Annotated in this window: 55 protein-coding genes (2 of these 55 cut by a window edge); 16 read left to right on the forward strand and 39 right to left on the reverse strand. The window is 62.8% G+C overall.

All coding sequences use genetic code 11. The features are described from left to right. Both tsf and rpsB read right to left on the reverse strand, forming a co-directional pair. Positions 1-265 carry the start of a translation elongation factor Ts gene (tsf, locus tag RQ865_RS03435; RefSeq protein WP_311477551.1) on the reverse strand. The gene continues 590 nt to the left of window position 1, outside the view, so only the first 265 of its 855 coding nucleotides appear in the window; its start codon is at positions 263-265; its stop codon lies off the left edge, out of view. 14 nt (positions 266-279) lie between these two features. Beyond that, complete coding sequence (gene rpsB, locus RQ865_RS03440; protein ID WP_311477553.1) at positions 280-1,122, reverse strand: 30S ribosomal protein S2; 843 nt, start codon at positions 1,120-1,122, stop codon at positions 280-282. A 280-nt stretch (positions 1,123-1,402) separates the two neighbouring features. Between rpsB and RQ865_RS03445 the strand changes: the two genes are divergently transcribed. Together RQ865_RS03445 and RQ865_RS03450 are read left to right on the forward strand one after the other, a co-directional pair. Continuing rightward, the gene (locus RQ865_RS03445; protein WP_311477555.1) at positions 1,403-1,957 is read left to right on the forward strand and encodes a M23 family metallopeptidase; all 555 of its coding nucleotides are present in this window, start codon (positions 1,403-1,405) and stop codon (positions 1,955-1,957) included. Positions 1,958-2,023: 66 nt separating this feature from the next. Beyond that, the gene (locus tag RQ865_RS03450; protein ID WP_311477557.1) at positions 2,024-3,436 is read left to right on the forward strand and encodes a hypothetical protein; all 1,413 of its coding nucleotides are present in this window, start codon (positions 2,024-2,026) and stop codon (positions 3,434-3,436) included. 75 nt (positions 3,437-3,511) lie between these two features. On the opposite strand, the gene RQ865_RS03455 is transcribed toward RQ865_RS03450, so the two are convergent. From RQ865_RS03455 to RQ865_RS03500, 10 genes are all read right to left on the reverse strand, one after another. Next, complete coding sequence (locus RQ865_RS03455; protein ID WP_311477559.1) at positions 3,512-4,417, reverse strand: tyrosine recombinase XerC; 906 nt, start codon at positions 4,415-4,417, stop codon at positions 3,512-3,514. Between the two features lie 66 nt (positions 4,418-4,483). After that, positions 4,484-5,794 (reverse strand): DNA-processing protein DprA, encoded by a 1,311-nt coding sequence (gene dprA, locus RQ865_RS03460; protein WP_311477561.1) that lies wholly within the window; start codon positions 5,792-5,794, stop codon positions 4,484-4,486. 35 nt (positions 5,795-5,829) lie between these two features. Further along, positions 5,830-7,386 carry a YifB family Mg chelatase-like AAA ATPase gene (locus tag RQ865_RS03465; RefSeq protein WP_311477563.1) on the reverse strand — a complete coding sequence of 519 codons (1,557 nt, stop codon included), beginning with the start codon at positions 7,384-7,386 and terminating at the stop codon, positions 5,830-5,832. Further along, positions 7,386-7,751 (reverse strand): YraN family protein, encoded by a 366-nt coding sequence (locus tag RQ865_RS03470; protein ID WP_311477565.1) that lies wholly within the window; start codon positions 7,749-7,751, stop codon positions 7,386-7,388. Before RQ865_RS03470 ends, RQ865_RS03465 begins: the two co-directional genes overlap by 1 nt. A 205-nt stretch (positions 7,752-7,956) precedes the next feature. After that, positions 7,957-8,280, reverse strand: coding sequence for a DUF2469 family protein (locus RQ865_RS03475; RefSeq protein WP_311477566.1), 324 nt, complete (start codon positions 8,278-8,280; stop codon positions 7,957-7,959). A gap of 44 nt (positions 8,281-8,324) precedes the next feature. Further along, complete coding sequence (locus RQ865_RS03480) at positions 8,325-8,975, reverse strand: ribonuclease HII (RefSeq protein WP_311477568.1); 651 nt, start codon at positions 8,973-8,975, stop codon at positions 8,325-8,327. Then, positions 8,972-9,805, reverse strand: coding sequence for a signal peptidase I (lepB, locus tag RQ865_RS03485; protein WP_311477570.1), 834 nt, complete (start codon positions 9,803-9,805; stop codon positions 8,972-8,974). The genes RQ865_RS03480 and lepB overlap by 4 nt, the downstream gene beginning before the upstream one ends. A 121-nt stretch (positions 9,806-9,926) precedes the next feature. Next, on the reverse strand, positions 9,927-10,274 hold the full coding sequence (rplS, locus tag RQ865_RS03490; RefSeq protein ID WP_311477571.1) for a 50S ribosomal protein L19: 348 nt from the start codon (positions 10,272-10,274) through the stop codon (positions 9,927-9,929). A 189-nt stretch (positions 10,275-10,463) separates the two neighbouring features. After that, on the reverse strand, positions 10,464-11,099 hold the full coding sequence (locus RQ865_RS03495; protein ID WP_311477572.1) for a hypothetical protein: 636 nt from the start codon (positions 11,097-11,099) through the stop codon (positions 10,464-10,466). Positions 11,100-11,181: 82 nt separating this feature from the next. Next, positions 11,182-12,273, reverse strand: coding sequence for a YbdK family carboxylate-amine ligase (locus RQ865_RS03500; protein ID WP_311477574.1), 1,092 nt, complete (start codon positions 12,271-12,273; stop codon positions 11,182-11,184). Between the two features lie 198 nt (positions 12,274-12,471). On the opposite strand from RQ865_RS03500, the gene rpsP reads away from it, so the two are divergent. The 5 genes from rpsP to trmD are packed head-to-tail and all read left to right on the forward strand — an operon-like array spanning position 12,472 to position 15,880. Beyond that, complete coding sequence (rpsP, locus tag RQ865_RS03505) at positions 12,472-12,912, forward strand: 30S ribosomal protein S16 (RefSeq protein ID WP_311477575.1); 441 nt, start codon at positions 12,472-12,474, stop codon at positions 12,910-12,912. A 2-nt stretch (positions 12,913-12,914) separates the two neighbouring features. Next, positions 12,915-13,145 carry an RNA-binding protein gene (locus tag RQ865_RS03510; RefSeq protein ID WP_311477577.1) on the forward strand — a complete coding sequence of 77 codons (231 nt, stop codon included), beginning with the start codon at positions 12,915-12,917 and terminating at the stop codon, positions 13,143-13,145. Positions 13,146-13,147: 2 nt separating this feature from the next. Further along, positions 13,148-13,696, forward strand: a complete 549-nt coding sequence (gene rimM / locus RQ865_RS03515) for a ribosome maturation factor RimM (protein ID WP_311477579.1) — start codon at positions 13,148-13,150, stop codon at positions 13,694-13,696. Between the two features lie 58 nt (positions 13,697-13,754). Continuing rightward, entirely contained in the window at positions 13,755-15,167 is a 1,413-nt protein-coding gene (locus RQ865_RS03520) for a hypothetical protein (protein WP_311477580.1), read from the forward strand. After that, complete coding sequence (trmD, locus tag RQ865_RS03525) at positions 15,167-15,880, forward strand: tRNA (guanosine(37)-N1)-methyltransferase TrmD (protein WP_311477582.1); 714 nt, start codon at positions 15,167-15,169, stop codon at positions 15,878-15,880. Before RQ865_RS03520 ends, trmD begins: the two co-directional genes overlap by 1 nt. A gap of 38 nt (positions 15,881-15,918) precedes the next feature. Here trmD and ffh read toward each other — a convergent pair whose 3' ends face one another. Continuing rightward, entirely contained in the window at positions 15,919-17,499 is a 1,581-nt protein-coding gene (ffh, locus tag RQ865_RS03530; protein ID WP_311477584.1) for a signal recognition particle protein, read from the reverse strand. Between the two features lie 81 nt (positions 17,500-17,580). On the opposite strand from ffh, the gene RQ865_RS03535 reads away from it, so the two are divergent. After that, the gene (locus RQ865_RS03535; RefSeq protein WP_311477586.1) at positions 17,581-18,153 is read left to right on the forward strand and encodes a gamma carbonic anhydrase family protein; all 573 of its coding nucleotides are present in this window, start codon (positions 17,581-17,583) and stop codon (positions 18,151-18,153) included. A gap of 258 nt (positions 18,154-18,411) precedes the next feature. Next, complete coding sequence (locus RQ865_RS03540) at positions 18,412-20,001, forward strand: amino acid permease (RefSeq protein ID WP_311477587.1); 1,590 nt, start codon at positions 18,412-18,414, stop codon at positions 19,999-20,001. Between the two features lie 98 nt (positions 20,002-20,099). On the opposite strand, the gene ftsY is transcribed toward RQ865_RS03540, so the two are convergent. After that, positions 20,100-20,981 (reverse strand): signal recognition particle-docking protein FtsY, encoded by an 882-nt coding sequence (ftsY, locus tag RQ865_RS03545; RefSeq protein ID WP_311477589.1) that lies wholly within the window; start codon positions 20,979-20,981, stop codon positions 20,100-20,102. Positions 20,982-21,067: 86 nt separating this feature from the next. Here ftsY and RQ865_RS03550 point away from each other — a divergent pair, with 86 nt between their 5' ends. Both RQ865_RS03550 and RQ865_RS03555 read left to right on the forward strand, forming a co-directional pair. Further along, entirely contained in the window at positions 21,068-21,688 is a 621-nt protein-coding gene (locus RQ865_RS03550) for a histidine phosphatase family protein (RefSeq protein WP_311477591.1), read from the forward strand. Between the two features lie 137 nt (positions 21,689-21,825). Further along, complete coding sequence (locus tag RQ865_RS03555) at positions 21,826-22,827, forward strand: TerC/Alx family metal homeostasis membrane protein (RefSeq protein ID WP_311477593.1); 1,002 nt, start codon at positions 21,826-21,828, stop codon at positions 22,825-22,827. A 42-nt stretch (positions 22,828-22,869) separates the two neighbouring features. On the opposite strand, the gene RQ865_RS03560 is transcribed toward RQ865_RS03555, so the two are convergent. The 8 genes from RQ865_RS03560 to RQ865_RS03595 all read right to left on the reverse strand — a co-directional run bounded on the left by RQ865_RS03560 (position 22,870) and on the right by RQ865_RS03595 (position 34,916). Then, on the reverse strand, positions 22,870-23,796 hold the full coding sequence (locus tag RQ865_RS03560) for a lytic murein transglycosylase (RefSeq protein WP_311477594.1): 927 nt from the start codon (positions 23,794-23,796) through the stop codon (positions 22,870-22,872). Positions 23,797-23,806: 10 nt separating this feature from the next. After that, a complete protein-coding gene (locus RQ865_RS03565) occupies positions 23,807-26,200 on the reverse strand; it encodes a choice-of-anchor M domain-containing protein (protein ID WP_311477596.1) in 2,394 nt (797 codons plus the stop codon). Further along, entirely contained in the window at positions 26,197-27,099 is a 903-nt protein-coding gene (locus RQ865_RS03570; protein ID WP_311477598.1) for an anchored repeat-type ABC transporter permease subunit, read from the reverse strand. The genes RQ865_RS03565 and RQ865_RS03570 overlap by 4 nt, the downstream gene beginning before the upstream one ends. Next, positions 27,093-27,938 (reverse strand): anchored repeat-type ABC transporter ATP-binding subunit, encoded by an 846-nt coding sequence (locus RQ865_RS03575; protein WP_311477600.1) that lies wholly within the window; start codon positions 27,936-27,938, stop codon positions 27,093-27,095. The genes RQ865_RS03570 and RQ865_RS03575 overlap by 7 nt, the downstream gene beginning before the upstream one ends. Further along, positions 27,935-28,951 (reverse strand): choice-of-anchor M domain-containing protein, encoded by a 1,017-nt coding sequence (locus tag RQ865_RS03580; RefSeq protein WP_311477601.1) that lies wholly within the window; start codon positions 28,949-28,951, stop codon positions 27,935-27,937. Before RQ865_RS03580 ends, RQ865_RS03575 begins: the two co-directional genes overlap by 4 nt. A gap of 53 nt (positions 28,952-29,004) precedes the next feature. Continuing rightward, positions 29,005-30,549, reverse strand: coding sequence for an anchored repeat ABC transporter, substrate-binding protein (locus RQ865_RS03585; RefSeq protein ID WP_311477604.1), 1,545 nt, complete (start codon positions 30,547-30,549; stop codon positions 29,005-29,007). Positions 30,550-30,659: 110 nt separating this feature from the next. Beyond that, a complete protein-coding gene (locus tag RQ865_RS03590) occupies positions 30,660-32,111 on the reverse strand; it encodes a choice-of-anchor M domain-containing protein (protein ID WP_311477607.1) in 1,452 nt (483 codons plus the stop codon). A gap of 255 nt (positions 32,112-32,366) precedes the next feature. After that, the gene (locus RQ865_RS03595) at positions 32,367-34,916 is read right to left on the reverse strand and encodes a DUF3516 domain-containing protein (protein WP_311477609.1); all 2,550 of its coding nucleotides are present in this window, start codon (positions 34,914-34,916) and stop codon (positions 32,367-32,369) included. 179 nt (positions 34,917-35,095) lie between these two features. Here RQ865_RS03595 and RQ865_RS03600 point away from each other — a divergent pair, with 179 nt between their 5' ends. From RQ865_RS03600 to RQ865_RS03615, 4 genes are read left to right on the forward strand one after another with little or no spacing between them, the layout of a single operon-like run. Next, a complete protein-coding gene (locus RQ865_RS03600) occupies positions 35,096-36,046 on the forward strand; it encodes a metal ABC transporter substrate-binding protein (protein WP_201517412.1) in 951 nt (316 codons plus the stop codon). Beyond that, positions 36,043-36,831 (forward strand): metal ABC transporter ATP-binding protein, encoded by a 789-nt coding sequence (locus tag RQ865_RS03605; RefSeq protein ID WP_230976013.1) that lies wholly within the window; start codon positions 36,043-36,045, stop codon positions 36,829-36,831. Before RQ865_RS03600 ends, RQ865_RS03605 begins: the two co-directional genes overlap by 4 nt. Beyond that, entirely contained in the window at positions 36,828-37,763 is a 936-nt protein-coding gene (locus tag RQ865_RS03610; RefSeq protein WP_201613640.1) for a metal ABC transporter permease, read from the forward strand. The genes RQ865_RS03605 and RQ865_RS03610 overlap by 4 nt, the downstream gene beginning before the upstream one ends. Continuing rightward, on the forward strand, positions 37,760-38,686 hold the full coding sequence (locus RQ865_RS03615; protein ID WP_311477613.1) for a metal ABC transporter permease: 927 nt from the start codon (positions 37,760-37,762) through the stop codon (positions 38,684-38,686). Before RQ865_RS03610 ends, RQ865_RS03615 begins: the two co-directional genes overlap by 4 nt. Here RQ865_RS03615 and RQ865_RS03620 read toward each other — a convergent pair. Further along, a complete protein-coding gene (locus RQ865_RS03620) occupies positions 38,620-39,297 on the reverse strand; it encodes a metal-dependent transcriptional regulator (RefSeq protein WP_311477615.1) in 678 nt (225 codons plus the stop codon). The genes RQ865_RS03615 and RQ865_RS03620 overlap by 67 nt on opposite strands. A 79-nt stretch (positions 39,298-39,376) precedes the next feature. Beyond that, a complete protein-coding gene (locus RQ865_RS03625) occupies positions 39,377-43,138 on the reverse strand; it encodes an AAA family ATPase (protein WP_311477616.1) in 3,762 nt (1,253 codons plus the stop codon). 137 nt (positions 43,139-43,275) lie between these two features. Here RQ865_RS03625 and RQ865_RS03630 point away from each other — a divergent pair, with 137 nt between their 5' ends. After that, the gene (locus RQ865_RS03630; RefSeq protein WP_311477618.1) at positions 43,276-44,037 is read left to right on the forward strand and encodes an ABC transporter permease; all 762 of its coding nucleotides are present in this window, start codon (positions 43,276-43,278) and stop codon (positions 44,035-44,037) included. 41 nt (positions 44,038-44,078) lie between these two features. Here RQ865_RS03630 and RQ865_RS03635 read toward each other — a convergent pair whose 3' ends face one another. The 15 genes from RQ865_RS03635 to RQ865_RS03705 all read right to left on the reverse strand — a co-directional run. Beyond that, positions 44,079-44,456 (reverse strand): hypothetical protein, encoded by a 378-nt coding sequence (locus tag RQ865_RS03635; protein WP_311477619.1) that lies wholly within the window; start codon positions 44,454-44,456, stop codon positions 44,079-44,081. 152 nt (positions 44,457-44,608) lie between these two features. After that, positions 44,609-44,851, reverse strand: coding sequence for a toxin (locus RQ865_RS03640; protein ID WP_311477621.1), 243 nt, complete (start codon positions 44,849-44,851; stop codon positions 44,609-44,611). Then, positions 44,848-45,093 carry a CopG family transcriptional regulator gene (locus RQ865_RS03645; RefSeq protein WP_311477622.1) on the reverse strand — a complete coding sequence of 82 codons (246 nt, stop codon included), beginning with the start codon at positions 45,091-45,093 and terminating at the stop codon, positions 44,848-44,850. The genes RQ865_RS03640 and RQ865_RS03645 overlap by 4 nt, the downstream gene beginning before the upstream one ends. Before the next feature lie 101 nt (positions 45,094-45,194). After that, on the reverse strand, positions 45,195-46,058 hold the full coding sequence (gene mutM, locus RQ865_RS03650; protein ID WP_311477624.1) for a bifunctional DNA-formamidopyrimidine glycosylase/DNA-(apurinic or apyrimidinic site) lyase: 864 nt from the start codon (positions 46,056-46,058) through the stop codon (positions 45,195-45,197). A 5-nt stretch (positions 46,059-46,063) separates the two neighbouring features. Continuing rightward, positions 46,064-46,801 carry a ribonuclease III gene (rnc, locus tag RQ865_RS03655; protein WP_311477626.1) on the reverse strand — a complete coding sequence of 246 codons (738 nt, stop codon included), beginning with the start codon at positions 46,799-46,801 and terminating at the stop codon, positions 46,064-46,066. A 3-nt stretch (positions 46,802-46,804) separates the two neighbouring features. Further along, positions 46,805-47,008, reverse strand: a complete 204-nt coding sequence (rpmF, locus tag RQ865_RS03660; protein WP_201517404.1) for a 50S ribosomal protein L32 — start codon at positions 47,006-47,008, stop codon at positions 46,805-46,807. A gap of 234 nt (positions 47,009-47,242) precedes the next feature. After that, positions 47,243-47,782, reverse strand: a complete 540-nt coding sequence (locus tag RQ865_RS03665) for a YceD family protein (RefSeq protein ID WP_311477629.1) — start codon at positions 47,780-47,782, stop codon at positions 47,243-47,245. Positions 47,783-47,829: 47 nt separating this feature from the next. Continuing rightward, positions 47,830-48,330: a pantetheine-phosphate adenylyltransferase gene (gene coaD / locus RQ865_RS03670; protein ID WP_311477631.1), complete on the reverse strand. Its 501-nt coding sequence runs from the start codon at positions 48,328-48,330 to the stop codon at positions 47,830-47,832. A gap of 65 nt (positions 48,331-48,395) precedes the next feature. After that, complete coding sequence (locus RQ865_RS03675) at positions 48,396-49,646, reverse strand: Dyp-type peroxidase (RefSeq protein WP_311477634.1); 1,251 nt, start codon at positions 49,644-49,646, stop codon at positions 48,396-48,398. Then, entirely contained in the window at positions 49,647-50,315 is a 669-nt protein-coding gene (locus tag RQ865_RS03680) for a copper chaperone PCu(A)C (RefSeq protein ID WP_311477636.1), read from the reverse strand. It lies immediately after the preceding gene. After that, on the reverse strand, positions 50,312-50,950 hold the full coding sequence (locus RQ865_RS03685; RefSeq protein WP_311477638.1) for a copper resistance protein CopC: 639 nt from the start codon (positions 50,948-50,950) through the stop codon (positions 50,312-50,314). Before RQ865_RS03685 ends, RQ865_RS03680 begins: the two co-directional genes overlap by 4 nt. Before the next feature lie 147 nt (positions 50,951-51,097). Then, positions 51,098-53,248 carry an ATP-dependent DNA helicase RecG gene (locus RQ865_RS03690; RefSeq protein WP_311477640.1) on the reverse strand — a complete coding sequence of 717 codons (2,151 nt, stop codon included), beginning with the start codon at positions 53,246-53,248 and terminating at the stop codon, positions 51,098-51,100. Then, positions 53,245-55,704, reverse strand: coding sequence for a transglutaminaseTgpA domain-containing protein (locus RQ865_RS03695; protein WP_311477641.1), 2,460 nt, complete (start codon positions 55,702-55,704; stop codon positions 53,245-53,247). The genes RQ865_RS03690 and RQ865_RS03695 overlap by 4 nt, the downstream gene beginning before the upstream one ends. Next, the gene (locus RQ865_RS03700) at positions 55,701-56,924 is read right to left on the reverse strand and encodes a DUF58 domain-containing protein (RefSeq protein ID WP_311477642.1); all 1,224 of its coding nucleotides are present in this window, start codon (positions 56,922-56,924) and stop codon (positions 55,701-55,703) included. Before RQ865_RS03700 ends, RQ865_RS03695 begins: the two co-directional genes overlap by 4 nt. After that, positions 56,924-57,671, reverse strand: the 3' portion of a protein-coding gene (locus tag RQ865_RS03705) for an AAA family ATPase (protein WP_311477644.1). It continues 224 nt past the right edge of the window; the window shows 748 of its 972 coding nt (coding positions 225-972); the start codon falls outside the window, past its right edge; its stop codon occupies positions 56,924-56,926. The genes RQ865_RS03700 and RQ865_RS03705 overlap by 1 nt, the downstream gene beginning before the upstream one ends.

Raw genomic sequence — 57,671 nt, forward strand, 5'->3', positions numbered from 1 at the left:
TGTCGCCCTTGGCAACGAAGTCGGTTTCGCAGTTGAGTTCGATGATGGTTGCGGTGCCGTTGCCGTTGTCTTTAACGGCAATCAGACCCTCAGCGGCCGAGCGGTCAGCGCGCTTGGCGTTACCCTTTGCACCCTTAAGGCGCAGGATTTCAGTGGCTTTTTCGAGGTCGCCGTCAGCTTCCTCGAGCGCCTTCTTGGTGTCGGTCAGGCCGGTGCCGAGCTGTTCGCGCAGCGCCTTAACGTCAGCAATCGTGAAGTTCGCCATAAAAGTTGGTCTCCCTACTTGGTTTCGTCGGCCGCGGCAGCAGCCTCGGTCGCGGTTTCAGTCTCGGGGGTTTCGGTTGCCGGCTCCTGAGCGGCCTCGCCCTGCTTGAGCAGTTCGAGCTCCCACTCGGCCATGGGCTCGGCAGCCTCGCCAGTTTCGCCGTCCTTCTGGTGGCGCTTCATCAGGCCCTCAGCCGCAGCGTCAGCCACGATGCGGGTGAGCAGGGCCACCGAGCGAATGGCGTCGTCGTTACCGGGAATCGGGTAGTCAACATCATCGGGGTCGCAGTTGGTGTCGAGGATGGCGACCACCGGGATGCCGAGCTTCTTGGCTTCGTCGACCGCGAGGTGTTCTTTATTGGTGTCGACGATCCAGATAGCCGAGGGGGTGCGGCTCATGTTGCGGATACCGCCCAGAGTCTTTTCGAGTTTGTCGCGCTCACGACGCTGGATGAGCAGTTCTTTCTTGGTGTATCCGCTCGAAGTGTCGTCGAAATCGACCATGTCGAGTTCTTTGAGGCGGTTGAGACGCTTCTGCACGGTCTGGAAGTTGGTGAGCAGACCACCAAGCCAACGCTGGTTAACGTAGGGCTGGTTGACGCGGGTTGCCTGCTCGGCAATTGCTTCCTGGGCCTGCTTCTTGGTGCCCACGAACAGAATGGTGCCGCCGTGCGCGACGGTCTCTTTCACGAAGTCATATGCCTTGTCGATGTAGGCAAGCGACTGCTGCAGGTCGAGGATGTAGATACCCGAGCGCTCGGTGAAAATGAAGCGCTTCATCTTGGGGTTCCAGCGACGGGTCTGGTGGCCAAAGTGCACACCGGCGTCAAGCAGCTGACGCATTGAAACGACTGCCATGGTCGTTCTCTCCTTGTTGTTTTGGGCGCATCACAGGATGCGCCGATGCGGTTACTACTCCCGGTTGCACCGGGAATCCTGGTGTCCAATGCCGTCACCACTCAGACGCTATGCGCATGAGACCGTTGGTAACGACACTTTCTGAACACGCGAAGTCAGCTCGCCGGGGCGAACTGCTGGGTCGATTCTAGCGCGCCCGCAGGGGCTGTGGAAACTGTGTTTCCCACAGAGAGTTCGACCGCTCACCCGCTGCGGCAAGATTTCGGTCACGCTTTGCGGCATGCACTTCTCAAACCACACCCGTCTCGCCGGCGCTGTCTGGTGCGCACTGGCGCTGTGTTTTTGTCTTTCGCCACCACAACTCGCGTTCTCTGCCGAAGCTAGAGCGGCGACCAACGCACCGAGCCAACACGAGGTCTCGGCTGCCCGCTGGCAGTGGCCGGTGCCGCAGCCCGCTCGCGTCACCCGCGCGTTCGATCTCCCCCATCGCTATGCGGCAGGGCACCGCGGTATCGATCTGGCGGCAGCACCAGAAACTCCCGTGTTCGCGGTTGCCGATGGCACGGTTCGTTTCGTCGGGAAGGTGGTAGACCGACCGGTGCTATCCATCCAGCACCCCGACGGGCTGATCTCCACCTATGAACCGGTGACGAGCGACCTTCGCCGCGGCCAGCAGGTTACAGCCCGACAACCGATCGGCAAAGTTGCGACGCATCCCACGCATCAGCCAAATGGCGGGCTGCATCTGGGAGCCCGGATCGGTGACGACTACCTCGACCCACTAACACTGCTCGGCCGCCCACCGCGTGCGGTGCTGCTGCCGCTGCACAACTAGACCGCTCAAACGGCCCGCAGCTACCAAGTTTCGTTCTGATACCGCCCCAATTGAAAGGAATTGCCCGTGTCTAGCACCTGTGACCGTGCCCCGGTGCGGATTAACCGCCCGGTCAGCGTCGTCGTTTTCGCTATCTCGATCCTGTTCGCCACTCCGCTATTTGTGTGGCTCGGTGCGAGCCCGTCGTTCGCCGCTGAGCGCGGCCCCGGTTACGGACTCACCGCGGCATTGAGCTACCAAGGTGCGCACGCCTACTGTGTGCAGCTCACCCAACCATCACCGGTGGGTAATGAAACGCGCGAGTTGCCCGCCGACGAACCGCTTCCCGAACCCCTCACTGCTATGACCGAGGATGATCGTGCCCGGCTGCACTGGGCGATAGCAACCCTGGGAGCTTCGACCGATGCGCGAGATACTGCCGCCGTCGCACTCTACGCCTGGTATCTGGCCGAACCGGAGGTGTTTGAAGACTTCGGCGCCGACAGCGGTGCGCTCATGAACGCCATACCCGAAGCTGAGGTGGCGCAAGTGCGTTCACGTTTCGCGCAGCTCAAGGCAGATGGCGCTCACCTGCGCGCGGTGCGGGTTTCTGGTTCGGTATCGGTGCAGCTGCGCCGTATCGATGGCGAGCTGCACTTGCAGGTGTCGCAACCGCCACAGCACTCCGAAGTGCGGGTAGAGCTTGAGGGAGCCGAGTTTACCGACGGTAACCAGCAGCGCAGCTTCACCGCAGCCACAACCGTCACGCTGAACGAGCAGATAGCTGCCGAACCACTTCTGGCCGCCGCGCCGGATGCGACCGCAACCGACGGCAGCCGCGGCGGAATTGTCACAGGGTCATCGGACGCCACGATGGTGACAGCCAGCTACCAGCTGCAATATGTGCCCGGTTATTGGTCACCGGATGTGCGCCCGCTGGTCACCACCGATGCGCAGCTGATCGTGGCCGCTGCGGATGATTTCCCGAAACATCGAATCGAGGTTGAACCCGATGCCACACCGATGCCTTCGCCGCCACCGAGCGAGCCGAACAGCGACGAAGCTGATGTGACCGCAGCGCCCGAACAGCCTGCCGAACCGCCGGTGGTAGAGGCGGCTGAACAGCCCGACCCCGCCGAACCAGATGAGTCAGCCACACCAAATGAACCAGCCACACCGGATGAATCAGCCGCTGCGGAACCGACGGCTACTATCAAGCCCACCGAAAAGCCCACACCCACCGCACCGGCAGCACCGACTGCAACACCCACCGGTCACGTCGAACCGCAACAAACGAACGCGCCAGTGGTTGGGCCCGAACAGCGACCCAAACAGCGCGCGACCGATACGGCACACTCGAACCTGCCCGAAACCGGCGCAAACTTCGACCCCGCCAGCATCATGCTGCCCCTGGGTTTGGCACTCACACTCATAGCACTCGGCGGTTATGCCCTCACCCGCAGTCGAGCCGCAGCTGCCGACTCGGAGGGCGGCCGATAGCCACACCGGCAGCTCATCACCATCGGCTCGGGTTTTCGCACACTGCGGCGAGACCCGAGCCGATGCCCGCGGTCACTAGGCGCGCGGATGTGCCCTCCGGTAGGTTTCGCGCAACCGCTCACTCGACACATGCGTGTAGATCTGGGTGGTGCCGAGATTAGCGTGACCGAGCAGCTCTTGCACGCTGCGTAAATCAGCGCCACCGTCAAGCAGATGCGTGGCTGCGGTGTGCCGGAAGGTGTGTGCTCCCGCCGGCCCAGAACCCGGCGAGTGTTCGAGTTCACGTCGGCTCAGTTCATACACGGTTCGGGGATTGAGCCGGCCACCTCTCGCACCCAGAAACAGTGCCTCGCCCGAACGATCATTTGCGATTTCGGGGCGACCTCGCGTGCACCAATCCACCAGAGCATCAGCGCAGGGGGCACCAAACGGCACCACCCGTTCACGATCGCCCTTACCGATGACCCGCAGCGTGCGACGTTCAAAATCAACCGAATCGAGGTTCAACCCGCACAGTTCGCTCACGCGCACACCGGTGGCGTAGAGCAGTTCAACGATGGCTTCATCCCGCAGCGCCACCGGGTCGCCCGTGGCGCTGCGGGCGCGCAGCTGCGCAAAAATTGCCGCCATATTGTCGGTCGAAACCATGCGTGGCAGCGATCTACCGGTCTTGGGCGAGCGAAGCCGTCGCGCCACATCTTCGCCGCGCCCACTGGTGCGCAACCATGCGGTGAACCCGCGCGCGCTCGATGACCGCCGGGCGAGGGTGCTCGCAGCGTGGCCCTGCTCAGACTCGTGCCACAACCAGTCGCGAAAGAGTTCGAGGCTCAGCTCTCCCAGCTCGGATGCCCCCTGCCCGGCTGCGAACTCGGCAAATCGGCGCAGATCACCACCGATCGCGCGAATCGTGTGCGGTGAGCGGCCCCGTTCAAGATCGAGCGCCCGCAGGTAGGCGTCGATGGCGGTGGCTAACGAACTCATACCCCCAGTGTGACAGCCTCTGCAGTGGTGCTCGCCGCACCCACCGGTTGCCGGTGCATCGAGTGGTCACGGTGCGCCGCTGCCACGCCGCCAGCCGGTATCGTGTTGCACGGCCCAGCCACTCAGCTCAAGTTCGACAAGTGCGGCACGCACCTCACGCATCGACATTCCCGCGTGCACCGCGAGCGCCTCGGGCGTTTTTGTGCTTCGCGGTCGCAGCGCGTCGAAGATGCGGCGCGCAGCATCGCTGTGCTCGGTGGCCACTCGGGCATGGTCGCTGCGTTGCGAGTCGGTCACCGACTCGGGAATGTCGATTTGCAGTTCGGGGCTGCACCAGCCGAACCCAGCACTTTCACGCCACAGCTGCACAGTGTCTTCGGTGCCGGTAATCAACTGTGCCAGCCCATCACGAATGAGCTGGTGGCATCCAGCCGAAGCTGCCGAGTGAATCGGCCCGGGTACGGCACCCACCGGGTTGCCGATTTCGAGGGCACTGCGGGCGGTGTGGAGCGCGCCCGAACGTCGTCCGGCTTCAACGATGACGGTGACGGTTGCCAGTGCCGCAATGATGCGATTGCGTTGGATAAAGCGCCAGCGCTCGGGCGCCTGCCCGACGATGAGTTCTGACACCACGGCACCCGAGTGAATGATTTGCGCGAACAGTTGGCGGTGGGCGGCGGGATAGAGACGGTCAACACCGCCTGCCAGCACGGCAACAGTTGTCGCGTCGCTTGCGAGCGCGGTGCGATGAGCGGCAGCGTCGATGCCGTAGGCGCCGCCCGAAACGATCGCGAAGCCCTGATCACTCAATCCGGCGGTGAGATCAGCTGCGGCTTCAACACCGTAATTGGATGCGGCGCGGGCACCGACTATTGCGACGCTCTTGCCGCACGCTGCCAGCGCTTCGAGCCGACCTCGAACCCACAGCGCGTGTGGCTGGCTATCACCGAGCGCATCCAACCCTGTGGGCCAGGCTGCGTCACCGGGCACCACAACCCTGGCGTTCACCTGGGCGGCATTACGGCAGGCCGCAGAGATTCGTTCGAGATGCAACCGCGGCCGCCAGCGCGCAATTGCCGCCGACCAGTCGTGTTCACCGGTGAGCTGGCGTTCTTTGAGCGCTTCGGCCACCACTGCCTCGTTTCGGGCAAAAAGCGGGAATATCGCTTCGGGGCCGAGTGCTGCGATCAGGGTTCCGGCAGCTCGGTCACCGGGTTCGCAGACAGCCGACCAGCACACGCGAGCAAATAGCGTCGCCGGGTCGATGGTGTCGAGCTGTGTGCGTAGCGGGGCAAGAAGCGGCTGCGCGGTGGCGAGCACGTGGGCTGCATCGCGGCGAAACACTTCGGTATCAGACTGCCGAGTTTGAGCGTGCATGATGGTCCTTTCTCTGGGAGCGCTCGCGAGTTGGGCTAGCGGTGTGAGGCGGTGCGAAACCACAGCGCCTCGGTGATGTGGTCACGGGTGGGGCGATCGCTACCGGCCAAATCGGCAATAGTCCAGGCGGTGCGCTGTGCACGCGTGTAGCCGCGCATGGTGATGAGCCCGCGTTCAAGCGCGCGGTCAAGTGGCTGGCTGGCACCGGGGGCTGGGCGCAGTTCGGTGCGACGAAGCGCTGCCGCGTCGACCTCGGCGTTGACTCGGCAGCCGAGGGGCTCGAGCCTGGCCGCCGCTCGTTCGCGAGCGGCAAGCACCTGTTCGGCGGCGCTGGTCGTTGACACGCTGCCCTGACTGCCGGCGGCAGCGAGCCGCATCGCGGCTACGCTCGGCCGAGCCACGCGCACCTGCAGGTCGATGCGGTCGAGCAGCGGCCCGCTCAGGCGGCGTAGATACCGTTGCCGCACACTCGGCGCGCAGCTGCACTCGGTGCCCGGCACATCGGCATTACCGCACGGGCACGGGTTGGCTGCGAGCACCAGCAGTGGGTTTGCGGGGTAGGTGGCGCTTGCGCGAGCACGGTGGATGGTGATCTCGCCCGATTCGAGCGGTTGTCGCAGTGCATCGAGCACGCTGCGTGAAAACTCGGGTGCCTCGTCGAGAAAGAGCACTCCGTGCGAGGCGAGCGAGATCGCACCGGGGTTGATGCGGTTGCCGCTGCCGCCGCCGACGAGCGCCACCTGGGTGGCACTGTGATGCGGGGCTTGAAAGGGCGGGGTGCGGTCGAGTTTGGTTCCGATTGGGATGCCGCACAGTGATCGCAGGGCGGCCACGGCTACTGCGGCTTGGGCGTCGAGGGGTGGCAGGATGCCCGGGAGGCGTTCGGCGAGCATCGTTTTACCGCTTCCGGGCGGGCCGATCATGCTGAGATGGTGCCTTCCCGCTGCAGCGATTAATAGTGCCCGCACCGCATCGTCCATTCCCAGCACATCGGTCAAGTCTTTGGTGGGGCCGGGGGCCTGTGGCTGCACGATTTGGGTCAGCTCTTGTCGCTGTGGTGCCGGCGCATCGATTTCGGCGCCGTAGTGCCGGGCAAGTTCGTGGAGTGAGCTCACCGCCACCACCCGAATCCCGGTGACGAGCTCGGCTTCTGTGGCGCACGCCTGTGGCACTACCACGGTCGAGAATCCGGCCTCGCGGGCGGCAGCCACCGCGGGTAGCACCCCGCGCACTGGCAGCACAGCCCCGTCGAGACCGAGCTCGCCAATGTGTACGGCTCGGTCGGCCACCTGTGAATCAATGACTCCGCTCACCGCCAAGAGCGCTACGGCCATTGCGAGGTCGAAGCCGGCGCCGTGTTTGGGGAGGTCGACGGGTGAGAGATTGAGGGTGATGCGATGCGGTGGCAACGATTTCCCGAGCGTGCCGAAAGCTGCCCGGATGCGGTCGGTCGCTTCACCGATTGCCACATCCGGCAGGCCCACCACAATCACGCGTGGCAGCCCCGACAGCACCACCGCCTGCACTTCAATTGGTTGTCCGCCCAGCCCCTGAAGTGCCATCGCCCAGGTGCGCACCGGTACCCCGAGCATCAGTTTCGCGCTCCAATGCCGACGATGTGACGAAGTTGCGGTTCGCCACCCCTGGTGAGCAGCACTCCGATGGCATCAAGGCGCAGCAGTCCCGAAAACTCGGGATGCTCACCTCGCCACGCGAGCGCCAGGTCACGCATCCGCGCGAGTTTTTCGGTGGTGAGCGATTCGAGTGGGTCGCCAAAACCAATACCGCTGCGGGTGCGCACCTCAACACAGATGAGATAGCGGGCGTCGCGGGCGATGATGTCGATTTCGCCTGCCCGGCAGCGCCAGTTTCGGTCGAGAATTTCGTAGTTCGCGTCTTCGAGGTAGGCGAGCGCGAGATCTTCCCCGCGGCGGCCGAGCGCGATGCGTTGGTTCATGGCACCTCCTGGATGAATGTGCCAGTAGCCTGCCGCAACAGCGGTGTTTGGCAGCCTCGCCGGGAGGTCTCTGTGGATGGACGCCTTTCCACAAGCAAGGCGGTCGCGTTGCGCCTGACTCGCCGATGCCTATTGGCGTGCAGCTCGGTGTTGGGGCCCTATCAGGTCGAGATCGTGGTGAACCGGTGCTGCACGAGCGCGGTGACTAGTCGCCGAGCGAAAGTTCTTTCGGTAGTTCGAAATCGTGGGCGTTGAGTTCTTCAACATTCACATCTTTGAACGTGAGCACCCGCACCTGTTTCACGAAACGGTCGGAGCGGTAAATGTCCCACACCCACACGTCGCGCATGGTGAGTTCGAAGTAGAAGTCGTTGGCAGCATCCTGGCGAGCAAATTCAACCTCATTGGCGAGATAGAATCGGCGCTCGGTTTCGACGACATATTTGAACTGGTTAACGACGTCGCGATACTCCTGAAAAAGCGCGAGTTCGAGTTCGCGCTCGTAGTCGTCGAATGCCTCTTCGTTCATAACTTTCGATGGTACGCCAGCGCGGCGCTACGAGCCAGGATGCGCTAGTTGATCTTGGTCAGCCAAGTGTGCCGATGCTGGAGGCTGGGGCCGTGCTGCCGGATTGCGGCGCGATGTTTAGCCGACCCGTAACCGACGTTGCTTTGCCAGCCATACACTTCCCATTCCGGTTGCGATGCGGCCAGCTCGGCCATGTGTCGGTCGCGCGCCACTTTGGCGATAACCGATGCGGCTGCCACGGATGCACAGTCTCGGTCGGCTTTCGGCCGCAACAGCACCGGAATCGGATGTTGCACCGCGCCGGTGAGCCAGTCGTGCGAGCCGTCGAGCAGGATAGCCGCGCGATCGACCGGGATGCCCTGCTGCCACAGTTCACCGAGGGCGCGAATGGCGGCGCAGGCCAGACAATTGCCGATGCCATATTCGTCAATTTCGGCGGCGGTTGCCCACCCTACTGCGCTTGCCAGCGCCCAGGCACGAGCTGCGGGTTCGACGGCGAGGCGACGCTTTGCGGTTAACAGTTTCGAATCGCGCACACCGGCGGGTGCACCCTGTTCAAGCTGGTCGGTTGCGATTACACACGCTCCCACGGCCACCGGGCCCGCGATGGCACCCCGGCCCACTTCATCAATGCCGATCACGAGTTCGTGCTCGGTGAGCAGCTGCTGCTCGGTTTCGAGTGTGGGTTCGGTCACGGCTGCGGTTCGCGCGATGGCACGTTCACGAATGTTTGCCGAGAGCTGTCAATCCAACTGAATCGGTCGAGCGGCCAGTTGATGATGAAGGCCTGGCCCACGATGTCGTCATAGGGCACGAACCCCCTGGTTGGTGTGTCGGCGTGAAAGCGTGAGTCTTCTGAGTTGTAGCGGTTATCGCCCATCACCCAAACCGAATCTTTGGGAACTGTCACATCAAAGCTGATGCCGCTAGCGTTCTCGCCGCTGGGGCGAATGATGTAGGGCTCGTCGATCGCCACATCGTTGATCTCGAGTTGCCCGTAGGCGTTACAGCACACCACATGGTCGCCGGGCAGCCCGATCACGCGCTTAATCAGGTGGCCGGTCGATTCTTCGGCTTTCAACCCCACCAGTTCGAGTGCGCCATCGATCACGGCAGTAACGAATGGTTTCTCGGGCCGCTTGATTTCTGGTAACCAGCCGCCCGGGTCTTTAAACACGATCACATCGCCGCGGTGGATGTCTATGAACCCGGGTGACAGCAGGTTGACCAACACCCGATCGCCTTCGACGAGCGTGTTGCGCATCGACCCGGATGGGATCGCAAACGGGCGAAGGAAGAACGTCTTGACGACGATTGAGATCACGATCGCCAGCGCCACGATCACGAACAGGTCACGTAGATACGACCCGCCGCCGTCAGCCCGGGTCACCTTACCGTTTGCGTCAAGTTGCAGGTGCTCGTTTGCCCGGTGCCGATTGCCGACACCGTGCCGGTACGGGGCTAGCAGGTCTGGCTCACCGGGTTCATCCGGCGACAGCTCAGGCAACTCGTAGCTGTCGCTCAATCCGTCTCCTCGCTCTCAGGTAGCCACCGCAGTCTAATGCGAAACGACGGTCACCGCCGGTATTGATGCGGTGACCGTCGATCTTTTTTGCGGTGCCGACCACGCGTCGGCACCAAAGCAACTAGTTGGCGCGCTTCTCGCGAATCTTCGCAGCCTTGCCGTGGCGGTCACGGAGGTAGTAGAGCTTCGCGCGGCGCACGTCACCGCGGGTAACGATCTCGATCTTTTCGATGATCGGCGAGTGGACGGGGAACACCCGCTCGACACCCACCTGGAAGCTGACCTTGCGCACGGTGAAGGTTTCGCTGACGCCGGCGCCCTGACGGCCCAGCACGATGCCCTGGAACACCTGCACGCGCGAACGGTTACCTTCAACGATGTTGACGTGCACCTTGACAGTGTCGCCGGGGCGGAAGTCGGGGACGTCCTTCAGCGACTGGGCGTCGATCTGGTCAATGAGATTGGCCATTTTGGTCATTCACTCTCTCGCCCGCCTCAGGTCGGGTGCGAATAATAAGACTGTTGTTGTGCGCTCATCGGCTGATTGTCCCCTGAGGCAGAGTCGAGCCGCGGCACAAGCGACTATTCTTCCACAGCTCAACACTCTGCGGCAAGCGTCGATATGCGCTGATCGCCGCGGCCCGCTCGGCGATATGGACTATCGATCGATGTGGGGTCGCGCTGTCCACTCATCCGGTTCATCATCGCGCCGGATGCGTGGATTGGGTTCGTCGATAATTTCACCGTCGACCACTTCCAGCTCGTGACCCATGAAGTCGCCACGGTTCGTGGGCCTGGTGTCGATGGTGATGATGCGCGCACGACGCCAACCAGAGGGTGCGCCGGCTGCCGGATCACCGAATTGCCCGGTGGCAGTCTGCGTGAAGCGCTGCTGCATGACATTGAGGTGCTCTGCTTGCGAGCTGCGCCCGATGCGGTACACCGCCACCGAACCCACAACAAACGCCAGCACCTGCAGCAAACCTGCCGCCGCCGGCCCGGGCATCACCGCCCCGATCAACCAGAGGGCGAAAGTTGCGAAATACCAGAACAGATCGTCGGGGCGATACGCCCCCGACAATCGCGCGCTCGGCCGCAACCAAAACAGGAAACCAAGAGTTGCCATTTGCAAGAACCCGACCGGCACGGTGATAAACAGTGCCAAAAACCCGCTCGCGGTCTGTCGCATCACCAGCCACGCGCCCACCGTCCAGATGGCAACAATGAACGGCGCGGCTGGACGCATGAACTGCATCACACGCGCCATAACCGCAGCTCGAGCATCGGGAGTCATGGTTTCACGGTACCCACCCACCCCGTGCGGTGACGGGGAATTGTCTCAGTTTCGCTCAGGGCGCAGCCCCCATCCCGCTGAGCTATTGCCGCAGGGCGCTGCGCATTGCCTCGATCATGCCGCTACGACCGTGTGTGCGCAGCAGGCTGCGCTGCTTCTGCGCGCCGCTGGTTTCTACAATCGCCAGCGAGTTCACCAGCCTCGAATCGCAGCCCAGATCGCTCGCGATCGGGAGCAGCTCATCGATTCGCCGCGCCATCAGATCACGACCGGATTCGACGCCGCCGCCAGCATCGATGATGAACTCGGTGTCGAGCCCGTAGCGGGCCGCCCGGAATTTGTTTTCGATAACCGCCCACTCCGGTAGTGCCCGCAGCGGCCGGCCGCGCTCGAGCGCCCGCACCGCCTCTTCGACAACACACTGCACGAATGCCGCCGCCGCACCCACTTCCGAAACCGTCGAGGGTGCATCAAACACGCGCACTTCCAAGGTGCCAAATCGCCCCGCGGGCCGCACATCCCAGCGCAACTCACGCTCATCCAACAGCGTGCCCGAAGCGAGCATCCCAGTGACGGTGCGGTCAAGCTCGCACCAATCATCCAGTCGCGGTGGTAGCCCCGCCGATGGCAACTGCTGGAACATCATGCTGCGGTGCGAAACAAAACCGGTGTCTTTCCCCTCCCAGAAGGGACTGGATGCGGTGAGCGCGAGCATCAGCGGCAGATCAGCCAGCACCGCGTGCATTGCCGGCACAACGTGATCGCGCGAGGTGAGCCCGACATGAACGTGCAGCCCCCAAATCGACAGCTGCCGCCCCCACTGGCGAGCTCGTTCGACAACGCGCAGATAGCGCTCGTCGAGCGCGAGCGTCTGCAGCTGCCAATCGGCCCACGGGTGTGTTCCGGTACCGATCGCACCAATTCCCAGCGGTTCAAGTGTGAGCAGCAGTTCATCGCGAAGCTGGCGCAACTCGGCTGTTGCCTCGGGCACCGTGTCACACACACCGGTGACCAGCTCGACCGTGTTGGTGAGAAACTCGCCCACGATTTTCTGGTTTGCCGCAGCTGCCACGACTTCCGCGCCGCGTCCCACCAGATCACCGGTATTGGGGTCAACCAGCGCCAGCTCCCACTCAATTCCGAGAGTGGAACGCCGTGAATTCGCGAAGTACATGAGATTCATCGTAGGTGGTGATGATCGGCAAGCGTATTGGCCTGGCAGAATTGGGCAAAAATCTGCAACAATAGACAGCTGAGTCTGTGTCAACGACCCTCTCTTCGTAACGCGCAGCAGTCCAGAGCCCTAGATCAATGACGCCCCACGCCGTTGATTGTGTTGCTCAGAGTTTTCATCAACACCTACAGGAGACACGTGTCTGTCAAGATTCGTCTGAAGCGGTTCGGCAAGATCCGCGCGCCGTTCTACCGCGTGGTAGTGGCCGATTCGCGCACCAAGCGCGATGGCCGCGTTATCGAAGAAATCGGTAAGTACCACCCCACCCACCAGCCCTCGGTCATCGAGATCGACTCGGAGCGCGCCCAATACTGGCTTTCGGTTGGGGCTCAGCCCACCGAAGCAGTGCTCGCGCTGCTCAAACTGACTGGCGACTGGGGCAAGTTCACCGGTGAAGGCTCAACCGAGTCGACCGTTGAAGCACAGGCCGAGAAAGAAACCTTCGAGGCTGACACCAACAAGAAGCCGGTGCTCAAGCCCAAGGCTGAGGCTCCCGCCGCTGCTGAAGAAGAGGCAGCGACCGAGGGTGAAGCCGAGGCTACTGAAGCAGGCGACGACGCCGAGACTACCGAGGCGTAGTCATGCTCGCGTCCGCACTCGAACACCTGGTACGAGGCATCGTCAATCAGCCCGACGATGTCCGAGTGGACGCGCGCGAAACCTCTCGCGGTGAGGTCCTCGTGGTGCATGTGCACCACGAGGACCTCGGCCGCGTTATCGGCCGTCAAGGCCGCACCGCTAAAGCGCTCCGTACTCTGGTGTCTGCACTGGCCGATGGCCGTCGCGTCCGCGTCGACGTGGCGGATGACTAGCCTTGGCTCCCAAACATCCCGGCATCACGCAGCTGCGCGTTGGCCGGTTGGTGAAAGCCCACGGCCTCAAGGGCGCGATTAAGCTCGAGCTCTACACCGATGAGCCCGAGCGGCGTTTCGTTCCCGGAGCTTCTTTCTCGCTACAGGTGCCGATCGATTCGCCCTGGCGCGGCAAGTCGGTTGTGCTGCGCGAATTGCGCTGGTTCAATGACGCACCGGTGGTGTTCTTCGAGGGTGTGACAGACCGAACCACGGCCGAGACACTCATCCGCGCGATTCTCTGGGTTGATAAGGATGACACCGAAGAACTCGACCCCGACACCTGGTACGATCACGAACTCATCGGGCTCACTGTCATGGTTGCTGGTGAGGCCGTGGGCACGGTCGCCCGCGTCGATCACCTCCCAGCTCAAGACCTCATCGTGGTCAAGACCGAAACTGGCGAGGTGTTTGTGCCATTCGTGAAAGAAATCGTGCCCGAGGTCAGCATCTCGCAAAACACCATCACCGTGACGCCGCCCGGAGGACTGTTCGACGTAAATGCCGGCTAATGTGATTGCAAGCACTTTCACAGGAAGTGCTTTCACAAACAGATCGGTGAGTTGACGGATGCGTTGGGTTACGTTCGCGACAGTGGGCTCTGGCGTGCTCGCCTACGTTGTCGTTCTCATTGCTGCCACCACGCTCAGTGCCGATCGATTCACGGCGTTTATCGTGCTGTGGTCGCTATGTTTCGCGGTGTTCGCGTCACTGCAAGGGTTTATGCGTACCGCCGCTGCCAGTGTGCGCCGCGCGGGCGCACAGCAGGGCCGTCCGATCATTGATGCGAATGCCAATGGTATCGACGATGCCGAAGAACTCGTCATCTCCAGCGGCCCGCTCGGGCTCACGGTTATTGAAGATCGCACCGCCGCCGAGATTCTCGCCGGTCGAGAGCGAATGGCGCGCGCCCCATCACCGACCAGCCCGAGCGAACCCGGCGCGCGTCCGATCACCGCCGCGCTCTGGGCGGGTGCGCTCGTGGCGGCACTCGCCGCAGCCGCATCCCCGCTGTGGGCACCGGTGCTGCTCGTGGGCATGTTGCAGCCGCTCGCCACGCTGCTGTTTGCGGTATCTGCCGGGCTGGTCGTGCTGCAGGCAGCACTGGCGGGGCTGCTCAGCGGCACCGGTCGCTGGCAAACTTTCGGGTGGTTGATCAGTGCCGAAGCTGCCGCTCGCCTGCTCGTGGTGATTGTTGCCGCCCTATTTGGCGATATCGTCGCTGGGCTCATGTATGCAGCGATCGCCGGCGCTGTCATAACCCCGGTGATGCTCTTCGTCACTCCCGCCGGGCGCGATTGCCGCAAGCTGCGCTCCGATCTGCCGATGCCGCAATTTTTGTTGGCGGCGTTGGCAGCTACCGCCCAGTCTGCGGTGCCTAGCGCACTGATCGCCGGTGCTCCGGCACTGCTGCGCTTATTGCAACCGACTGTCGAGCCACTCGTGCTCGGAAACCTCATGCTCGCACTCACCATGGTTCGTGGAGCCGTGCTCACCCCGGTGACCTCTTTCCAAAACGCGCTCACCGCACACTTCCAAGAACGATTACACCGCGGGATGCGTGCCCTGGTGGCGCCAACGGTTTGGGCGGTCGCGCTTGGGGTTCCGGCAAGCCTATTGCTGTGGTTCCTCGGGCCCATGGCTCTGCAGCTCATCGGCCCCACCTACTCGCTCAGCGGTGACGTCATCCTGCAGCTGAGTCTGGGCGCAGTGGCAACCTCGGTGCTTTACATCACCTCGGCGGCGGTGCGTGCCCACCACAACCACCGAGCCGATTTTGCCGGCTGGTTGGTGGCACTGATCACCACCGCCGCCGTGCTGCTGCTGGTGACCGACCCAGTTACCGCTACCACAGCGGCGCTACTGATCGGCCCGCTTGCCGGTATCGCGACGCAACTCGCCACGGGGGTGCGCGAACCTGTCACACCCGCCCCGCCCGAACCATCGCCCTCACCCGAACCAGTCAAATATTTGAGTCACTAATGCGCGTCGATATCATCACGATCTTCCCCGAGTTTTTTGACATCCTCGATATTTCCTTGCTGGGAAAGGCGCGCGAGCGCGGCATCATCGACCTGCACGTGCACGATCTGCGCGACGCCACGCACGATCGTCACCGCACCGTCGACGACACTCCCTATGGGGGTGGCGCGGGGATGGTGATGAAACCCGAGCCCTGGGGCGAGACACTCGATGCGATCCTCGCTGCGAGCGATTCGGCTGCACCGCCGCTGGTCGTGTTCCCCTCCCCTGCCGGTGAAGTGTTCTGCCAGGCCACTGCGCGCGAGTTCGCCGTCGAGTCGCACATTATTTTTGGTTGTGGCCGCTATGAGGGCATCGACCAGCGCGTGTTTGAGTGGGCGGCAACACGGGCACGGGTTGAACTGGTTTCGCTGGGTGACTATGTGCTCAACGGCGGCGAAGTTGCGGTCATGGCCATGATCGAGGCGTTTGGACGACTTGTTCCGGGGGTGGTGGGTAACCCCGAGTCACTCGTTGAAGAGTCACACGAACAGGGGCTGCTCGAATACCCCAGCTACACCAAACCCGCCAAATGGCGCGGATACGAGGTGCCCGAGGTGCTGCTCTCGGGGCACCACGGTCGAGTAGCGCAGTGGCGTCACGAGCAGCAGGTGGATCGCACCCGACGCGTGCGCCCCGACCTCTACGCTGCCTGGCAGGGCGAACAACCCTAACAGCTCCGACACTATCGGGAGGCAGGCACCCGCCCGCGCTAGCGCTTGAGGAAACGCTGCAGCTTTTCGAGCTCTTCGGCAGTGGGCTGACCGGCACCACCACCGGCACCAGCACCGAATGCGCTGCCGCCAAACGCCGCGCCCGACTGCTGAGTCGCAGTTTGCTCGGCAGCGGCCTGCTTGGCGGGGTTACCCGAAACCCGGCGCCCTTTGCCCTTACCTTTTTGTTTGGTCGCCTGCTTACGCTGCGCGGCACGGCCACCGCCGGGCATCCCCATCCCCGGCATACCTGGGATCTGTGGCATACCGCCTCGGGCGACGTTTTTCATCATCTTCGCCATCTGATCGAAGCGCTTCACGAGGTCGTTAACCTCGCTCACCGAGGTGCCCGAACCACGAGCGATACGAGCCCGTCGCGAACCATTGAGCACCTTCGGCTGCTCACGCTCGAGCGGAGTCATCGATTGAATAATCGCCTCGATGCGCACGAGTGCCGACTCGTCGAAGTCGTCCATCGCGGCCTTCATTTCTTTCGGCACACCCGGCAGCATCGCGAGCATCTTTTTCAGATTGCCCGCCTTGCGAATCTGCTGCATCTGCTTCAAGAAGTCGTTCAGCGTGAACTGCTCATTGGCGAGTTTCTCGGCCGCCTTGCGCGCCTCTTCTTCATCGAACGCCTTCTGCGCCTGCTCAATGAGGGTGAGCACGTCACCCATGTTGAGGATGCGCGACGCCATCCGATCGGGGTGAAACACCTCGAAGTCATCAAGCTTCTCGCCCGTCGACGCGAACATAATCGGCTGCCCGGTGGTCTGTGCCACTGATAGCGCGGCACCACCGCGGGCGTCACCGTCGAGCTTGGTGAGCACGGCTCCGGTAAAACCGACGCCGTCGTGGAAGGCTTTCGCGGTTGCAACCGCATCCTGACCGATCATTGAGTCGATCACGAACAGGATCTCGTCGGGCCGGGTGGCGTCGCGAATATCGCGGGCTTGCTGCATCAACACCTCGTCGACACCGAGACGACCGGCGGTATCGATGACGACCACATCGTGCATCTTGTCGCGCGCAATCCGCATCGATTCACGTGCAACCCGCACCGGGTCACCCACACCGTTACCGGGCTCGGGTGAGAACACCGGCACACCGGCCTGATCACCGACAATCCGCAGCTGCGTCACCGCATTGGGGCGCTGTAGGTCGGCGGCTACGAGCATCGGCGAGTGTTTCTGTTCAACCAGCCACTTGGCAAGTTTTCCGGCCAGGGTGGTCTTACCGGCACCCTGCAGACCCACCAGCATGATCACAGTGGGCGGCTGTTTCGCCAGCTGCAGCGCACGAGCCTGGTCGCCACCGAGGATGCGGATAAGTTCCTCGTTCACGATCTGCACAACCTGCTGGGCGGGGTTGAGCGCCCGGTTGACATCATCACTCAGCGCGCGTTCGCGCACGTGGGCAACAAAGTCTTTCACCACCGGCAGTGCCACGTCGGCCTCGAGCAGGGCGCGACGAATTTCACGAACGGTACCGTCAACATCGGCTGCCGTGAGCTTGCCCTTCGAGCGCAGATTGCCGAGGGCTTCAACGAGACGGTCAGAGAGATTCCCGAACATGGCCATAATGACCCGATTCTACCCACTTCATGCTCGCATGCGCAGCGGGCACTCAGCTCATCAGCCGGTCATGCCAAACTCAACAGCATGACTGTTCCAGCACATGTTGCCCAACCGCTCATCCTGCCCTTTGAAGGTAAGCTTCCGCGCATCCACCGCAGCGCCTGGATCGCCCCGAACGCGACCATTATTGGTGATGTTGAGATCGGCCCCGATTCGAGCATCTTTTATGGTTGTGTGCTGCGCGGCGACTCGGGCAGTATCCGCATCGGTGCCGGCACCAATGTGCAGGACGGCACCGTGGTGCATGTGGATGCCAACGCGCCCTGTGTGCTTGGTGATGGCGTCATTGTCGGGCATGCGGCGATGCTGCACGGCACCACCGTGGCCGATGGCACGCTGGTGGGGATGCGCGCAGCACTGTTGAGCCGCTCACGCGTTGGGGCGCAATCGTTAATTGCCGCCGGTGCGGTGCTGCTTGAGGGCGCCGAGGTGGGCGACGGGATGCTCGCCGCCGGTGTGCCTGCCAAAGTGCGTCGCGAACTCACCGCCGACGAGCGCGCACGATTCATTCCCCACGCACAGTCGTATGTGGCGCTGGCAAAGCGTCAGCCCCCTGCTGCCGAGGCCGTGACGTTAGAAACGGTTTGGTTCGAATAAACAGCACGCCACTTCGGCCTAGCTGGGCCTCACTTCGAACCAAATAGGGTCGCGTGTCACCGATTTTCGTAAATCTTTTGTACGAATCCGCAATTGCGCTTGGTTCGGGCTGCGGTCAGGCGTACTGTTTACTGCGGCCCTCCCCTATTCAGTCTGCGACAAGGTTGCCCACGAAATGAGGACCACCCCTGCGGCACGGTGAGCCAAACTCACCCCGCCGCGTTCACGGCGCTCTGCGCATTCTTGGAGAGTTACGCAATGTCGAAGGATTCACCCAAGGGTTCGGCTCAACCCGCTGCCGCGGCGGCCGAAAACGCTAAAAAACTCAGCAACCGCCACGTGACGATGATCACCCTCGGCGGCATTATCGGCGCCAGCCTGTTTGTCGGCTCCGGTAACGTCATCCGCTCGGTTGGCCCCGCCGCCCTGATCTCGTACGGTATCGGCGGTTTGCTGGTCATTCTGGTGATGCGGATGCTCGGCGAGATGGCCGTCGCCTCCCCAGCCGTCGGTTCGTTTATGGAGTATGCCCGCCGCGGGCTCGGTGAGTGGGCCGGCTACCTGATCGGCTGGCTCTACTGGTATTTCTGGGTGGGCGTGATCGCCTTCGAGGCGGTGGTTGGTGGTGCAACGCTGCACGGCTGGTTCCCGATGATTCCCGACTGGGTGTTCTCAATCGCCGTGATGCTCATCTTCACGATCGCCAACCTGGTTTCGGTGCGGTCATTCGGTGAGATTGAGTTTTGGCTGGCGAGCGTCAAGGTGGCCACGATCGTGGTGTTCCTCACCCTCGGCCTACTGTTTGCCTTTGGCCTGTGGCCGGGAGCCAGCTTCTCGTTCGGCAATATCGTCAACGCTGAGGGGGGTTTTGCTCCCTACGGCTGGTGGGCCGTTATCTCGGGTGTGGCACTGGTGATCTTCTCGTACTTCGGTACCGAGATCGCCGTGATGGCTGCCGCCGAATCAGAAGACCCCAAGAAGGGCGTCACCCGCGCCACCAACGCCGTCGTGTGGCGAATCATGCTGTTTTTCATCGGGGGTGTGACGCTCATCCTGGCGATAGTGCCCTGGAACCAGCTGCCCGATCCCAACGAAATCAGCCCGTTTGCCTATGTGTTCGGTCAGATCTTCGCGCCGTTCTTCGGGCCTGGTGCAGCCAACGCAGCCGAGGTCATCATGAGTGCTGTGCTGCTAACCGCGGTGTTCTCGGTGCTGAACTCGGGTATCTACTCGGCTTCGAGGATGTTCGCGGCAATCAGTGACGAGGGTCTGGCACCGAAGTTCATCGGCAAGCGTGCCGGCAACGGTGTGCCGGTGATGGCGGTGCTCGCCTCCACCATCGGCGGTTACGCCGCCGTGCTCATCAACTTCCTGCTGCCCGACAGCGGTATTTTCACGTTCATTATGAACTCGGCCGGTTTGGTGGCGCTGCTGGTGTACGCGTTCATCGCCCTCACTCAAATTCGGATGCGCCAGCAGATGACCAGGGAGGAGGTCGACCGTCTCGAGCTCAAGATGTGGCTGCACCCGTGGCTAGCGATCCTCACCATCATCGGGGTGATCGGCGTGGTTGTGATCATGATCATTCTGCCCGACACCCGCATCCAGGTGTGGTCGACACTTATCTCGGTGGCGGTGCTCGTGGTGTTCTGGCCGGTTGCCCGCCGCAACTTGCAGAAGATCGGCAAACTCGGTCAAAAGCCCGAAACCCGTCTGCTGCGCACCGTGCAGCGCAACCAGCCGGCAGCCAGCGTCGGGCAGGCAGCAACCGACGGCGAGGTGTCAACCGAGACCCGCGCTATCCGCACTGCGAATCGCGAGCAGCGAAAGCAGCGCCACAAGCGGTAGCGCTACAACCAAAATGATCGGGTGCGAGTAAGACAGCGACTGTCTACCCGCACCCGATCTGGTTTCCGCATCCGGCAACGATCGGATGCAGCAGGCCGTTAGGCGTCGCCGACGAGCTTTTCGGCGAACACGTGCGGGGTGAAACCACTCAGGTCGTCAATACCCTCGCCGGTGCCGATGAGTTTGATGGGCAGCCCGGTGCGCTCCTGCACCGAGAGCACAAACCCGCCCTTGGCCGAACCGTCAAGTTTGGTGAGCACCAGACCGGTGACACCCGCATGCTCAATAAAGGCTTCGGCCTGCGACACACCGTTTTGCCCGGTGGTGGCATCAAGCACCAGCAGCACCTCGCTCACGGGAGTGATCTTTTCAACCACGCGGTGAATCTTTGTGAGCTCATCCATCAGCCCGGCCTTGGTTTGTAGCCGTCCGGCAGTATCAATGATGACCATTTCGATACCCTCACGTACCGCGGTTTCAACCGTCTGGTAGGCCACCGAGGCCGGGTCTTGCCCAAATTGCTGCGGGCGCACGATTCGCACATCCGCCCGCATCGCCCAGGTGTCGAGCTGTTCAACGGCTGCTGCCCGGAAAGTGTCGGCAGCACCGAGCACGACGGTGCGACCATAGTTGCGCAAGAACCGCGCGAACTTACCGATAGTGGTGGTCTTCCCAACACCGTTAACGCCAACGACGATCGACACCGCCGGTCGGGCCGAAAGATTGAGCGTGGTGTCGAACTTGCTAAGCCGCTCTTCGATGAGGTCGCGCAGCATCCGTTTCAGATCGGCGGGATCGGTGGTCTGGTAGCGGGCAACGTCATCTCGCAGCTGTTCGATGATCTCGTCGGTGATCACCGGCCCGAAGTCGGCAGTGAGCAGCGCATCCTCGAGATCTTCCCACGTCGACTCGTCGATGGTGGAACGAACAAAGAGATTACGGAGTGCGCCACCGAGTGACCAACGATTTCCTTCAGCCATGCAGCCAGGTTACGCGACCGGCGAGTGCCGCGGTGGGGATTCAATGCCAAGATAGACAGACACCAGATTTTTCGAATGGGAGCAGCATGCGAATCGGACTGATACGTCACGGCGAAACCGATTGGAACGCGCAGTCTCGCTTGCAGGGCACCACCGATATCGCACTCAATGAGCGCGGCATGGAGCAGGCGCGCGAGGCCGGGCGGCTGCTGCAACACACAAATTGGAAGCGGCTGTACTGCTCGCCACTGGTGCGCACCCGCACCACCGCCGAACTCATCGCCCGCGAAGCCGGGCTGCCGCATCCGGTCGCGGTCGATGAGTTTATCGAGCGCTCATTCGGTGAGCTTGAGGGGCTGAGTGTCTACTACGAGGACGGTAGCCGCCGCCCGCTCGACCACCCGAGCATCGAACCAAAATCGGCCGTGGTTGATCGCGTGCTCCCCCGGCTACAAGCGCTCGCCAGTGAGCACCCCGATGAGGATGCGCTGGTCATCAGCCACGGTTCGGTTGTGCGCCTGGTGCTCGACACACTGCTCCCTTTCCCCGCCCCGCACATCACCAATCTCGGCTTCTCGGTGCTTGAAACCAACCCCACGACGCCGCACGGGTTCGCGGTGGTGACCGCCAACGGCTATCCGGTGTTGCACCCCACGCAGGTGGCGCCCACCGAAACTCCCGATGGTGTCGAACCGACGAACGTGTAACCTTAGGCTTCGAGAAGGGGAGTATTCCCGAACGCGATGCGCTCGTCATCACGGGTTTCAAGGCTGGAGCCCCGGGCGTTTCGACCGTGATGACGGTGGAAGAGACCTTCAGGTAGTGCGACGACCCTGGAGGCTGTGTGAACCACGTAGAAATTTGGATCTGGGCGATCAGTGTCGCCGTGGTCGTCGGTTTTTTCTTCTTCGATTTTTATTCGCACGTGCGGCACGCTCATGTGCCGTCGATGAAAGAAGCCGGCCTGTGGTCGTTGTTCTACATCGGCATGGCCCTCGTGTTCATGTTCCTCGTGGCCTGGCAGTGGGATTGGAACCACGCCGGTGACTTCATCGCCGGCTACGCCACCGAAAAGGCACTCTCGGTTGACAATCTGTTTGTCTTCCTGCTGCTCATGACGAGCTTCAAGGTGCCAAAAATCGCGCAGCAGAAAGCCCTGCTCATCGGTATCGCCATGGCGCTGGTGATGCGCACCGCGTTCATCCTCGCGGGTGCCTGGGTGCTTGATCAGCTGTCGTGGGTGTTCTACATCTTCGGTGCCTGGTTGTTGTTCATGGCGGTGCGCCAGTTCATCGAATCGTTCGATGATTCCGATCCCGAGATGCCGGGCTGGGTGACACAGCTGAAGAAGCTCATTCCCGCGAGCGAACACTATGACGGCGACAAGTGGACCATTGTTGAAAACGGTAAGAAGATGGTCACCCCGCTCGTGCTCGTTGTGGTGGCGCTGGGGTTCACCGACCTGCTGTTCGCGCTCGACTCGATTCCCGCGATTTTCGGTATCACGCAGGAGCCCTACCTGGTGTTCATGGCGAACGCGCTGGCGCTGCTGGGGCTGCGCCAGCTGTACTTCCTCATTGACGGGCTGCTCGAAAAACTTCGCTTTCTCGACCTGGGGCTGGCGTTCATCCTCGGCTTTATCGGCGTGAAGCTGGTGTTCCATGCCCTGCACGTCAACGAGCTGCCGTTCATCAATGGTGGGCAACCGGTCAAGTGGGTGCCCGAGATCCCCACCTGGTTCTCGCTGATCTTCATTTTCGGCACCCTCATCATCGCCACCGTCACCTCGTTCATCTACGCCAGCCACGAAGAGCAGCAGGCCGAAGCAAGCGCCGAGGCCGAGTAGCCGGAGCCACTCGGCCTCGGGCCGACACTGTTGGAGACCACCCTAGTGCTGCCCGTACACATTCGAGGCGGCGGCAACGCGGTTGATGTAGTCAACCGGCGAGTTATAGGCGCCCACCGCGGCGATCCAGTTTTCAGGCACGGTGAGATCCCCACCCACGTGGCACAGATACCGTGCCGCCGCGAGCGCGGCATCATCGAGCTGCTGCGGGTCGCGCACACCATCGCCATTCCCGTCGGCGCCCCACTGTGCCCAGGTATCCGGCACGAATTGCAGCGGCCCCACGGCGCGATCCCACTGCCCGTCGCCGTCAAGCGCACCGCCGTCGGTGTCGGCCAGCTGCTCGGTGCCGTGCTCTCCACTCAGCGGCACACCGTAAATCGGTGGCTTCGTCTCGCCATTACCGGCGATATGGCCACCGTGCAGTGTGCCGTGTTCCGACTCGACCCACCCGATTCCAGCGAGGGTGTTCCAGCCCAGCCCACACTCGGGCAGCTCTTGTCGCACTCTGATTGCCGCGCCGGAATATGCCGCGAGCGCCCGCGGCGGAATACCGGTTGTTTTTGCGGTGTGCCGCACCCATTGTGAGTCGGCCAATAGCGCAATTGATTTGGATTTGGTGTTGATCTCGGTTTCGGTCGGGGCTTCGATCGCGGTTGGCGCAACCGGCGCCGGGCTCGGCGTTTGGGTCGGGCCTGCCACCGCTCCGGCAGGCCCCGTTGGCACCGTGCTATCAAACAGCGGCAGCGCCACCGCACCGATCACGGTCACCCCGGCCAAAACCATCCCGGCGGCCACCAGCAACGGTCCGTAGCCAGCCGCTTTTTTAGCGCTACCGCCACGCTGCGCTGAGCGTTGGCGACGAGCTTTGGGACCGGGAGCGCCCGACAGCAGCGGATCGTCATCAAATGCGACCGCCGCTTCCAGCTGCGACTGGGCGCCTGCGTTAGTTGAGTTCAACCGGCTCACTGCCTCACCACTATTCAACGCCTCGCAGCCGTCGCAGATACCAGAGGGTGCCGTAGCCGATACCGCCAATTGCGAGTGCACCGCCACCGATAGCGGCCCACAGCAGCAGTCGCTCGCGTTCGGGGTCGGTGACCGCTGCCGCAGCATCGCTGGCATGTTCGCTGTCGGCTTCGGCGGCCGTCACTGCCTCGGCAGCGCGCTGGCGGGCTTTTTCTTTTTCCTTTGCCTTGGCCTGCTTGGCCGCTTCGGCAGCTTTGGTTTCTTGTTCGTTGATGCTGTCGTTGACTGCTGCCGATGCTGCTCGCGAATCGGCGGATGCAGTCACCTTGCAAAACACATCCCCCAGCGGCACATCGCCAACCTGGAACACATAGCGATGGATGGCAGTCGTGGCGCTCTGGCCGTTACTAGGGTTTGTTGCGGTAGCGCTCACGGTGAGCACGTAGATGCCGGCTTCTGAAAATACCCACTGGGCGTGCGTGTGCGCCGGTTTCGGTTCGCGCAGGCTACCAGGGAGGCGCGTGCTGCCACCATCGAGCAGCGGTTTGAGATCGCCGAATGAACCCATCGAGTAGAGATGCACGCTGCCGGGCCCCTCAACACTGTGAATGTTGATGGTGACGTCGGTGTAGCCGCTACCGGTGGTGCGGTTGGTGTCCCATCCCGGCCAAACCAAATCTGATCGCTGCGCGAGGGGCAGCACATATCCCGAGGGCGAGCCGGGCAACGACGCTGGAATATTGCCCTCGTAGGCCGACTGGTTTACGCGCAGCAGCACGTCTTCGGCTTCGTGCAGCACGTGTGAGCCGGTGACGTCCTCTTTCAACTGCAGCACGGCCTGACCACCAGTGCTGACGCTGACGTTGAATGCGTCAACGTGGCCGGTGTCGAGCACGAGAGACGGTTCGCAGGTTTGCGTGGCCGATTCGGGTTTTTGGCTCGGTTGCTGGCCGCTATCGCGCCCACCATGGCTATTCGGCCCACCACGGGGCGGCTGCGGTACTTCGCCAGGGGTGACATCAAGCTGACGAATGGTGAACGCATCCCAGCCAAGCAATTCACCGCTGGTCAACTTCAGCACCAGCTTGGCCGCGCCGGGTTTTGCATCGGCCACTCGTACCGTGAGGCTACCGTCGGCACCCACCTGCACCCAGCCAAGCCACTGCTGGCCCTGTGCGGTGTGCTGCCAAACCGACACCCACTGGCCCGCAGCCTGACGTGCCGAGGCAGTAACGGTGGCGTGCTGGTCGACTGTTTTTGCAGATTTCGGGATGCGCACCACCTGACCGCGATTGGCATCGGTGAGCGATGCATCCGGCACCGGTGTGCCATCCTGTTGCTCGGGTCGCTCGATAACGTCACCGGTCACCTGAATTGGCAATCCGCTGCCGGCCTTGAGCACAACCGGCTCGTATTCATCCGCCCACTGCGGGATGAACCGGGCGGTGATCTCGTGCTGGCCCGGGTTGAGTGCGCTGGTCGCCAGACGCGCCACGCCATTTTTTACTTCGGCGACACCGAGCACCTGACCGGTTGCTGCGTCACCGTATTCAACCCAGCCGCGAGCGCTCGCCGGATCGAATTCGGCGCGCAGCTGCAGCGATTCGCCAGGTGCGAGCTTGCCGCGATCAGCGGCCACGAGCATCCCGGTGCCCGAGGTCATCTTGTTTTTCGGCCCGACATAGAACGAGTAGGTGCGTTCGGCGGTTTGGTTTTTACCGTTAATTTTTGCCGTGGCCCGGAAGGTGAGTTCGTAGCGGCCCTGTGCTCCAAATGCCCAGTTCATATGCGTGTGCTGGCGCATCCCCATGCTCCACGCCGGCAGCTTGTCGGTCGATGAAAATATCCGATTGAGCTCGCCGAAGCCGCCCGATAGGAACAGCTCGACGCGACCGGGACCCTTGGTGTTTATCAGCTCGAGGCTCACTTTGCCGTCATCGGCAGCGTTCACGAGCGGGTCGTGTTCGGTGCTGAACCCCGGCCAAATCAGTGCCGGGTCTTGGGTCTGGGGCGCCAGCCACATGTCGCTGCCAAGGCGGCGCAAAAATTCTGGGGTCTTGGCGGTCGTGGTGTGCGATGCCGCTTCGAGATGGAAGAGCGTGCTGTCGGTATCGATGCGGTAGCCGGGGCCGTTGATATCGGCTTTCGAACCGAGCACGAGTTTGCCGTTGTCAACGAACACCGAAACCGTGTCGGTGTGCACGTTTTCGATGATCCGGCGCTCCAGCGTGACCGGGGCGGTTGGTGCCCCTGACTCAGTAGCAGTCATCTCGGTAGCAGTCGTCTCGGCAGCAGTGGCGCTCGGCAGCTGCGCCAGGGGTGCGGCGATAAGCGTCGCGGATGTCAGCGCCAACCCAATTGCGGCTGCGGTGATCCGTTTCAGCACTGAGGTTCGGCGTTTCACGACGCCACCTCCAATTGCGGTTGAGTGCGAGCTTCTTCGGCAACTTCGCGGCGGCGTGCGAACTGACCGTGTTTGGGTGCAAACAGCCACGCGAGCAGGAAGCCCGCGGTGCTCACGAGCACGATGGTGCCGCCGGTGGGGAGCCCCGCATCGATGCTCCACGAAAGGTAGAGGCCAATTACCGCGGCGCTCATTCCGAGCACCGGGGCGAGGATCATCATGTGCCCGAGCCGGTCGGTCAGCAGTCGCGCTGTTGCGGCCGGGGTTACCAGCAGCGCCAGCACGAGGATGTTGCCGATCGTTTGAATCGAGATCACCACGGCGAGCGCGACCGCAATGTAGAGCCCGAGGTCGAGCATCGCCACCGGCAGGCCACTCGCCCGCGCCGTTTCGCGGTCGAGGCTCACCGCCACCAGTTCTTTACGGAAGGCACTCACCACGATGAGCAGCGCCAGCCCGGTCAAAATCACGGTCAATACATCCTCGTCGGGAATACCGGTGATCGAACCAAAAAGGAACTGCGTGAGCGATCCGGCATATCCGGGGGCGAAACTGATGATGACGATACCCAGCGCGAAGGTGGCAACAAAGAGCACACCGATCACGCCGTCCTCTTTTAGCCGCCGGTTCTGAGAGAGCAGCGCCACGAGCATTGCGGTGACCACACCGGCAATCGCGCCACCCAGCACCAGGTTGCCCTGAATAAGAAAGGCAATCGCCAGGCCCGGGAAAACCGCGTGCGCCACAGCATCACCGATGAACGCCATCCCGCGCAGCACCACGAAAGTGCCGATCACCCCGCAGACGATGCTCGAACACACCGCCATCACGAGCGCCTTCATCAAAAATCCCAGGTCGGGGTTGAACAGGTCTTGGATGAATTCAATTGGGCTCAGCATGTACCGGCACCTGCCTTCTGCATTGCGCCTACCGCGGCTTGGCCGGTGGCCTGATCGGCTCGGTTATGAGCGCCGGCGTCGGTCGCCTCAGTCGCCTCGGTCTCGGCGAGCTTGGCGGCGACCGCCGTGAGCGCGGTGAGCAGTGGATGCTCGTCGCCCACCCCGAATGCCCGCTGCCACACCGCCGGGTCACCCAGTTCGCGCGGGGCACCGTCGGCAATGATCGTGCGATTCAGCAGGCACAGTCGCGAACAGTCATGCATCGCGCCGATCAAATCGTGCGTGGTCATCAGCACCGCGTGGCCCTCTTCGGCCAGCCGGGCAAAGAGTTTTGACAGCAGTTCTTGGGTGGGCAAATCGAGGCCGGTGAACGGCTCGTCGAGCAGCAGCACCGACGGGTTCAGTGCGAGGGCACGCGCTACGAGCACGCGCTGGCGCTGCCCGCCCGATAGCTCGGCCACCGGGCGTCGCGCCAGATGATCGAGTTCGACGCGGATGAGCGCATCCATCACCGCCTCGAAGTGGCGCACGGTCGGGCCGCGCAACCAGCCGATTTTGCGCACCAATCCCGACATCACCACATCTTCGACCGTGATCGGAAAATCCCAGGCAAATTCATGCCGCTGCGGCACATAGCCGGGCCGCCCGCCGCTCACACGGGCACTTCCCCGCTCGGTTTTTTGCAGACCAAGGATGCTGCGCAACAGTGTGGTCTTGCCGGCACCATTGGGGCCAATCAGCCCGACAAACTCGCCGCGATCGATCGACAGGTTCAGGTCTCGCAGCACCTGGCGACCGCCGAGCCGCACCGCAAGATCGGTGACTTCGAGCGCCGTCATTCGGTTGCCTCGCTCTCAGGTGCGGTGGCTGCGTCACGCTCTTGCGCCGCTTGTTTTGCGCGGGCTGTCGCCACGCGACGCTTGGTGCGTGCCGTTGCCACGGTGATGATGATGAATGCGATTACCGCTACGGCACCAACAACCCCAGCCACGATCCAGATCACGCCACCCAGGCCGCTGTCGGAACTCGTCGCCTGCGGTTCAGTGGCAGCCGGCTGTGCAGCCTCGGACGCTTCGGGGGCTTGGGCTGCGAAGGCCGCATCGATATCAGCGTTTTCACCAACTGCAAAACGCAGGGTGTCGGTGGCGCGCACCTCGCTGCCGTCGCGCAGCGCCGCACTAAATGCCACCTCTACGGCATACACGCCGGGTTCAGTAAACACCCAGTTGGCGTGAGTGTGTGTGTTCGACTCGATCCAGGCCTGCTGCGGCAGCTGGTCATAGGTGGAGTACAGCTGCTGCGGTTCACCAAAGTTGCCGTTTTGCAGGTACACCACCAGCTGCCCCGGCCCGTCAACAGCGACGATTTCGAGGGTGGCGCCGAGATCAAGATTTTCAAGCACGCCGGGTTCTTGTGTGTTCCATCCCAACCACACCACGTCGGGGTGCTGAGTTTGCGGCACCACATACACTTCGGTGCCGGGGTCGACGCCGAGGAAGCGATACTGCTCGTTGTCGGGAACCGTGAGTTTCGATGCTTCGTTCACTTTGAGCACCACATCGGCAGGCATCCGCCAATAGCGGGGAACGCTGGTGTCGTCGTGCAGCTGCACTCGCCACTGACCAGTGTTGAGTGTGGGACCAATGTCGACGTGCCCAGCGTCGATGACCACCTGGCCGGTGCCCTGTTCCTGGTTTGGGTCAATCACCTGGGTCAGACCCGAGTCGTCGCCGTTCGAGTCATCATTCGCTGCCAGTGTCGTTGCTGAGGCACTGCTTGGTGGGGCTACCAGCGCCGCGGCGCACAGCAGCGCGGTGGCAGTTGTTGCGAGTACTGCGAGCGAGCGTCGCATGGGCTTCCTTTCTCGGAGGTCGGTTCGGTTGCGTAGTGCGAACAGGGTCGGCATCACTCCCCCAAACAATCGACGAGCGAATGCGCGTTGAAGCGCATGAGTTTGATGTAGGTATTGGCTTCGGGGATGAACGAGTCACCGAGAATCGGACAGACTCGCACGCCCTTTTCTTTGGCGATTTCGTTGAGCGTCGACGACCGCTGCGCCAGATTCGGTTCGAGGAAAACTGCCGGAACGTGCAGGTTTTCGATGGTTTCGCCCAGGCGTCGGCGTTCGATCAAACTGGGCTCGGTCGCCGGGTTCGGAGTAACAAAGCCGGCAACGCGCAGTTCGTAGGCCTTGGCGAGATAGGCAAACGAGTCGTGGGTGGTGATGAGGGTGCGGCGACTCTCGGGAATCTGCTCGATTGAGCTGCGCATTTCATCGTCGAGTGCTTCGAGTTCTTTGATGTAGGCGGCGGCGTTGCGCGCGTAGGCGGATGCGTTCGCCGGGTCGATCTCAATGAGTTTGTCGCGGATGATCTGCACGTAGGCAATCACATTGCTGACGTCATGCCAGAGGTGCGGGTCAATTTCGCCGTGCACATGTTTGCCGAGCACGGCCTGTGGCAGCTGGAATACTTCACTGCCGGCGTGCCCGAGAAACCGGTAGCCGGGATCGGCTGGGATGGACACGAGGGTGCTGTTTGGCACCGCGATCACGACATTTTCGATGCCGTAGTAGTCGCGGTTTGTCTCCCGGTCGACGAGCAGCCGCAGCTCACGATTTTCGAGACTGACGTCAATATCGGCGTGGCCGGCATCCAGCACGGTCGCGCCGGGCCGGTTCGGTGCCGAGTAGGGGTCAACTCCAACCGCGAACACGAGTGTCCCGGTGGCGACCGGTTCTGGCTGGTCATCGGTCGGGGCTTTGCGCAGCTCGCCCTTGAGGTCGAGCTCGTAGTAGCCGGGTGCGGTGAAGGTCCAGCTCAAATGTGTGTGGGCGTCAGCGGGCAGCGTGACCCTGTCGGTGTAGGGGTCGGCCCCGTCGCTCGAATCGAAATAGCGTTCAACGTCGCCGAAGCTGCCGGTGAGATAGGCGTGGAGCGCGCCGGGCCCCCGCGCTCCGGTGGTCGAAAGCTCAACCTTTGATGAACGGTCGATTCCGTCGACGAATTCGCCGCCCGAAGCACGAAAGCCGAGCCAGATTGAGTCGAGTGACACATCCTCAACCAGGGGAATCACTTCGGCGGCATATTTGACCGCTTCTTCGGCGAGTGACACCTGCACGGCGTGTTCGGGGAGGTTGGCGTCGATGGTGCTGATTACTCGCTGCTCTTCGAGCATGAGGTAATTGGTGAATGCGAGGTCGGAATACACGACGTCGCGCACATCGCGCAGCGTGGGTTCGTAGCTGTGCGGGTCGGCGCCGTCGGGTACCAGCTGCACCACATCTGCCTGGTCGCCGGCGACGTTGCGCACCAGATCTGCCAGGATGCCGGTGGTGGTGACCACCTGAATGCGGTCGCGCGAGCTGGCAGCTTCGGGAATGGCGGCACAGCCACCGAGCAGGGCGGTGGTGAGTGTGAGCGCGGTGGCAGCAACGAGTCGTCGATTCAAGTCAGGTTTTTCGCTCGGATTACGGAAATGCTTGTGGGCTGATGGTTGACCGGTTCGGCGGTGTTGGCCGGGGAGGTTCCCTGGCCAACACCGCTTCGGATCAGGGAGTGCTACTCGGCACGCATGGTGCGGCGCAGCAGCGCGACACCGGCGGCGCCCAGAACGAGTGCGCCGAATGCAATCGGCAGCATCGGTTCGGCGCCGGTGGCGGCTAGATGGTTGCCGCCGGTCTTGGCGCCCGGAGTGCTGGTGGCACCACCAGCGGCGGCCTGACCGTTGCCGGCCTGGTTCCCGGCACCGTTCTGGTCGGCGCCGGCGCTGTTATTGCCGCCTGCGCCCGCGGGAGGTTGCTGGCCGGGGCCGTTGCCCTCCGAGCCGCCGTTCTCGTCATCGGTGTTTCCGGGTGCCGAGGTGACGGATGCGGTGGGGCCACCGGTTGCCGGTGCGCTTTCGGCCGGTTCCGGTGTGTTGGTTGGCTCGGCCGTTGGCTCGGGCGTACCGGTCGGTTCTTCAGTTGGCTCGGCCGTTGGCTCGACCGTTGGCTCAGCGGTAGGTTCCGCGGTGGGCTGCGGCGTTTCGGTGGGATCTTCAGTGACTTGAATCGACACGGGTTCCGAAGTCACCGAAACCGGTGCAGCGTTGTTGCCGTAGTCTTTGCCGCCGGTGACCGAAACCCGGTATTCAACACCGGCCTTGGCCGGCACCGAGATCGATGCGCCCTCGCCAGCGACTTTCCAATCACCTGCGGCACGCTCGCTACCGGATACCTCGCGCGACTCCCACGTGTAGGTTTCAAATCCGGCATCTTCGGGCGACTTTGCGGCCGAAAGTGTGACGTTATCGCCAACTGTCACCGGCTTTTCGGCACCGGTAACCGTTACCGATTCGGGGGCGGACTGGACGACGATGGTGTAGGTCTCTTCTTCGGTGGTGGAGGTGAGCTTGCCGTCTTCGCTCGTTACTGTTGCCTGCACCACGAGCTTGTAGGTTCCCGGCTTCGAAAAGGCCCAGTTGGCGTGCACGTGCGCGGCCATATCCTGCTGGATCGTTCCGGGGAAGGTGTAGTCACCGTCTTTCATGAGGGGCGTAACGCCACCCCAGGCACCGCTGCTCCAGATCGAAATTTCACCGGGACCGTCAACACTCTTGATGTTGATATCGGCCTTGAGGTTTGCCCCGTATTTCGGTTGTAGCTGCAGACTATCCCAGCCCGGCCAGACCAGGTTGTGGTCCTGGGTGATGGGGAGGTAGTAGGCCGCGTCGCTGGGCACTGATTGCGGGATCGCCTGGGCCGGAAGGTTTTGCACCAGTGAATCCGCTTTGACAAAAAGTACAAAATCGCCGGGTTCGTGCGGAACGTGCTGCCCGGTTACGTCTTCTTTGAGGTTGAGTCCGGCGTTGCCGTCGTCCTTGAGATGCAGGTTGAACAGGTCAATATGCCCTTGATCGAGCTGCAGCGGCGCAGCGTCTGCCATCGCGGATACGCCACCGAGCAGCGATGCGGCAACAAGCGTTGTTGCACCGAGCATTGCGGCAGCGCGCGCACGCAGTGTGCGAGTCATGTCATGCCTTTCCAGCGGCGGCTTCAGCCCACCGCAATAGCTAATGATAACGGTTTGCATTACTCTACACGAGCGACAGAACCACTGATGCCGCCTGCACCCACAGAGCAGGCTGCCGAGAGCCGCAACACAACTTCTGGGGCCGATGCGCACGAAATGAAAGCCCGCTCGCTGCAAATTCAGCGACTAATTGCTGAACTCTTTTCCGAGGGATGCACCATTAACTGGCAGCTTCTGCCACCGTTTCAGGGCAAATCAGAGCCGGACAACGGCAGTCACCGTAACTACCGCTTCGCCGGCTTCGGCCGACGCAGCCAGGTCAACTGTGGCGCGGATACGCCAGGCAAGGTCGCCTTCGGGATCGACAATCGTCTGCTCCACATCCCAATAGCCCTGCGACTCGCGCGACCGATCAATGCGGCAGTGCTGCGGTGAGCGCGCCGCAGCGTCGATCTCAATCGCGTCATATTCGTCGTAGTAGTCATCAAGAACGCTCGGCCAGCCGATCTCAGGGTCGAGTGCCTCGAGCTCAGCATCCCGCTCATGGGCAGCCAACTGCACCCGTCGCCACATGGCGTTACGCACCAGCACCGTAAACGCCCGCTGGTTCGTCACCACGCTCGCCGGAGCGGGCGGCACCACCGACTCATCATCGTCACTCGCTGTCGGAGCCACCAGATCAGCCCACTCATCCACCAGCGACGAGTCAATCTGCCTCACCAGCTCACCGAGCCATTCAATCAGGTCACTGAGCTCGTCGTTGCGATACTCTTCAGGCACGGTGCGGGTGAGCGCCCGGTATGCATCCGAAAGATAGCGCAACACGAGCCCCTCTGAGCGCGCCACCTCGTAGCGCGAAACAAAATCGGCAAAGCTCAGCCCCTGCTCGTATATATCGCGCACCACCGACTTTGGCTGCAACTCAAAATCACGCACCCAGGGCTGCGACTGCGCAAAATCGTCATAAGCCTGCTGCAGCAGCGCTTCAAGCGGCTTCGGCCAGGTGATCTCTTCGAGCCGGTCCATCCGCTCGTCATAGTCGACGCCGTCAGCCTTCATCGCCGCCACCGCCTCGCCGCGTGCCTGGTGCTGCTGCGCCATCAACACCGGGCGGGGATCATCGAGCGTGGCCTCAATCACACTCACCACATCGAGCGCATAATTGCCGGTGCCCACCGAACCGGGGCCGGGTTCGGGATCGAGCAGTTCGAGCACCGCAATCGCCAGCGGCGAAAGCGGCTGATTGAGCGCAAAATTCGGTTGCAAATCAACAGTCAGCCGCAGCTGCGGACGGCCGTTTGGCAGCGGATGCTCGCGGTCAATCTCGATAATGCGCGCGTCGAGCAGCGTGCGGGCAAGCTCAAGCGCACGGCGTGCCAGCTCATATTGCCGCACCGGCGGCTCGTGGTTGTCAAAGCACAGCTGCCGCACGTGCTCCACCACATCACCACCGCGGGCGGCAACGTTAACGAGCATGGCGCTCGTCATTTGCAGGTGGCTCGTGAGCGATTCGGGTTCGGCCTGAGTGATGCGCTCAAAAGTCTGCTCGGTCCAGTTCACAAACCCCTTCGGGGGCTGTTTCCGCGTGATCTTCCGCTGTTTTTTCGGGTCACCCGCAGCCTTGGTCATTGCGGCCTCGTATTCGACCACGTGATCGGGCGCCTCCACCACCACCGTGCCGTGATCGTCATAGCCGGCGCGACCGGCACGCCCCGCAATCTGGTGGTACTCGCGGGCGGTGAGGTGCCGCATCCGCTGACCGTCGAATTTGCTGAGCGCGGTGATCAACACCGACCGAATCGGCACATTAATTCCCACCCCGAGCGTGTCGGTGCCACAGATCACTCGCAGCAGGCCGCGCTGCGCGAGCACCTCCACCAGGCGTCGATAGCGCGGCAGCATCCCGGCGTGGTGCACGCCGATCCCCTGCCGCAGCCAGCGCGACAGCGATTTCCCAAACGAGGTGGTGAAGCGGAAATCGCCGATCGCCGCCGCAATCTCGTCGCGCTGCTGTTTAGTCGCAACTTTCATACTCGACAGCGCCTGCGCTCGCTCAACGGCCGCAGCCTGCGAAAAGTGCACGATGTAGATGGGCGCCTCGTCATCTTCGAGCAGCTTCTCGACGGTCTCATGCACGGGAGTGAGCACATACGAAAACGACAGCGGCACCGGGCGGGTGGCTCCGGCCACCAGCCCGGTTTCGCGGCCGGTGCGGCGAGTGAGATCGGTCCGCAGCCGCTCGGTATCACCGAGTGTGGCTGACATCAGCAAAAACTGTGCCCGCGGCAATAGCAGCAGCGGCACCTGCCAGGCCCAGCCGCGCTGATCGTCTCCGTAGTAGTGAAACTCATCCATCACGACCTGGTCGACCACCGCATCCGGGCCCTCACGCAGCGCGAGATTGGCAAGAATTTCAGCCGTGCAGCAGATGATGGATGCGTCCGGGTTCACCGACGAGTCGCCGGTAACCATCCCCACCCGCTCGGCACCGAAAGTTTCAACCAGGCTGAAAAATTTTTCGCTCACCAGTGCCTTGATGGGCGCCGTGTAGTAGGTGCGCCCGCCCGCGGCAATTGCAAAGGCGTGAGCCGCGAGCGCCACCAGCGATTTGCCGGTGCCAGTGGGCGTTGCGAGCACCACATTTGACCCCGCCGCCAGGTGCATCACGGCTTCTTCTTGCGCCGGATACAGCTCAATACCGCGCTCGAGGGTCCAGTCGAGGAACGCCTCGAGGGCATGGTCGGCTTCGTACGGGGCGTCGGGATCGCTCAGCGTGGGGATGAGGTCGGGCAGGAATGCAGTCATGACCCTCTGAGTTTGTCATGCGCCAGCGACAAGTGCTGTATGCGTGGGCAGTGTCACCCTCGGTTACCACCCCACGCACCAATTGAATTCGACTAGTGCAATTAACTCACTACGACTGCTATGCTACCTAACTACGACGCGTCGAACATTTTAGTTATGCCTAACAAGAAAGACGTTCAATGCACATTCGCTCACGTTTCAAAGCCCTCCTGGGAACGGTGGCGGCCGCCGCACTCCTGATCACCGGCTGCTCGGCCAGTCCCCAGACAAGTGGTAGCGATGCACCCCTCACGGTGTATGCAACCACCGGCTATCTCGCCGATGCGGTCGCGAATATTGCCCCCGACGCGGAAGTCACCACCATGGTCGGGCCCGGCGGAGACCCCCACACCTACCAACCTTCAACCCAAGACATCGAAAAAATTCAAAATGTCGATCTGGTGCTGTGGAACGGGCTACATTTGGAAGCGCAGATGACCGACCTGCTCGAAAGCCGTGGCGACCGACAGCTCGCAGTGGGTGAGCAACTCCCACAGGAGCTACTGCTGGCGTGGCCCGAAACCGACGACGAGGGCAACGCCCTGCACGATCCTCACGTGTGGAACAGCCCCGAAGCGTGGTCACTCATCGTCGGTTACGTCGCCGACAAGCTCGGCGAAATCGACCCTGAAAATGCGGAGCTCTACCGCAAGAACGCTGTCGCATATCAGGAGCAAATCGCTGAGACCGCCAGCGAGGTGGAGTCGCTGCTGGCAACCGTGCCGGAACCGCGAATTCTTGTCACCGGCCACGACGCGTTTAATTATTTCGGCGACACCTACAACCTCAGGGTGCATGCCACCGACTTTGTCTCCACCGAAGCCGCACTCAGCGCCGGAGAACTGTCGGAGCTGGCTCAAATGATCGCCGACAACAAAGTACCGGTGATCTTTCAAGACAACCAGGCGAACCCGCAGGCCATCAAGAGCCTGCAAGAGGCAGTTCGTGCGCGTGGCTGGGAGGTCGAGATTTCGACCGAAGAGCTCTACGCCGACTCCCTCGGTGCAGAACCGGGAGTCGACACCTACCTCGGGGTGCTCCGCCACAACGCTCAGGCAGTATCCGACGCCCTCGGAAGCGACGCACAGTGACCGACACCATCTCGACACGAGCAACTGCCGGCGAACAAAAGCTCCAGTTCGCCTGCTCGACTCAAAACCTGTCGGTCGCCTACCGGGATGCACCGGTGCTGCGCGGCGTTGATTTCCTCGTACCGCAGGGGGTCGTGATGGGAATTGTCGGCCCCAACGGCGCCGGTAAATCAACCCTGATCAAAGCGATGCTCGGACTTGTAAAGCCCCTCACCGGAACGAGCGAGTTCTTCGGCAGTCCACTTGAACGCGTACGCCAGCGGGTCGGTTATATGCCGCAGTCAATGAGCGTCGACTGGGACTTCCCCACCACGGTGCTTGATGTTGTCACTATGGGCACCTACGGTTCGCTCGGCTGGCTGCGACGCCCCGGAAAGGCCGAACGGGCCCGTGCCATGGCCGCTCTAGAGCAAACGGGAATCCCGGAGCTTGCCGCGCGCCAAATTGGCGAGCTTTCTGGCGGACAGCGCCAGCGAGTGTTTCTCGCCCGCACCCTCGCGCAGGAACCCGACCTTTATTTCATGGACGAACCGTTCCAGGGTATCGATGCCAAAAGCCAGCAGGCGATCGTCAACGTGCTCCACTCGTTGCGAGCCCGTGGGAAGACGGTGGTAATTGTGCACCACGACCTTGCCACAGTGCGCGACTACTGCGACCACGTGACTCTGTTGAACCGCCGCATCGTTGCCTCTGGGCCGGCGGCACGGGCGTTCACGAAAGACAATATCCGCACCGCCTACGACGTCACCGCCGAAGACGATGCCTTCCTCGAGTTCACATCATGAGCCTGATCGAGTTTTTTGATAACCACACCTACCGCATGGTGCTGTTCGGCACTATGACGATCGGTCTGGTTGCCGGGGCACTCGGCAGTTTTGCCTACCTGCGCAAGCAGTCGCTGATCAGCGATGTGATTTCGCACGCGGCCCTTCCCGGTACGCTACTGGCCTTCTTGACCGCCGTTTTGGTGCTCGGCGCCGACGGCCGCAACATGATCACCCTGATCATCGGCGCGGTCGCCATCGGCACCCTCGCAGTGCTGTTCGCCAACGACATCACCCGCACCTCAAAAATCCGTATCGACACCGCAATGGCGGTTTCGCTGACGATCTTTTTTGGCGCGGGGATGCTGCTCATGCGAATCATCGCCAACGGTGCTTTCCCCGGCAAGGGCGGCATCCAGGACTACCTTTTTGGCAACGCATCGGTGATCACCATCGCTGATCTCACCACGAGTATCACGGTCGGCGCCCTCGCCCTCATTTTGATGATCGTGTTCTGGAAAGAGTTCGCGCTGCGTACTTTCGACCCAGATCACGCCACCGTGCTTGGCCTCCGAGCCCACACGATCGACACCCTCATGTTCACCACGATCGTGATAGCCACCGTGATCGGGGTTAAGGCCGTCGGGCTGGTGCTCATGGTGGCGTTCGTCGTCACCCCGACGGCCGCGGCACGGCAATGGACGCGCACTTTGCCGGGCATGGTGACACTCTCGGCCATCTTCGGTGCGGTGGGCAGCGGGATCGGCGCATACCTGTCGATCGCACTGGGCAATATCCCCACCGGGCCGCTGATCGTGCTCACACTGTTCGCGATCTTCATGATTTCGCTGCTGTTTTCACCGCGCCGCAGCATCATCACCCGCGCCCTTGCGCGCAGCCGCGCTCGCGCGGCGCTGAAGCAGCAGCTGGTTTCAGAAAGGACCGCGCAATGAGTTTCACCCTCGGCACTATGCTGCTCGCGGTCATCACCGCCGTCGCTTGCGCGCTCCCCGGTACCTTCGTGGTGCTGCGCAAGGGGTCGATGCTCGTCGACGCGATTGCTCACTCGGTATTCCCCGGCATCGTTGTCGGCTACTTCATCACCCGCAATTTCGACTCTCCCCTGCTCATTGTCGGCTCTGCGCTGGCGGGCCTGCTGGTGGTGCTTGGCGCAGAGTGGCTGTCGCGTACGGGGCTGCTCACCGGGGATGCCCCGCAGGGGCTCATCTTTCCGGCCGTGTTCAGCGGTGGGGTGATTTTGGTGAGCATGAATTTCGCGAACCTGCACCTCGACACCCACACCGTGCTCGCGGGCGATCTGAACCTCGCCGCGTTCCGGCACCTCACCATCGGTGGAGTCTCGCTGGGGCCGTCGTATATGTATGTGATGCTCGCGGTGCTGCTCGTCAACGCCGCTTTTCTCACCGTGTTCTATCCGAAACTCAAGGTCACGACATTCGATCCCGAGTTTGCCGACACGCTCGGCATTCGTGGCGGGCTCATCAACACCGCGTTCATGTTCCTGGTCTCGGTGACCGTCACCGCCGCGTTCCATGCCGCGGGTGCCATTCTTGTGATTGCACTCGTGGTCGTGCCACCGGCCACGGCCTACCTGATCAGCACCCGATTGCCCGTGATGATCACGCTGACCGTGGTGATCGCGGCAGTCGGTGCTGCCGTTGGCTTCTGGCTCGCGTACGTGCTCGATGCCGCCACCAGTGCGGGTATGGCGGTGTTTTATGGGCTCATGTTCGCGGTGGCATTAGCTGGCACAAAAATTGCGCAACGGCGTCGGCAGCTCGCACACCACTATTCGAGCAGCGCCACCCAGACGGCGTCGGTTGCAGCACGCCCAAGCGGCAGCACCGTATCGTGATCCACGACCGCCACCTCGATGGTGTCGGTGTACGGGGCTGAGGCTCTCGTCTCGAGTAGCGTGCCGTACACGATGCCATGATCTGCGAAATACTGCAGCAAGTTTGAGTCGTCGTCAGAGATCCGCTCCACCCGCACCCGCGTACCCGCTTCAATATCCGTCAGCGGCACCGCATCGGGTTTGACCACGGTGCCGTCGGGTGCGGGGATGGGGTCGCCGTGCGGGTCTCGCTGCGGGTGCCCGAGCAGTTCATCGATCCGGTCGATCATGAAATCTGATACGGCGTGCTCAAGCATGTCTGCTTCTGCATGCACCTGATCCCAGCGGTAGTGCAGCACCTTCACCAAAAAGGTTTCGATCAGTCGGTGGCGACGCACCATCGCCACCGCGTGAGCGCGACCTTCCGGCGACAAACCCACCGCGCTATACCGGGTGTGTTCCAGCAGCCCCTGGGCGCTGAGCTTTCGAATTGCATCGGATGCGGTCGACAGCGCCACTCCCGTGCTTGCCGCAACCATCGACGCGGTCACCGGAGCATCCGACCACTCCTGCAGGCCCCACACTGCTTTGAGATAGTTCTGAGTGCTCTCCGACAACGCAGATACCGACATGTTCGCAGCCTACCAAACGTCAACTACGACGCAGCGAAACCACCGCGCGCAGCTTCATGACACTGTGGCACCCGTCAAACTATTCGGTAAGGTCGCGGATGCGTTGCCCAACAACGGTCGAAATACCGTCACGATGCATCGACACCCCGTAGAGCGCATCCGCAATCTCCATAGTGCGTTTTTGGTGGGTGATGATGATCAGCTGGCTCGACTCGCGCAGATCTGCAAACACCTCGAGCAACCGCCCCAGGTTGGCATCATCCAGAGCCGCCTCCACCTCGTCCATGATGTAGAAAGGGCTCGGACGAGCCTTAAAGATCGCCACCAGCAGCGCCACCGCGGCAAGCGAGCGCTCACCGCCCGAAAGCAGCGAAAGCTTGTCGATCTTCTTACCCGCCGGACGAACCGCCACTTCTATACCGGTAGTCAGCAGATTGTCGGGATCGGTGAGTCGGATATCGCCGGCACCGCCAGGAAAGAGCGTGGGAAACACCTCATGGAACGCTTCGCGGGTGTCGTCGAACGCGGTCGCAAACACTTCCTGCATCCGAGCGTCGATATCCGAAACAATTTTCATCAGGTCGGCTCGGGTGCGCAGCAAATCATCGAGCTGCTCTTGCAAATAGGCGTGCCGCTGCTCCAAAGCCGAAAACTCCTCGAGTGCCAGCGGGTTGATGCGGCCAAGCTGCTGCATTTCGCGTTCGGCGCGCTTGAGTCGGGCCTGCTGTTCAGCACGATCGAACGGTACGGTTTCGATCTCGACATTGATGGCTGCAGCGGGCTCGGTTTCAGTGGGATCGGCTTCGGCGGTCTCGTCACCGGTGGCTTCGGCAGTCTCATCGCCTGCGGTTTCGATATTCGGCGCAGGCTTCCCCTCGATAGTCGCCGCATCTGCTGCCAGCTGCGCCGCCACCTGCTTCGTTGCCTCAGTCTGCGCTCTGATCGCGGCACGCTTCGAGGCCGCCTCCGACACTGCCGCATCATCGAGTGGCACCGGCTGATCGGGCCCATACTCGGCAACCAGCACAGCTTCCGGCAGCGATAGTTCACTGGCTGCCCGCTCGAGCAGGTTCGACAGCTGCAGCTTGCGCTCGTAAATCTGCAGCTCGAGTGCGTGCACATCGTCGGTAATTTCCTGCACTCGCTTGCGCAGCTGTGCCTCTTCAGCACGCAGCTCACGCAGCTCGAGATCCTGCGCTTCACGGGCCTGCTCGGCAGCCGCAAGCCCCGTACGCGCCTCGGTCACGCTGCGCTCGAGCGAAGCCAATAGCGGCGGAATAGCCCTAAGCACCCGCTGGGTGCGGGCCAGTTCGGTTCGACGCACCACCTGCTCGCGCGCGGCCCGGTCGGCGGCTTCCTGTTCGGCCTCGCGTTTGCGCTGCAGCTCGGTCACCCGCAACTGTTCTGAGCGCATCCGCTCACGCAGCGTCTCGAGAGCCAGCCGCGCCTCAACCTCCGCTTCACGGCAGCGTTCGAGGGCATTTGCAAACTCGTCGCGACGCGAGGCATCGAGCATCGGCCGCGGCTGCTGCTCGTGAATGGCAAGCGCCTGCTTCGCCTGGTCAGCTTTCGTCTCGGCCTCATCAACATTCCCGGCTGCGAGCCGGTACGATTTCTCGGCTCGGTCGAGCTCACCCCGCGCTGACTCTACCCGGGCCCGTGCCCGGTTCAGTGCCTCGCGTCGCTTCGCGAGCTCAGCATCAAACCCGCGCAAATCGGCCAACGCCACTTCGGCGCGTTCTTTCGCTGTCGCCAGTGCCGCACGCCGATCAGCCAGCTGCAGAGCGATGCGGTCGACCTCGGCATGCACCTGCGTCAGCTCGCCGGTTGCCCGCTCGCGTTCTGCCACGAGCGCAATCCGGCTCGCGCCGGGCTCCTCATCGGCGGCCACACCCGAGGTGATCAGAGTGGATGCCGTGAGCACGTCGCCGCGCAGCGTGACAATCTGCGCGGCAGCCGGCAGCAACTTGAACGCGCTCGCCGCCAGCTGTGCATCCGGCAGCTCGGTCACGAACACCGTGGCGGCAAGCATCCGCTTCGCCGCAGGCACTCCCGAAACACTGTCGCTTGCTGCCACCGGCCGCTCACCCAACACCTGTTCGAGCCGGTCAATGAGCTCAACAGCAATGCCATCGCGTTCGGTATCGACCAGTTCGGCAACCAGCTGCACCTGCCCCAATTGACTGGCAGCATCCGCGAGCGCGTACAGTTGTGCTGCTCCGGTGGCGAGCAACGCATCCGCAAATCCACCCAGCGCGGCGGCAACGGCAGTTTCATACCCAACCGTGACGCGCAGGTGGTCGCTCACCCGCCCGGCAATCCCGTTCGGATGCGCGGCCAACAGCGCCTCGGCACCGTCATTCACCTCGGCTGCCAGCGCAAGGGCGGTGGCACGGGCATCGAGAGCGTCACGCTCGCGTTCAAGTTCGTGCAGCTGGTCGCGCAGTTCATCCACCGCCTGCTGCTCATCGCGCACCACATCTTGCGCCAGCTCGTAGGCGTCATCAAGCCCAGACGAGTCGGCCTCACCGGCGGCGGTATCCGTCTCAACTTCTGCCAGCTCACGCTCGGCTGCTTCGAGCCGCTCAGCTGCCGAGCGGCGCATGTTTTCGCCCCGCAGCACCTCGCCGCGCACCGCGGCGAGCCGCCCGGCAGCGGCATCCGCCTTTCCCTGCAGCTCGGTGCGTTTGAGATCGTGCTGCGAGAGCAGTGCTGATTGCGCCGCGATCTCGCGGTCGAGCTCGTCAAGTTCGGTGCGCGCTCGCTGGGTGTCGAGCTGTGCTTGCTGCCACGCCTGTTCGGCTGCTGCTGTGCGCTGCTGCAGCTGCACGATCTCGCTGTGGGCCCCATCCAGCTGCTGTGCGCTCACCGTCACCTGCAGGGCAGGCTCGTCGAGGCGGGTTTGCAACATCGACTCGCGCTGACCGGCAAGCAGCTGCAGATTGTGTAACCGTTCACGAACGCTCTCAAGGTCGAAAGCCACCCGACGCGCCTGATCAACTGCGTCGCCACGCTGCGCGGCCTGCAGGTGTTCGATGCGCAGCAGGGTGCGATCAAGTTTCTCGCCCAGCACCATACGCTCGGTCGAGCGAGCCTGCTCGGTGTTATTAGCATCGCGCAATTGGGCGCGCAACGTCACCACCTCATCGGCCATCAGCCGAGCCTTGGCATCGCGCACAATTGCCGCGATGCCCTGCGCCCGACGCGCCACCTCGGCCTGGCGCCCCAGCGGTTTCAGCTGGCGACGCACCTCGGTCACCAAATCGCGCAGCCGCTGCAGGTTCTGTTCCATGCCCTCGAGTTTGCGCACGGTTTTTTCTTTGCGGCGGCGATGTTTCAAAATGCCCGCCGCTTCTTCGATGAATCCGCGCCGTTCTTCGGGGCTGGCGTGCAGCACGCTGTCGAGCCGGCCCTGACCGACGATTACGTGCATTTCGCGGCCAAGACCCGAATCGCTCAACAGCTCTTGCACGTCGAGCAAACGCACCTGCTGACCGTTAATGGCGTATTCGCTGCCGCCCGAGCGGAACATGGTGCGTCGAATGGTCACCTCGGTGTAGTCGATCGGCAGCGCACCGTCGCTATTGTCGATGGTCAGCGACACTTCGGCGCGGCCGAGTGGGCCACGGGTGGCGGTCCCGGCAAAAATAACGTCTTCCATTTTGCCACCGCGCAGTGTTTTTGCGCCCTGTTCGCCCATCACCCAGGCGAGCGCATCCACAACATTTGATTTGCCCGAACCGTTCGGGCCGACAACACAGGTGACGCCGGGTTCGAACTCGAGCGTGGTGGGTTTTGCGAACGATTTAAACCCCTTGAGCGTCAGGCTCTTGAGGTGCATACCTAAACCCTTAATGTGTGTCAATGCTGGCCGCACGGATGCGTTGTTCTGAGTTTACCGGCGCAGCGACGCACTTCGGCGTCACCAGGCCGCATCCCGGCAGTAGCCTGAAAGCACACATTCCCGGAAGGATGGCTTTGATCGACTGGCTGAATATCACCCGCACTGTCGCGGTCTGCATCCTGATGGCGGCCGCCGCAACCTGGCTGCTGTGGCATGCAAAGGCTCGACACGGCTTCGCGCCGCTGATCGCGGTGGTGCGCGCGGCCGCCCAGCTGGCGGCACTGGTGGTCATCTTGCAGTTCATGATCACGAGCGTGTGGTGGGTGCTGGGGTGGCTTGTGGTGATGTTGGTGGTGGCGGTGCTCACCTCCACCCGCAGCATTGGCTTCGACCGCACCGTGCTGCGGGCGGTGTTTTTCGCAATGTTGACCGGTGCTGCCACCGGGGTACTGGTCGCGTTTGCGACCGGCACAGTGGAGTTTGGGCCCCAGTATTTGCTTGCGATTGGCGGCATCGTGATCGGCAACTCGATGACCGTTGCCACGCTGTCGGCAAAACGGATGCGCGAACAGCTGGCAGATCACCGGGATGAGATTTTCGGGTGGCTGGCGCTTGGTGCAACCTTGCGCATAGCCACCTCGCGCTTTCGAGCCGAAGCAGTTCGACTCGCCTCAACCCCAAACATTGACCAGTCAAAAACAACCGGTCTGGTGGTGCTGCCAGGGGCGTTCACCGGTGCCGTGTTTGCCGGAGCAAGCCCGGTTGAGGCAGGGCTGTTTCAAATCGTCGTGCTCGCAACCATCATGCTCTCGAGCGCGATCACCGCGGTGCTGATCACCGAGCAGCTCGGTGCACCACAGCAGCTGCCGGCTGCAGAGGGCAGCGCTGCTGCCTAGCGCGGCGGCACTCGTCAGCTGTGCCGCTACGCGGCTTGTGGTCAGCTCTCGTGCGGCAGTTCGATGCGAACGGTCACCCGAGGCGCGGGCGGGCTTGAGCGTGGCGGCCCAAAGATCGAGTTATCGCGCGATGTGCTCGATTCTTCATCGGGCACCGCCCCGTCTGGCGCATCACCGGGCGCATCGTCGAGATCGGGCTCGTTGCGTTCGGCCTTCACACTGGGGCTCGGCATTTGTGCCCGGTCTGCCGCGGGAGCGGTATCAGACTGTGCCGGAGCGGTGCTGCTGGGTTTTTCTTCGGGTTCGAGCACGGTAGAAACCACGGGCGCAAGCACACAGCCCGAAAGCACCGCCGTCACAAACGCGGCAACGGCGGCGACTCCAAGCAGCCGTCGACCAACATTCGCTTGCGTGCGCATAGTCATGAGCGTAGTGAGCCGCCACCCGAATTGCATCATGCAATAGGACTAGCCCCGTGCATCCAATAGCTGATGGCCAACAAAATGTGCACTGTGCTACCGCTCAGCGCAGCCGCTGACAGCGCGGGCACACCCCATCCATCGCGGGTTCGCTACGGCAACAGGTCCCAGAACTGCTTGCAGGCAGGCATGGCGTGGATCACGAGCTCCGAACCGCTCTCGAAGACCAGGACGACGGTCTCCAACAGCCGCAACTTCGTGTCGAAGCCGAGCCGAAGTTCGCGGTGCGGCCAGTCATCATCATCGAGTGGTTCGATCCACTGCGACCAATAGGCTGCCTGGATGATGTCCTCAGGTTCGAGCCCGTGCTTGAGAGCGCTCGGATGCAGCTTCATGCCGCGAACGCAGCTAAGGCCTGGCGAATTGCCTCGGACCGTGACACCTGCCTTGCCCTGGCAATGGCATCCAGCGCAGCCAGCTCCTCCGCCGTCAGACGCACAGCCACGACCTGCATGGGTTCAGCCCCACGACCGGGACGACCTCGCCCACGTTTTTTTAGCAGCTCGACGTCGTAGCCAGCCTCGGCTTCGTCGGCCCACGCCTGGATCTGCTGGTCGGTGACCTCATTCTCCTTCATGGAAATATCGTAAACGAAATACTGCGCAGAAAGAAGGCCAGATTTCGGATCAGAGCGGTCACAGCACCAGGGTCGTGAGGGGTCGAGCCAATCAAACGAGCTCAGCGCAGCCGCTGACAGCGCGGGCAGCGGAACGATGACCGGTTCGCAAATGACTCGCGCAGCAGCAACCGCCCGCAGCGGTCGCAAGGTTCACCGGCTCGACCATAGGCGTGCAGGCTGCGGCTAAAGTATCCCGATTCACCGTTGACGTTCACGTACAGCGAATCAAACGAGGTGCCGCCCTCGGCAAGCGCCCGCTCAAACACTGCGCGCACTTCGCGCAGCAGCTCCCCCGCTTTGCGTGTCGAAACCGTATTCGCCGGCTGCGCCCAGTGCAGGCGCGCCGCCCACAGCGCCTCATCGGCATAGATATTGCCAACGCCCGAGAGCACCGACTGGTCGAGCAGCACGGCCTTGATCGCCCGGCGTCCGCGCCGCAATCGCGCGGCCGTCTCCGCCGCATCAAACTCTGGGTCGAGCGGGTCGCGGGCAATATGTGCCACCTGCGACGGAGCGCCGGATGCGTCCAGCGAGTCGATTGCCAGCGATCCGAATCGGCGCTGGTCAACAAATCGCAGTTCGTGTTTGTCACCTGCCGCTGTCGCCAGCCGTAACCGAATGCACAGCTGCCGTTCATCGGGCGCGCCAACGGGCTGGATGAGCAGCTGTCCGCTCATCCCCAGATGTGTCATCAGCGCGCGAGTGGGCGCACCAGCATCTGCCAGCGGCAACCAAAGAAACTTGCCGCGCCGCCGCGGTGCCAGCAGGGTCTGCCCCTCAAGGCGGTCAACAAAATCGAGGGCATCGCCACGGTGCCGTTTCAGCGCCCGCTCATCGAGCACCTCAACCGCCGTCACCGTTGCACCGGTTACGAAGCGTTGCAGGCCGCACCGCACCACCTCAACTTCGGGAAGCTCGGGCATACCAGCTACCGCTTACGGTGCGGCGTTCCGGTGACCTCGTGCCAGGCGTCGAGGGCTGCGGCTAGCTCGGCCTGTTTCTTCGTTGTGGCCACACCGGTGGTGCGCAGCACCACGCTGTCGCCACGGCGCACCTCGAGCTGGGCGGTGAACACCCGATTGTGGTCGGGGCCGGTGCCAGTCACCGTAAAGTGCTGCGTACCGCCACCATGCTCGGCAAGTGCCTCTTCGAGTGCTGTTTTCGGGTCGATTGCGGCACCGAAGCGGTTGGAATCGTCTTTGAACGGTGCAACCAACCGCAGCACCAGCGCATCGGCCGTTTCGTGGCCGCACGATAAATAGGCGGCACCGATAATCGCTTCCACCGTATCGGCCAGAATCGAGTCTTTATCGCGACCGCCGGTGATGCGTTCACTCTTACCGAGGTAGAGGTAGTCGCCCAGGTCGAGCCCGCGAGCAATCTCGGCGAGCGACACCGCTGATACCAGCGCGTGGTGCCGTCGCGACAGATCACCCTCTGAGAGTTCGGGATGGTCGCGATACAGCATCGTTGCCACCGCCAAACTCAGCACCGAGTCGCCCAAGAACTCGAGCCGCTCATAGTCGGGCACCCCGTGCTCATAGCCGTACGACGAGTGGGTGAGTGCCTGCTGCAGCAATCCGGGAATGAACTCGACCCCGAGTGTCTCCGCCAGTTTCGCTGACGGGGCCACCTCGGGGTCGGGAGTTACTGAGTGCTTGGCCACCGACTAGGCGTCCGCGATCTTGCGGCCCTTGTACTCGTAGTGCGAGGGGTTGCCGGCGGCATCCTCAACGAGCTTGGCGCGGTGCGGGAGGCTGTAGGTAACCTTGCCGTTTTCGACGGTCTTCACGAGCGTGGGGGCGGTTGCCTTCCACTGCGAACGACGCGAGCGGGTGTTTGAGCGGCTGAGCTTGCGCTTGGGCACTGGCATTGTTTGATTCCTGTTCTAGATTTTCGGTCACTACCGAGTCTGGCTGCTGGCGGCTATCTAACTTCGCCGTCCAGGTGTGGGCTGCGGCGGCGCGGTGCACATTGCACGCGCTCGGCCGGATGCGGATCAGCGGATCGATAATCCCAATCGCACCTTCAACACATTTGCGCCCGGCACAGCCGTCAATCTTACGCGAGATGAGCGCCGCACGCGACCCAGACTCTACCTCGAACGCTATTTTTCGCGGTGATCATCGGTGAGCGCATCCGATCCGAGTAGACCCTGCAGCTTTGCCCAGCGGGGATCCACTTCGGCTTCGGGCTCGGGCAGCGGTTCAACCAGCGGTGTGCCGTCGTTCGGGTTGAGCCCGAGACAGTCTTCTTTGCACAGTGGCTGGAAGGGCAGTTCGAGCACGAGCGTGTCGCGCAGCGGGCCTTCGAGGTCGATTTCTTCACCGCGCACGAAGTAGTCAAGCGATTCATCCTGCTCATCAAGCCCGAACAGCTCGGTAACCTGCCCCAACCACTCTCGCTCCAAGGGTTGTAGACAGCGACTGCACTCCCCCACGAGCGTGGTTGCGCATTCGGCGGTGGCGAGCACGCCGTCGACGAGAATCTCGATGCGCAGTTCGATCGTCAGTTGCGTGCCGGCGTCAAGGTAGAGCAGCCCCTCGCCGATGCGTTCGGGCACCGCGAAATCGAGGGTGAGCTCTTCCATGGCTCCGGGGCGGCCAAGCAGTGTGGCCACATTTACAACGTATGGAGAGGTTGGCATGCTCCAAGTCTACGCAGCGGTGCCGAGATGCACGGGTGGCCGATCGGCTAGGCCGCGTTCGGGTCGCTATCGCCCTGCAAGAACTCGGCCACCACCGGCGGCACATACGGTGACACATCTCCGCCGAGCCCGGCGACCTGCCGCACCAGCGAGCTTGACACGTGGGCGTGCTGCGGGTTGGGCATCATGAACATGGTTTCGATGCGACCGAGGTGCCGGTTTACGATCGCCATCGGTGTTTCATAGTCGACATCGGCGGCCGAGCGGATGCCTTTGACGATCACACTGGCGCCCACATCGGTGCAGTAATCAACTAGCAGCCCCATACTCCACGAACGAACGATGACATTGTCGCGTGGCACCCCCATCGCAATCGCGCGTTCGATGAGGTCGACGCGACGGGCAATTGGCAACATCGCCGATTTGTCGGGGTTGTGCACCACCAGCACGTGCACCTCGTCGAACACGTTGGCGGTGCGCGTGATGACGTCGAGGTGCCCCAGGGTGATCGGATCGAATGATCCCGGAACGACAGCGATTTTGCTCATGGCTGCAATGCTATTTGCCATTTCCCGAATATCACCAGGATGTGACGCTTCGGCCGCAACTATTGCTACGCGTTAAAGAGCGTGTCGCCAATGAAGCCACCGGCAGTAGCTGCTGGCGGAATAGCGAACACTGCCGACCCCACCGGCACCGTCCAGGTGTTCAGCAGATCGCCCTCGTCGAGGCGCTGCTGAATCGGCACGAACTGTTTGACCGGGTCGGCCTGCAGCGAACCAAACAGCAGCCCCGAGTCGGACACTTGGGCTCCCATACCGCCAACACCCGAGACCGGGTGGTCGTAGTTGTAGGTGTGGCGCACGATGCGAATATTGGGGTCGTCAGGGCGAGCCCGGCGAATATGGCTCATGGGGTTAATCACCGTGAACCCCAGTGAAGTGCGCGCGTTGAAGTCGGGCTCATCATGCTCTTTGACGCCGGTGAGTGGCGCACCGGTGTCGAGGCGACGACCAACGGAAGCTTCGCGGCCCGGCAGGTCAACCTCATCCCAGGTCTCCAAGTTCATGTGGATGCGTCGCAGCACGAAACTGGTGCCGTCTACAAGCCAGCTCGGCCCGGTATCGCTAGTGATCCACATCAGGCGGTCGTATTCGTCACTGTCGGGGGCGGCATTTACGGTGCCGTCGAGCTGTCCGAACAGGTTTCGCTGTGTGGTGTTTTCGGGCAGACTGCGGTGCGCGTTGCGGAAGCCGGTTTGTTGCCAGCGAATAGTTGAATAGGCACGCACGTCTTTCAGCATCATGCGCTGTGCGTGCGCAACGGTGAGTGGGTCGTCGCCCGCCACCAGGATCAGCAGATCACCGTGACTCCAGCGATCTTCGAGCCGGTCGATCGAAAACTTTGGTAGCGGCGCTAACCATTCGGGCTTCCGGTTCGGATCAACCCGATCAACCAGCCCCGGACCAAAACCAAAAGTAATGGCGAGGTTAGCGGGTATTTCTGCCATCGAGGGTTCTTGATCGCCCACCGGCGCGGTGCCCGCCATCAATCGATGGGCATCATTGCTGAGGATTTTCAGCAGTGAACGGATGCGGTCGCGGTCAACATCGGGGGCTAAATCGACCCCGATGAATACTGCGTGTGCCCTAGGCCGGTCAAGGCCTGCCTGGTGCCGACCCGCGGCGATCGTACGTGAGCGTCCGAACTCGGCCGACTCGGCGGTCGCCGCCCGCACTGCGGCGGCAGCACCGAGCGTGGCAACCGCCCCGACACCAACGCCGGCAGCTCCTGCGAGCACATCGCGTCGACGAACCCCAGCGCTGGGCTGGGCTTGCGCATCCGTTCTCTGCCGTTCAGTCACTTAGTGGCTAGTCTCCTCACCCATTTCGCCGTGACCGTCGTGATCGCCTTGGCCGTCGTGGTCACCATGGTCCATGTCGCCGTGACCGCTGTGGTCCATACCACCGTGCGGGTTGTTCCCCATCGACCCATCGGGCGCGTAGGTCTCCTTACCGCCGGTGTATTCCTTGGCTTCGAAGGTGACGTCGGCCGTGGTGCCGTCAGCGAACTCTAGGGTGACCTTCACCTCGTCGCCGGGCATGATCGACTTGTGCAGGTGCATCAGCATGATGTGGTTGTCACCGGGTTTGAGCTCGAGCATGGCGCCGGCGGGAATCTTGAAGCCACCGTCGACCTCTTGCATCATGCTCGAACCGTCAGCTTCGACGACGGTTTCGTGCAGTTCTACCATGCCGGCGATTTCTGCCTTGGCACCAACGATGGTGACCTCGGCATCGGTGTCGTTCTTAATCGTGCCGAAGGCGCCGGTCATCTTGTGGTCGGTCTGGTCAATATCAACGGCTTTGATCCAGGGGTCGGTTACGCTAACGGGGCCCGCTTCGACGACAGCGGCGGCCGCGGCCGTGTTCTCGGGGTCGGTTTCCTGGGCACCACAGCCGGTCAGGGCGAGGGATGCGGCAATTGCGGCAGAGATAGCGAATGCACGATTTGCACGCACAGGCAGTTTCATTTGGATTGCTCCTCATTGGTTTCACTCGTTTGAGCGATGGTCACCGAATCGGCCGAAGGGGTGCCATCGGCCGATTTGCTGTGGCGCGAGGCCCGCACGATCACAAACACCACAACCGCCGCGATGATGGCTCCGACACCGACCACAAGGGCAATAATAGGCCCGGCGCCAGACTCCGAATCGTCACCGGAAACAGCTGCGCTGGGAACGTCGGTGACGACTTCGCTGCCGATGGCAAAGTGGATCGCACCGGATACTGGGTGCCCATCTTCTGACACCACGCGCCAGTTCAACACATACGCACCCTGCTCGAGATTGATCAGGGGCTGCGTGACTTTACCTTCAGCCACATGCGGTGGCTCAGGCAGCTCGATGTAGTCGCCGGTTTCGGCGTTGAGTAGCGCCACTTCGGTACCCAGCTCGAGAATATTTCCCGAAAACGACATTGTCACCTGCTCGGGGGCCGCGTCGAGCGAGACCCCATCGGCAGGGTCAGAATCGACCAGCCAGTCGTGAGCCGATGCGGGTAACACCGCGTTGATTGTGAATGCGATTGCGAGCATTGCGGTTGCGATCACTGCGGCGAACACGCGCCAGATGCGCGTTGCAGCACGATCCCCTCGCTCCAACAGCATGTGGGTAACTCTACTAGATGTAGTAGAACTGGGCAATTTCCCTCCAACGACCCCGACAGCAAGACCAAGCCAGTCATCACATCATCTCACCGATCCGCCACAGGCAGCAGCGAATCATTGCGCGACCAGCATATTTCTAGCTTCGGTTTATCCCATCTGCAGATGCGCCCGCTCGCCCGACCCAAGTCGAGCCACCGCATCCCGCAGCGCCGGATGTGCCGCGAGCGTCGGATCGGATGCAACGATACGCTCCGCCTCGGCGAGTGCCGCCGCAATAATCTCGGTATCGCGAGTCACCCGCAAAAGCCGCAGCGATGACACCCCTCCCGACTGCGCGGTGCCGAGCACATCACCCTCGCTGCGCAACTCCAGGTCGCGCTCGGCAAGCTCAAACCCGTCGAGCGTTGCCGCCACCGCAGCCAAACGCTCACGCGCGAGGGTCCCAGCCGGCGCACCGGTAACCAGCAGCGCCAAGCCAGCGTGTTCACCCCGGCCAACACGGCCACGCAATTGGTGCAGCTGCGACACCCCAAACCGGTCGGCATCCAACACCACCATGACACTCGCATTGGGCACGTTCACCCCAACCTCAATCACGGTGGTGGCAACCAGCAGATCAATATCTCCCGCCGCAAACTCACGCATCACCAAGTCTTTTTCGGCAGCATCCATCGCACCGTGCAGCGGCGCCAGCCGCATACTGGCAAACTCGGGTAACCGCTGCAGGTATTCGAGCACCTCCACCACATTGGCAATCGGTCGCCCCTCACCGGCCTCAGCACGCACCTCGGCAGGATCAATGGCCGGGCACACCACAAACGCTTGCCGACCGCACCGAATTTCTTCGGCTGTTCGCTGCCACACCCGCCCAAACCAACCGGGATGCTCGCCGGTGGCAACGACAAACGATTCGATCGTGCCGCGCCCGGCGGGCAGCTCACGCAGCGTCGAAACCTCAAGATCACCGAACACGGTCATCGCCACCGTGCGCGGAATCGGCGTGGCGGTGAGCACCAGCGTGTGCGGCTCGGCGGCACCACCCTTTCGACGCAGCGTCTCACGCTGCTCCACACCAAACCGGTGCTGCTCGTCGACCACCACCAGGCCAAGGTCGGCAAACTCAACACCCTCACTCAACAGTGCGTGCGTGCCCACCACAATCTTCGCGTCACCGGTCACCAGGTCGAGCATCGTGCGCTGCCGTTCACGCCGCCCCAACGAGCCGGTCAACAGCCGCACCCCCAGCTGCCGAGTGAGTTCGGGCCCAAGGGTGTGTTGAATCGACCGCAGGTGCTGACCGGCGAGCACCTCGGTGGGGGCGAGCAGCGCCGACTGTCCGCCGCTTTCGGCCACCTGCAGCATGGCACGCACCGCCACCAGCGTCTTTCCCGACCCGACCTCACCCTGCAGCATCCGATACATGGGCGCATCCGCCGCCAGATCGTGAGCGATAGTCTCGCCCACGCGCTGCTGATCACCGGTGAGCGCAAACGGCAGCGCGGCGTCGAATTGCGCCGTCAACCCATCACTAGCACGAACTCGGCGGGTTGCCACCCGCGCGTGATTGCTGGCGCGCTGCTGCGCAATCACGGTCTGCAGCTCGAGCGCCTCGGTAAATCGAAGCGCCTGTTGAGCAGCTGCCAGCTGCTGCTCATCCTCGGGATGGTGAATCGCCCGCACTGCCGCGTCAAAACTCAGCTCGCCACGCTCGTAGCGCAGCTGCTCGGGCACCGGATCGGGAAGTTCGGGCACCCGCTCGAGCACCAGCTGCACCTGCTCGGCAATATCCCAGGTGCGCACCTTTGCGGTGGCCGGATAGATCGGCAGCAGCCGCCCAGCACCCCAATCAGCGGCCGCGGCCACCGCATCCTCGTCGTCTGCTAACAGGCGGTAGTCGGGCTGAGTGAGCTGCAGATCCGTTCCATAGCTGCCCACTTTGCCACTGAACATGCCCACGGCGCCCGGGGTGAGTTCGTTGACGCGCCACGGCTGGTTAAAAAAGGTCAGCTGCAGCGTGTCTCGACCGTCGCCAATCACCGCCTTGGTGAGCGAGCCGCGCCGATTGCGCATCGGGTTCGATTCGCAACTGATCACCGTCGCCACCACGGTGGCGTATTCGTCTACCACTAGATCGGCGATGCGGGTGTGTTCACCGCGCTTAGCGTAGCGACGCGGCAGATGCGCAAGCAGCTCGCCCACGGTTTGCACCGAGAGCGCGCGCTCGAGCCGCTTCGCGTCTTTCTCGTCGAGCACCCGCTTGAGGGGCAGCGCGAGCGGAGTTTCAGCTTTGTCGGTCATCGTTTCGTCCGCCCGCGGCGCCCGTTCGACCGGCGACGAGCCTTCGACGCGCGTAGTGAGGCCGGTCGGCGCTGAGCGCGACGGCGCACCTCGGGTGTGCACACCTCGGCGATCGCCTCGCACACCGTGCGCACATCCGCCTCGGTGGGATAGCGCGCCGTCGCATCTGGCTGCGCAAAAGCGGCATGATCCCACACTGCGCCCAACCGCTGCAGCGCGGCACGCACCTGCTGCAACTGGGCATCCGGCAGCGGCGTTTCGCTGCGCTGCAGCTGCCGCAACAGCTGCTGACATTCAACGCCGATCGTGCCGCGGCGCAGCGTAAAGCCGTGATCGATTGCCGTGGCTCGAATTTCGCGCCAGGCAGCAGCCGAGGCATGCAATTCAGCATCGGCACCGTCCATCGGGCCGCTCGCACCCGAACGTACCCGTTCAAGTCGAATGCGCCGCTGTCGCTGGCGCAACCAACCCGGAAGCCGCAGTAGCAGCACAAACACAACCGTAATCACCAGCGCCCTGGCGATAATCGGCCACCACTCACCAAGGTCGACACCCGGAGCCGACCGGTTGTCGGCGGTATCGGGTTCGGGAGTCTCGGTGGGAGTGGGCGATTCGCTCGGAGTCGGTGTGGGAGTGGGGGTCGGTGTAGCAGTGGGGGTGGGCGGAGCAGCCGTCGGGCTCGCCTCGGTTTCGGTTTCATTCGAGGCGCCAGGCTGCGGCGCCGGAATTTCTCCCAGGCCCGATGCCGGTGTGGTTTCAAACGGCACCCAGCCGTATCCGGGCACCCAGAACTCGGCCCAGGCGTGCAGATTATCGCTTGTCACCTCGAACACCGGCTGCCCCACCGGGTTGACGCTCGATTGCGTACCGGGGGTGAACCCCACCTGGATGCGGGTCGGGATACCGAGCATCCGCCCCATCACCGCCATCGAGCTGGCAAAATGCACGCAATAGCCACTGCGCATCTCAAGAAAACGGTCGATAACCGCAACGCTCGTGCCGTCGTAGCCACCCGAAACGGGGGCACGCTCAGAATAGTCAAACGCCCCGCCGGTGAACCACTGCTGCAATTGCAGCGCCTGGGAGTACGGGGATGCGCCCGGGTCGACCACCTCGTTCATCGCGGCGCGAATATTGCGGAGCCGGTCTTCATCAGGCAGTTCAAGATAGGGGTCGAGTGCGGTTGGATACTCGGCATGAATCGACTTCAGTTCGTCATCGCTTGGCCGCAGCGGCGCCGTCGTTACGTGATACGACTGTTGCAGTGACTCGCCATCAACCTGCCGCACATCGCCGCTTGTTTCATCGCGGCGATAGTCACCCGATACTTCGGCATAGCTGTCGATGGCGGTGAAATGCGGCAGATAGGCCGAGACACCGGGTTTGAGAATGATGTTGACATTCTCTTCGGTGCCGCGGTGCCAACCATCCGACTCGAGCTTCTGTGGCGGCAGCACCGGCTGTTCGGTGGGTAGCGAGCTATCGGCGGCAAACTCGCGCGGTCGCCACTCACTGCCGTCACTGAAATCGCCGAGCGAAACGAGCGAGAGATATGGCAGCGTCCCCTCAGTTTGTGAAGTGGCGTAGCTGAGCATTGTCACGGGTTTACCGCGGCGCAGATCGTCACCCAGGTCGATGATGGGGTTGACCCGATTGGTTGCCAGCGAGGTGGTCGGGGCAACCGCATCCCACCACAGCCCGGATGCCGGCGGCAACATCACCGCTACGAGCGATCCGACAGCGAGCGCCGCGAGCGCCGACACCGCACCCGGAACGAGCCCACCGGCACCTCGGCGGTCGGCCGCGTAGCCGAGTTCGGCGCGAGCCAGGTCTTCACAGGCGCGCGCCCAGCGTGCCGAAACATACAGCAGCACCAGGATGAGTGCCAGCACCGCAAGCCATCCCTCTAGTGGCGCTGCGGGGCGGCCAACGGCGAGGTTGAGCACCGGGAACACCAGCATCGGGATGGTTGCGGTGAGCGGTGCCCGCAGCGCGAAGGCACACAGATCGACCAGCACCGTCACGATCAGTGTGAGTACGACCGCCATGAAGGTCACCGCGGGTGAGTCTTGTAGCGGTGGCAGATCGCTTGCCAACTGCTGCACAAACTCGCCCACGCGCTCGCCCACCGCGGTGAACACTCCCAGCGGCGATGTGGGCTGCGCCGCGATCACCAGCGTGATGAGCACCGTGGCATAAGCGGCCAGCGCCGACCAGCCAACTGAGGCGGTGAGTTGGCGCACCAATTGGGCGACAAGCAGCACCGCGGCCGAACCCAATACCGCCGGTATCAGCCACTGCGGCGACGAGGTGATGGGGGTCAGTAGCGCTGCTGCGGCGGCGATCAGCGCGGCCAGAGTCATGACGAGCGGCCACGAGCCGCGGGCGGCGGCTTCGGTGGCGCGGTCGCGCAGCAGCGGGCTGCGGCGAGGATGCAGCATGGTCAGTGCGCTCATGGTCGTACCTGCCAGGGATCGCGAGCGGATGCATCCATACCGACCACGCGCCAGCCGGCGCGGTCGAATCGGGCGGCTTCGCGGGTGGCCAGGGGCACCTGGGCTGCCTGCCGGATGAGCACGGCTACCGCGCTGCCGGCGCCTGCGGCAAGTTCAACCAGGTCGGTGGGCGCGGGGTGTTTACGTACGAGCCCCACATACACCACCGGAGATTGTTTCGGTGGTAGGGCCGGTAGCGCTTCAGCATCGCTGGCGGCCGGCTGCACCAGCATGTATCGGCGCATCACCTCATCGAGTGGTGCGGATGCCGGGGTGCGGATTTGATCGAGCGTTGCGCCCTCGAGGTCGTCGGACGGATGGGTGGTGTACACCTCGGTGTCGTAGCCGAGGTCGTGTAGCCGTTTGTGCACCGATGCGGCAACCGAAACGGCCAGTTCAAAAGCGGCTTCGCTGGCGCCCGGTGCGGTGTCGAGCAGCACTCGCGCGACCGTTTCACTGTGGTGTTCTTCTTGTCGCACATGTAGCTCGCCCACGCGCGCGGTGGCACGCCAATGCACGCGCCGCATGGCATCGCCGCGGCGGTATTCGCGGGTCATCACATCATCGGCTTCTCCGGCATGGCCGAGCGCCACCTCGGTTTCGATGCCCTCCCGCTGTGCGGGAACTTCGAGCGCCGTAACATCGCGGATGCTCGGCCACACCTCAATGGTTTGCGCGTTGCCAAGTTCGCTCACCCGGCGGGTTACCCCAAGCCCGTCAATATGTTCGAGATAGAGGGGGCCGACGGTTTGGATACCCCGGCGCAGTTCGCTGAGGCCGTAGGCAATTCGGCTGCGACGTCGACCTTCGCGCGGATGCCACCGGCTGCCGATGGCCCGAAGCACACCACCCACCGAGCGGGCCTGGGCGCCGGTGATGGTGTCGGCATAGGCTGCCGCGGGAAGCGGCACCACCGACTGGTTTTGTACTTCGATAACCACGCGCAATCGGTCGCCTGCCGAGACGGTTGCGGGATACACGGTGCGGGTGGTCTCGAGCCGCGGTGGGAAGATCACCCCGAGCAGATACACCACCACGGGAACCGCGGTGAGCACCAGTCCGCAATAGCGCAGCGGCTCGTGATTGAACAGGTCGGCTGCTAGCGCGAGCAACACGCCGCCAATAAGTAGCCCCCACCCACGGCGGGTGAGGCGCAATCGGGTTTCTGCCCGCACCGCCATTACGCTCCCGTGGGGGCGGGCACCTGCCGAGCGATCTGTTCGAGCACTCGAGCCGCGTCCTCGAACGAGCTGGCGACCCTACCGCCGCGGGCGCCAAGCACTAGGCGGTGCGCGAACACCGGAATCAGCAGCTTACGGATATCGTCGGGCACCACATAGTTACGTCCGGCTACCGCGGCCGCCGCTTTACCGGCCCGCAGCAGGTGCAGGGTGGCGCGCGGGCTCACGCCTACCCGCACTGCCTCGTGTTCGCGGGTGGCGCGGGCCAGGTCGACGATGTACTGCTTGACGCTGCCGGCAACGAAAATATCTTGCACCTGGCTAATCGCCTCGCGAATCTGCGCCGAGCTCACCACCGGTTCGAGCTGTGCGAGCGGATCGACCCGGTCGCGGTCTTCGAGCATGGCGAGCTCGGCGCCGCGGTTGGGGTAGCCCATCGACACGCGCGCCATGAATCGGTCGCGCTGCGCCTCAGGTAGCGGGTAGGTGCCCTCCATTTCAGACGGGTTCTGGGTGGCAAACACGGTGAACGGTTCGGGCAGCCGGTGGGTGGCGCCGTCGACCGAAACCTGCCGTTCTTCCATGCACTCCAGCAGCGCCGACTGGGTCTTGGGCGAGGCGCGGTTGATTTCGTCACCGATCACAATGTTGGCGAACACCGGGCCGGGCTGAAACTCAAACTCGTTGGTGCGCTGGTTGTAGATCGCCACACCGGTGACATCGCTCGGCAGCATATCGGGGGTGAAC

This window comes from uncultured Gulosibacter sp. (genome assembly GCF_963509965.1).
Taxonomy (GTDB): domain Bacteria; phylum Actinomycetota; class Actinomycetes; order Actinomycetales; family Microbacteriaceae; genus Gulosibacter.

Coding starts and splice junctions, on each gene's coding strand:
- rpsB (WP_311477553.1), bottom strand. CDS start 1,122: ATGGCAGTCGTTTCAATGCGTCAGCTGCTTGACGCCGGTGTGCACTTT.
- RQ865_RS03445 (WP_311477555.1), top strand. CDS start 1,403: ATGCACTTCTCAAACCACACCCGTCTCGCCGGCGCTGTCTGGTGCGCA.
- RQ865_RS03455 (WP_311477559.1), bottom strand. CDS start 4,417: ATGAGTTCGTTAGCCACCGCCATCGACGCCTACCTGCGGGCGCTCGAT.
- dprA (WP_311477561.1), bottom strand. CDS start 5,794: ATGCACGCTCAAACTCGGCAGTCTGATACCGAAGTGTTTCGCCGCGAT.
- RQ865_RS03465 (WP_311477563.1), bottom strand. CDS start 7,386: ATGCTCGGGGTACCGGTGCGCACCTGGGCGATGGCACTTCAGGGGCTG.
- RQ865_RS03470 (WP_311477565.1), bottom strand. CDS start 7,751: ATGAACCAACGCATCGCGCTCGGCCGCCGCGGGGAAGATCTCGCGCTC.
- RQ865_RS03475 (WP_311477566.1), bottom strand. CDS start 8,280: ATGAACGAAGAGGCATTCGACGACTACGAGCGCGAACTCGAACTCGCG.
- rplS (WP_311477571.1), bottom strand. CDS start 10,274: ATGGCCAATCTCATTGACCAGATCGACGCCCAGTCGCTGAAGGACGTC.
- RQ865_RS03495 (WP_311477572.1), bottom strand. CDS start 11,099: ATGACTCCCGATGCTCGAGCTGCGGTTATGGCGCGTGTGATGCAGTTC.
- RQ865_RS03500 (WP_311477574.1), bottom strand. CDS start 12,273: ATGTACTTCGCGAATTCACGGCGTTCCACTCTCGGAATTGAGTGGGAG.
- RQ865_RS03510 (WP_311477577.1), top strand. CDS start 12,915: ATGCTCGCGTCCGCACTCGAACACCTGGTACGAGGCATCGTCAATCAG.
- RQ865_RS03520 (WP_311477580.1), top strand. CDS start 13,755: ATGCGTTGGGTTACGTTCGCGACAGTGGGCTCTGGCGTGCTCGCCTAC.
- trmD (WP_311477582.1), top strand. CDS start 15,167: ATGCGCGTCGATATCATCACGATCTTCCCCGAGTTTTTTGACATCCTC.
- ffh (WP_311477584.1), bottom strand. CDS start 17,499: ATGGCCATGTTCGGGAATCTCTCTGACCGTCTCGTTGAAGCCCTCGGC.
- RQ865_RS03535 (WP_311477586.1), top strand. CDS start 17,581: ATGACTGTTCCAGCACATGTTGCCCAACCGCTCATCCTGCCCTTTGAA.
- RQ865_RS03540 (WP_311477587.1), top strand. CDS start 18,412: ATGTCGAAGGATTCACCCAAGGGTTCGGCTCAACCCGCTGCCGCGGCG.
- ftsY (WP_311477589.1), bottom strand. CDS start 20,981: ATGGCTGAAGGAAATCGTTGGTCACTCGGTGGCGCACTCCGTAATCTC.
- RQ865_RS03550 (WP_311477591.1), top strand. CDS start 21,068: ATGCGAATCGGACTGATACGTCACGGCGAAACCGATTGGAACGCGCAG.
- RQ865_RS03570 (WP_311477598.1), bottom strand. CDS start 27,099: ATGCTGAGCCCAATTGAATTCATCCAAGACCTGTTCAACCCCGACCTG.
- RQ865_RS03575 (WP_311477600.1), bottom strand. CDS start 27,938: ATGACGGCGCTCGAAGTCACCGATCTTGCGGTGCGGCTCGGCGGTCGC.
- RQ865_RS03580 (WP_311477601.1), bottom strand. CDS start 28,951: ATGCGACGCTCGCTCGCAGTACTCGCAACAACTGCCACCGCGCTGCTG.
- RQ865_RS03590 (WP_311477607.1), bottom strand. CDS start 32,111: ATGACTCGCACACTGCGTGCGCGCGCTGCCGCAATGCTCGGTGCAACA.
- RQ865_RS03595 (WP_311477609.1), bottom strand. CDS start 34,916: ATGACTGCATTCCTGCCCGACCTCATCCCCACGCTGAGCGATCCCGAC.
- RQ865_RS03600 (WP_201517412.1), top strand. CDS start 35,096: ATGCACATTCGCTCACGTTTCAAAGCCCTCCTGGGAACGGTGGCGGCC.
- RQ865_RS03610 (WP_201613640.1), top strand. CDS start 36,828: ATGAGCCTGATCGAGTTTTTTGATAACCACACCTACCGCATGGTGCTG.
- RQ865_RS03615 (WP_311477613.1), top strand. CDS start 37,760: ATGAGTTTCACCCTCGGCACTATGCTGCTCGCGGTCATCACCGCCGTC.
- RQ865_RS03620 (WP_311477615.1), bottom strand. CDS start 39,297: ATGTCGGTATCTGCGTTGTCGGAGAGCACTCAGAACTATCTCAAAGCA.
- RQ865_RS03625 (WP_311477616.1), bottom strand. CDS start 43,138: ATGCACCTCAAGAGCCTGACGCTCAAGGGGTTTAAATCGTTCGCAAAA.
- RQ865_RS03635 (WP_311477619.1), bottom strand. CDS start 44,456: ATGCGCACGCAAGCGAATGTTGGTCGACGGCTGCTTGGAGTCGCCGCC.
- RQ865_RS03640 (WP_311477621.1), bottom strand. CDS start 44,851: ATGAAGCTGCATCCGAGCGCTCTCAAGCACGGGCTCGAACCTGAGGAC.
- RQ865_RS03645 (WP_311477622.1), bottom strand. CDS start 45,093: ATGAAGGAGAATGAGGTCACCGACCAGCAGATCCAGGCGTGGGCCGAC.
- mutM (WP_311477624.1), bottom strand. CDS start 46,058: ATGCCCGAGCTTCCCGAAGTTGAGGTGGTGCGGTGCGGCCTGCAACGC.
- rpmF (WP_201517404.1), bottom strand. CDS start 47,008: ATGCCAGTGCCCAAGCGCAAGCTCAGCCGCTCAAACACCCGCTCGCGT.
- RQ865_RS03665 (WP_311477629.1), bottom strand. CDS start 47,782: ATGCCAACCTCTCCATACGTTGTAAATGTGGCCACACTGCTTGGCCGC.
- coaD (WP_311477631.1), bottom strand. CDS start 48,330: ATGAGCAAAATCGCTGTCGTTCCGGGATCATTCGATCCGATCACCCTG.
- RQ865_RS03680 (WP_311477636.1), bottom strand. CDS start 50,315: ATGAAACTGCCTGTGCGTGCAAATCGTGCATTCGCTATCTCTGCCGCA.
- RQ865_RS03685 (WP_311477638.1), bottom strand. CDS start 50,950: ATGCTGTTGGAGCGAGGGGATCGTGCTGCAACGCGCATCTGGCGCGTG.
- RQ865_RS03690 (WP_311477640.1), bottom strand. CDS start 53,248: ATGACCGACAAAGCTGAAACTCCGCTCGCGCTGCCCCTCAAGCGGGTG.
- RQ865_RS03695 (WP_311477641.1), bottom strand. CDS start 55,704: ATGAGCGCACTGACCATGCTGCATCCTCGCCGCAGCCCGCTGCTGCGC.
- RQ865_RS03700 (WP_311477642.1), bottom strand. CDS start 56,924: ATGGCGGTGCGGGCAGAAACCCGATTGCGCCTCACCCGCCGTGGGTGG.